General features: G+C 67.6%; 49 protein-coding genes, 1 tRNA gene and 3 pseudogenes (1 of these 53 running past the window's edge). 23 read left to right on the top strand and 30 right to left on the bottom strand.

The genetic code is table 11. From position 1 onward, the window contains the following. Window positions 1-490: 490 nt before the first annotated feature. A complete protein-coding gene (locus tag E6J58_08765) occupies window positions 491-745 on the top strand; it encodes a hypothetical protein (GenBank protein TMB38631.1) in 255 nt (84 codons plus the stop codon). A 111-nt stretch (window positions 746-856) separates the two neighbouring features. Here the strand turns inward: E6J58_08765 and E6J58_08760 are convergent, their stop codons facing one another. Then, window positions 857-1,603, bottom strand: a complete 747-nt coding sequence (locus E6J58_08760) for a hypothetical protein (protein ID TMB38630.1) — start codon at window positions 1,601-1,603, stop codon at window positions 857-859. A 352-nt stretch (window positions 1,604-1,955) separates the two neighbouring features. Between E6J58_08760 and E6J58_08755 the strand changes: the two are divergent. After that, window positions 1,956-2,144: pseudogene (locus tag E6J58_08755) on the top strand (isocitrate dehydrogenase (NADP(+))). A gap of 377 nt (window positions 2,145-2,521) precedes the next feature. After that, complete coding sequence (locus tag E6J58_08750; protein ID TMB38638.1) at window positions 2,522-2,992, top strand: CHRD domain-containing protein; 471 nt, start codon at window positions 2,522-2,524, stop codon at window positions 2,990-2,992. Here the strand turns inward: E6J58_08750 and E6J58_08745 are convergent. Further along, window positions 2,913-4,130, bottom strand: a complete 1,218-nt coding sequence (locus tag E6J58_08745; GenBank protein TMB38629.1) for an acyltransferase — start codon at window positions 4,128-4,130, stop codon at window positions 2,913-2,915. The genes E6J58_08750 and E6J58_08745 overlap by 80 nt on opposite strands. 51 nt (window positions 4,131-4,181) lie before the next feature. After that, window positions 4,182-4,661, bottom strand: a complete 480-nt coding sequence (locus tag E6J58_08740) for a hypothetical protein (protein TMB38628.1) — start codon at window positions 4,659-4,661, stop codon at window positions 4,182-4,184. A gap of 137 nt (window positions 4,662-4,798) precedes the next feature. Between E6J58_08740 and E6J58_08735 the strand changes: the two genes are divergently transcribed. Together E6J58_08735 and E6J58_08730 are read left to right on the top strand one after the other, a co-directional pair. Next, window positions 4,799-5,107, top strand: a complete 309-nt coding sequence (locus tag E6J58_08735; GenBank protein TMB38627.1) for a hypothetical protein — start codon at window positions 4,799-4,801, stop codon at window positions 5,105-5,107. A 65-nt stretch (window positions 5,108-5,172) separates the two neighbouring features. Next, window positions 5,173-5,373, top strand: a complete 201-nt coding sequence (locus tag E6J58_08730; protein TMB38626.1) for a hypothetical protein — start codon at window positions 5,173-5,175, stop codon at window positions 5,371-5,373. A 370-nt stretch (window positions 5,374-5,743) separates the two neighbouring features. On the opposite strand, the gene E6J58_08725 is transcribed toward E6J58_08730, so the two are convergent. From E6J58_08725 to E6J58_08715, 3 genes are all read right to left on the bottom strand, one after another. After that, a tRNA-Ala gene (locus E6J58_08725) sits at window positions 5,744-5,819 on the bottom strand. A gap of 90 nt (window positions 5,820-5,909) precedes the next feature. Next, window positions 5,910-7,244: a glycosyltransferase gene (locus tag E6J58_08720; protein ID TMB38625.1), complete on the bottom strand. Its 1,335-nt coding sequence runs from the start codon at window positions 7,242-7,244 to the stop codon at window positions 5,910-5,912. After that, the gene (locus tag E6J58_08715; protein TMB38624.1) at window positions 6,845-8,122 is read right to left on the bottom strand and encodes a polymerase; all 1,278 of its coding nucleotides are present in this window, start codon (window positions 8,120-8,122) and stop codon (window positions 6,845-6,847) included. The genes E6J58_08720 and E6J58_08715 overlap by 400 nt, the downstream gene beginning before the upstream one ends. 446 nt (window positions 8,123-8,568) lie before the next feature. Between E6J58_08715 and E6J58_08710 the strand changes: the two genes are divergently transcribed. After that, window positions 8,569-10,389, top strand: coding sequence for a DUF4091 domain-containing protein (locus E6J58_08710; GenBank protein TMB38623.1), 1,821 nt, complete (start codon window positions 8,569-8,571; stop codon window positions 10,387-10,389). A 294-nt stretch (window positions 10,390-10,683) separates the two neighbouring features. Here the strand turns inward: E6J58_08710 and E6J58_08705 are convergent, their stop codons facing one another. Then, entirely contained in the window at window positions 10,684-11,832 is a 1,149-nt protein-coding gene (locus tag E6J58_08705; GenBank protein TMB38622.1) for a glycosyltransferase family 4 protein, read from the bottom strand. Next, window positions 11,832-13,487 (bottom strand): polysaccharide biosynthesis protein, encoded by a 1,656-nt coding sequence (locus E6J58_08700; GenBank protein ID TMB38621.1) that lies wholly within the window; start codon window positions 13,485-13,487, stop codon window positions 11,832-11,834. Before E6J58_08700 ends, E6J58_08705 begins: the two co-directional genes overlap by 1 nt. On the opposite strand from E6J58_08700, the gene moeB reads away from it, so the two are divergent. Next, window positions 13,384-14,601 (top strand): molybdopterin-synthase adenylyltransferase MoeB, encoded by a 1,218-nt coding sequence (moeB, locus tag E6J58_08695; GenBank protein TMB38620.1) that lies wholly within the window; start codon window positions 13,384-13,386, stop codon window positions 14,599-14,601. The two genes, E6J58_08700 and moeB, sit on opposite strands and share 104 nt — an antisense overlap. Before the next feature lie 45 nt (window positions 14,602-14,646). On the opposite strand, the gene E6J58_08690 is transcribed toward moeB, so the two are convergent. Next, entirely contained in the window at window positions 14,647-15,009 is a 363-nt protein-coding gene (locus E6J58_08690) for a conjugal transfer protein TraR (GenBank protein ID TMB38637.1), read from the bottom strand. Between the two features lie 122 nt (window positions 15,010-15,131). Between E6J58_08690 and E6J58_08685 the strand changes: the two genes are divergently transcribed. The 5 genes from E6J58_08685 (at window position 15,132) to E6J58_08665 (ending at window position 20,967) form a co-directional block, all read left to right on the top strand. Next, window positions 15,132-16,013, top strand: coding sequence for a hypothetical protein (locus E6J58_08685; protein TMB38619.1), 882 nt, complete (start codon window positions 15,132-15,134; stop codon window positions 16,011-16,013). Window positions 16,014-16,034: 21 nt separating this feature from the next. Continuing rightward, window positions 16,035-17,075, top strand: a complete 1,041-nt coding sequence (gene hemE / locus E6J58_08680) for a uroporphyrinogen decarboxylase (GenBank protein ID TMB38618.1) — start codon at window positions 16,035-16,037, stop codon at window positions 17,073-17,075. A 78-nt stretch (window positions 17,076-17,153) separates the two neighbouring features. Continuing rightward, window positions 17,154-17,831: a DUF4142 domain-containing protein gene (locus E6J58_08675; GenBank protein ID TMB38617.1), complete on the top strand. Its 678-nt coding sequence runs from the start codon at window positions 17,154-17,156 to the stop codon at window positions 17,829-17,831. Between the two features lie 27 nt (window positions 17,832-17,858). Beyond that, window positions 17,859-18,869: a ferrochelatase gene (hemH, locus tag E6J58_08670; GenBank protein ID TMB38616.1), complete on the top strand. Its 1,011-nt coding sequence runs from the start codon at window positions 17,859-17,861 to the stop codon at window positions 18,867-18,869. A gap of 37 nt (window positions 18,870-18,906) precedes the next feature. Then, window positions 18,907-20,967 carry an APC family permease gene (locus E6J58_08665; protein TMB38615.1) on the top strand — a complete coding sequence of 687 codons (2,061 nt, stop codon included), beginning with the start codon at window positions 18,907-18,909 and terminating at the stop codon, window positions 20,965-20,967. Between the two features lies 1 nt (window position 20,968). On the opposite strand, the gene E6J58_08660 is transcribed toward E6J58_08665, so the two are convergent. Further along, complete coding sequence (locus E6J58_08660) at window positions 20,969-21,709, bottom strand: hypothetical protein (GenBank protein TMB38614.1); 741 nt, start codon at window positions 21,707-21,709, stop codon at window positions 20,969-20,971. 143 nt (window positions 21,710-21,852) lie between these two features. On the opposite strand from E6J58_08660, the gene E6J58_08655 reads away from it, so the two are divergent. After that, window positions 21,853-23,523 (top strand): WD40 repeat domain-containing protein, encoded by a 1,671-nt coding sequence (locus E6J58_08655; GenBank protein TMB38613.1) that lies wholly within the window; start codon window positions 21,853-21,855, stop codon window positions 23,521-23,523. Continuing rightward, window positions 23,520-24,878, top strand: coding sequence for a WD40 repeat domain-containing protein (locus E6J58_08650; protein TMB38612.1), 1,359 nt, complete (start codon window positions 23,520-23,522; stop codon window positions 24,876-24,878). The genes E6J58_08655 and E6J58_08650 overlap by 4 nt, the downstream gene beginning before the upstream one ends. A gap of 38 nt (window positions 24,879-24,916) precedes the next feature. Here E6J58_08650 and E6J58_08645 read toward each other — a convergent pair whose 3' ends face one another. Continuing rightward, entirely contained in the window at window positions 24,917-26,374 is a 1,458-nt protein-coding gene (locus tag E6J58_08645) for a tetratricopeptide repeat protein (GenBank protein ID TMB38611.1), read from the bottom strand. A 45-nt stretch (window positions 26,375-26,419) separates the two neighbouring features. Between E6J58_08645 and E6J58_08640 the strand changes: the two genes are divergently transcribed. Both E6J58_08640 and E6J58_08635 read left to right on the top strand, forming a co-directional pair. Next, complete coding sequence (locus E6J58_08640) at window positions 26,420-27,868, top strand: ABC transporter permease subunit (protein TMB38610.1); 1,449 nt, start codon at window positions 26,420-26,422, stop codon at window positions 27,866-27,868. Beyond that, on the top strand, window positions 27,865-28,599 hold the full coding sequence (locus tag E6J58_08635; GenBank protein ID TMB38609.1) for an amino acid ABC transporter ATP-binding protein: 735 nt from the start codon (window positions 27,865-27,867) through the stop codon (window positions 28,597-28,599). Before E6J58_08640 ends, E6J58_08635 begins: the two co-directional genes overlap by 4 nt. Here the strand turns inward: E6J58_08635 and E6J58_08630 are convergent. The 9 genes from E6J58_08630 to bamA all read right to left on the bottom strand — a co-directional run bounded on the left by E6J58_08630 (window position 28,596) and on the right by bamA (window position 36,880). Continuing rightward, window positions 28,596-29,321 (bottom strand): polyprenol monophosphomannose synthase, encoded by a 726-nt coding sequence (locus tag E6J58_08630; protein TMB38608.1) that lies wholly within the window; start codon window positions 29,319-29,321, stop codon window positions 28,596-28,598. The genes E6J58_08635 and E6J58_08630 overlap by 4 nt on opposite strands. Then, on the bottom strand, window positions 29,318-30,433 hold the full coding sequence (locus E6J58_08625; protein TMB38607.1) for a lipid-A-disaccharide synthase: 1,116 nt from the start codon (window positions 30,431-30,433) through the stop codon (window positions 29,318-29,320). Before E6J58_08625 ends, E6J58_08630 begins: the two co-directional genes overlap by 4 nt. Further along, entirely contained in the window at window positions 30,430-30,750 is a 321-nt protein-coding gene (locus E6J58_08620) for a hypothetical protein (GenBank protein TMB38606.1), read from the bottom strand. The genes E6J58_08625 and E6J58_08620 overlap by 4 nt, the downstream gene beginning before the upstream one ends. A gap of 2 nt (window positions 30,751-30,752) precedes the next feature. Then, window positions 30,753-31,541, bottom strand: coding sequence for an LpxI family protein (locus E6J58_08615; GenBank protein TMB38605.1), 789 nt, complete (start codon window positions 31,539-31,541; stop codon window positions 30,753-30,755). Continuing rightward, window positions 31,538-32,311 (bottom strand): acyl-ACP--UDP-N-acetylglucosamine O-acyltransferase, encoded by a 774-nt coding sequence (gene lpxA, locus E6J58_08610; protein TMB38604.1) that lies wholly within the window; start codon window positions 32,309-32,311, stop codon window positions 31,538-31,540. Before lpxA ends, E6J58_08615 begins: the two co-directional genes overlap by 4 nt. Before the next feature lie 2 nt (window positions 32,312-32,313). Further along, complete coding sequence (gene fabZ / locus E6J58_08605; GenBank protein TMB38603.1) at window positions 32,314-32,751, bottom strand: 3-hydroxyacyl-ACP dehydratase FabZ; 438 nt, start codon at window positions 32,749-32,751, stop codon at window positions 32,314-32,316. Beyond that, window positions 32,751-33,821 (bottom strand): UDP-3-O-(3-hydroxymyristoyl)glucosamine N-acyltransferase, encoded by a 1,071-nt coding sequence (gene lpxD, locus E6J58_08600; GenBank protein ID TMB38602.1) that lies wholly within the window; start codon window positions 33,819-33,821, stop codon window positions 32,751-32,753. The genes fabZ and lpxD overlap by 1 nt, the downstream gene beginning before the upstream one ends. 11 nt (window positions 33,822-33,832) lie before the next feature. After that, window positions 33,833-34,405: an OmpH family outer membrane protein gene (locus E6J58_08595; protein TMB38601.1), complete on the bottom strand. Its 573-nt coding sequence runs from the start codon at window positions 34,403-34,405 to the stop codon at window positions 33,833-33,835. A 210-nt stretch (window positions 34,406-34,615) separates the two neighbouring features. Continuing rightward, window positions 34,616-36,880, bottom strand: a complete 2,265-nt coding sequence (gene bamA / locus E6J58_08590) for an outer membrane protein assembly factor BamA (protein TMB38636.1) — start codon at window positions 36,878-36,880, stop codon at window positions 34,616-34,618. A gap of 1,266 nt (window positions 36,881-38,146) precedes the next feature. On the opposite strand from bamA, the gene E6J58_08585 reads away from it, so the two are divergent. The 3 genes from E6J58_08585 to E6J58_08575 all read left to right on the top strand — a co-directional run bounded on the left by E6J58_08585 (window position 38,147) and on the right by E6J58_08575 (window position 42,399). Further along, window positions 38,147-39,997 (top strand): hypothetical protein, encoded by a 1,851-nt coding sequence (locus E6J58_08585; protein ID TMB38600.1) that lies wholly within the window; start codon window positions 38,147-38,149, stop codon window positions 39,995-39,997. 240 nt (window positions 39,998-40,237) lie between these two features. Further along, complete coding sequence (locus E6J58_08580; GenBank protein TMB38599.1) at window positions 40,238-41,101, top strand: DNA adenine methylase; 864 nt, start codon at window positions 40,238-40,240, stop codon at window positions 41,099-41,101. Further along, window positions 41,098-42,399 (top strand): amidohydrolase family protein, encoded by a 1,302-nt coding sequence (locus E6J58_08575; protein ID TMB38598.1) that lies wholly within the window; start codon window positions 41,098-41,100, stop codon window positions 42,397-42,399. The genes E6J58_08580 and E6J58_08575 overlap by 4 nt, the downstream gene beginning before the upstream one ends. Here the strand turns inward: E6J58_08575 and E6J58_08570 are convergent. From E6J58_08570 to E6J58_08550, 5 genes are read right to left on the bottom strand one after another with little or no spacing between them, the layout of a single operon-like run. Further along, entirely contained in the window at window positions 42,359-43,021 is a 663-nt protein-coding gene (locus E6J58_08570; GenBank protein TMB38597.1) for a hypothetical protein, read from the bottom strand. The two genes, E6J58_08575 and E6J58_08570, sit on opposite strands and share 41 nt — an antisense overlap. A 56-nt stretch (window positions 43,022-43,077) precedes the next feature. Further along, the gene (locus E6J58_08565) at window positions 43,078-43,755 is read right to left on the bottom strand and encodes an ABC transporter ATP-binding protein (protein TMB38596.1); all 678 of its coding nucleotides are present in this window, start codon (window positions 43,753-43,755) and stop codon (window positions 43,078-43,080) included. A gap of 1 nt (window position 43,756) precedes the next feature. Further along, a complete protein-coding gene (locus E6J58_08560) occupies window positions 43,757-45,829 on the bottom strand; it encodes an FtsX-like permease family protein (protein TMB38595.1) in 2,073 nt (690 codons plus the stop codon). Further along, entirely contained in the window at window positions 45,826-47,385 is a 1,560-nt protein-coding gene (gene lysS, locus E6J58_08555; GenBank protein ID TMB38594.1) for a lysine--tRNA ligase, read from the bottom strand. The genes E6J58_08560 and lysS overlap by 4 nt, the downstream gene beginning before the upstream one ends. Window positions 47,386-47,398: 13 nt before the next feature. After that, window positions 47,399-48,721 (bottom strand): MFS transporter, encoded by a 1,323-nt coding sequence (locus E6J58_08550; protein TMB38593.1) that lies wholly within the window; start codon window positions 48,719-48,721, stop codon window positions 47,399-47,401. Window positions 48,722-48,724: 3 nt separating this feature from the next. On the opposite strand from E6J58_08550, the gene mtgA reads away from it, so the two are divergent. Next, window positions 48,725-49,492: a monofunctional biosynthetic peptidoglycan transglycosylase gene (gene mtgA / locus E6J58_08545; protein TMB38592.1), complete on the top strand. Its 768-nt coding sequence runs from the start codon at window positions 48,725-48,727 to the stop codon at window positions 49,490-49,492. A gap of 719 nt (window positions 49,493-50,211) precedes the next feature. Here mtgA and E6J58_08540 read toward each other — a convergent pair. The 3 genes and pseudogenes from E6J58_08540 to E6J58_08530 all read right to left on the bottom strand — a co-directional run bounded on the left by E6J58_08540 (window position 50,212) and on the right by E6J58_08530 (window position 53,458). Continuing rightward, window positions 50,212-51,561: pseudogene (locus E6J58_08540) on the bottom strand (TRAP transporter large permease subunit). Beyond that, complete coding sequence (locus E6J58_08535) at window positions 51,558-52,220, bottom strand: TRAP transporter small permease subunit (GenBank protein TMB38591.1); 663 nt, start codon at window positions 52,218-52,220, stop codon at window positions 51,558-51,560. Before E6J58_08535 ends, E6J58_08540 begins: the two are co-directional and overlap by 4 nt. A 71-nt stretch (window positions 52,221-52,291) precedes the next feature. After that, on the bottom strand, window positions 52,292-53,458 hold the full coding sequence (locus tag E6J58_08530; GenBank protein ID TMB38590.1) for a twin-arginine translocation signal domain-containing protein: 1,167 nt from the start codon (window positions 53,456-53,458) through the stop codon (window positions 52,292-52,294). Window positions 53,459-53,631: 173 nt separating this feature from the next. Here E6J58_08530 and E6J58_08525 point away from each other — a divergent pair, with 173 nt between their 5' ends. The 3 genes from E6J58_08525 to E6J58_08515 are packed head-to-tail and all read left to right on the top strand — an operon-like array spanning window position 53,632 to window position 56,338. Beyond that, a complete protein-coding gene (locus E6J58_08525) occupies window positions 53,632-54,057 on the top strand; it encodes a hypothetical protein (GenBank protein ID TMB38635.1) in 426 nt (141 codons plus the stop codon). 28 nt (window positions 54,058-54,085) lie between these two features. Then, window positions 54,086-54,541, top strand: coding sequence for a glyoxalase/bleomycin resistance/extradiol dioxygenase family protein (locus E6J58_08520; protein ID TMB38589.1), 456 nt, complete (start codon window positions 54,086-54,088; stop codon window positions 54,539-54,541). A 3-nt stretch (window positions 54,542-54,544) separates the two neighbouring features. Further along, entirely contained in the window at window positions 54,545-56,338 is a 1,794-nt protein-coding gene (locus tag E6J58_08515) for a tetratricopeptide repeat protein (protein ID TMB38588.1), read from the top strand. Window positions 56,339-56,346: 8 nt separating this feature from the next. Here the strand turns inward: E6J58_08515 and E6J58_08510 are convergent, their stop codons facing one another. Then, window positions 56,347-57,636 carry a HupE/UreJ family protein gene (locus E6J58_08510; protein TMB38587.1) on the bottom strand — a complete coding sequence of 430 codons (1,290 nt, stop codon included), beginning with the start codon at window positions 57,634-57,636 and terminating at the stop codon, window positions 56,347-56,349. Window positions 57,637-57,668: 32 nt separating this feature from the next. Beyond that, window positions 57,669-57,671: pseudogene (locus E6J58_08505) on the bottom strand (hypothetical protein) (it continues 1,629 nt past the right edge of the window).

Here is a 57,671-nt window from a genome sequence, read left to right as displayed (position 1 = left end):
CAGAGATCAGTTCAGTGTGCGCGTTTTCCAGGAGTATCTCTAGGCGCGTTGTGTCCAAACTGATCCACTAACTGACCCACTGGCACGATCAGCGACTCGCGCGACAAAGGGTTTTCTAGAGTGGTGGAGCATGCCGGGATCGAACCGGCGACCTCGGCAATGCCATCTTGGAAGGCATGGGGTGTGACGGGGCGATCCGCGTCCCATCTCGCCCCACCAAATCTGCCGGAAGAACATCGTCATCACTCTCAAATTCGCGCCTGATTGACGCAGGATGGCCAGGGCGGTCCGCACCCCGCGAAGTCGCAACTTTTTTTAGCCAGGCTTTAGCCACGAGCCGCTATCATGCCGCCGCGCCTCGACGTGCGCGGAGGGTGATGGGCAGCATCGTCGGTCGGAAGCGGACCGAGGGCGGCAAGGTTCGCCGTTACATCGTCTTCAAGGTCTCGACGGGCGGCAGAAGTGGGTCGCTTGTCCGAACGGCACGACGATGGGGCAGGCGAAGATCCAACTGGCGGCCGCGGAGACCAATGTCGCGAACGGCAAGGTCGGCATCGCGGCGAAGCCGACCGGCGAAACGATCAGAGCGAAGCGGATCACGCTAAGCGCGCTCATCGACCGCTTCTGCGCCGAGTACACGAACCCTCAGGCGAAGGACATCGACGCCTACCGATACGGTGCGCGCTCCGCGCTCACTACGCACGTCGAGGCGCATCGGATCGCATCGACGGCGGCGAGTGGCTGAAGAGCGGCGGTGAGTTCACCGACGCGACCGACTAGGACCGCGAAAATCTGAAAGAGCTCTTCCGCTCCATGCGTGGCAAGGAGCGTTAGCGCGCGAGGTCGCGGCGGAGGTTCACTGGAGGAAGCCGGTCCACCAGCTGAACCCGCAGACCCTGCCGCCGCCGGCCCCCGTGGACCGCTCGTCCAGCTTCTCGATCACCGTCCCGTCGTAGCCGACCGTCAACGAGGCGGTGCAAAAGCCGTTAAAGGCGTTCTGCTCGCCCGGGAATACCGCGGTGCCACAGGTCTTTCCCGAGGGCGCGACGACTTCGATCGTGGCCTGGCACGCGCCGCCCGATGTCGGGGGCGGGGGCGAAATCACCGCGTAGGCCCGGCCGCCCCGCGCCATGTGCAGCGTCGTGGAGGCGCGCGCCTCGAGCCAGCTCGGGGGCGGCTGGCCCGGACCGAACGCGTCGAACTGCCGTATCCATGCGCCGTCGCTCCGGCGCAAGAACAGACCGCTCTCGACGCGGGGCGTGAGCAGGAGAGCTCCTCGCGGCGAATCTCCAATGTCGGCAGCCTCGAATACGCTCCCCGCGCGCCCGGAATGGTCCAGCCAGACGCCCGCGAGCTTGCCGCTCCCGTAGCGGCTGGAGCCGTCCACCAGCGCAAGCGTGTTCCCCTGCCGATCGACGCCGACCGCGACGATCGCGTCGGACGAGGGGAGTTCGGTTCGCCAGCGGAGCCGGGCGCGATCGTCGTACGCGGCGATGGCTCGCGTAGGCGACGAATCGCGCGGCACCGAGGAGACGACGACTCCGCCCAATGGATCGATCGCCACGAGCACAAATACCGCATTGATCGTTCTCGTGCTGCCCACGACTGATCCTGTGCCGTCGATCGCTACCACCTCACTACCCGTATCGGGGTCCCAGTTTCTCAGCTCGAAGCCGGCGAGCTGCTCGGTAAGAAACGTGAACGCCGGATCGCCTGGGCTCCGCTGGTCCGGTCCGGAGTACGTGCCCCGGCTGTTACCGGACGAGTCGAACAGAAACACGCTACTGCGGCGTGGAATCACATCAAACCGGCTGTCGACGATCAGCGCGACGACGCCGAACCCATCGCTCGATCCCGTCCGACATATCTCGAATCGACCAGCACTGAGCCCCACCGATGCCGATGGCGCCCCTACGGCGGCCGGTGAGAGCCCCGCGCATTCGTCTGGTGAGCCGCCGCCGCCGCCACCTCCCGCATCCGGCTCGCCGCCCCCACCCCCGCCGCCACCTCCGGCATCCGGCTCGCCGCCCCCACCTCCGCCGCCACCTCCGGCATCCGGCTGGTCGCCTCCACCCCCACCGCCACCTCCGGCATCCGGGGCGCCTCCGCCCCCACCGCCCCCGCCGGCGCCGCCACCATCTACTGCGGGACCGACAGACGGCGAGCCGGAATGGCTCGAGCCGCACCGCAAGGCTCCGACGAAGAGGGCTGGCATCAACGCTGCGAGCGCGAGCTGGATTCGGCGCATGGGCGCCTCCGACGCGGGTCGAAGGCAATCTGGACACGGCGTGCGGGCCCTTGCAACCGTCGCGGCGCTTGCGGAGAGCGGGCGCTCGGACGAGGGCGCGTTTGAAAGGCGGTCGCGCCTAGAACACGTATCGGATACGCGGGAGCAGTGCGAGCGAGGCGAGTGGTGAAGGACAGATAAGGTCCGTTTGGTCGCCTTGGTCGCGCCTGGGTGGATTGGTTCTGATCGCCGCATTGTCACTGCTCGCAGGGCAGGCACGTCGACGGACCCAAGATCGTTTACAAGCTCGCCTACAGAGACATCGAGGGCGGCTCCGTGCTGCAATCGCACATCCATTTCGGGCAGCCATCGGTCAACGGCGGAATCGCCGCGTTCCTCTGCACCAATCTGGGCAATGGGCCCGCTGGGACTCCGGTCTGCCCGCAGCCGGCGCCTGGGAAGTCGGCCACTGTCGAAGGCACCATCCGCGCCATGAACGTCGTCGGTCCCACGGCTCAAGGAATCGAGCCAGGGCAATTCGCAGAATTGGTCAACGCCATCCGCGGAGGGGTCACGTACGTGAACCTCCACTCCACCCGGTGGCCCAATGGAGAGATCAGAGGGCTCCTCCGCGACGAGAGCACGAGGGGCACGACAAGTAGTGCCGGTGCTGTCGTGCCGTGCCTCAGCGCGCGGGAGCAGCCTCTAGCGCCAGGACTGTGGGCTGCGCCCCGGCCGGAGCGGGCCGTGGCGCAGCCAGGCTGAAGCGCTTCTCGACCGCCGCGAACAGCACGGCGGAGCTGACGAGCGTCACCGCGAACGCGATCGGGACGAACACCCAATGCCCAGCGCTGCCGGGATTCCAGCCGGGGCGCGCGCGGGCGATCGCGAGCGCGAGACCCTTCAGGGCGAGGCTGTGCATCAGGTAGTACGAGTAGCTCATGTTCCCGAGCCAGCGCAGGGGAGCCACGGAGAACAACCCGCGCAGCGGCCCGGACGCGCGGAACACCACCAGGGTCACGACGAAGAGCGCGACGAACAGCCAGATCGCGCAAGCGATGTACCGCCCCGCGACCGACGTGGGAAGGCCTAGCACCTGGCCAGTGACGACGACGAACGCGATGGGCAGGAACGCCGCCAGCGCGCCCGCGCCGATCCACTGCGCGCCGGCTCGCGACAGGAGCCGGGCGAAGCGCTCGGAGTGGCAGGCTTCGTACACGAAGATGCCAGAGACGAAGAGGATGAGCTGGACGTGCCTCGCGCCGAGGAAGCAGGCGACGACGTAACCGGCCGCGAGACCCCCGAACGCCAGCACACGGGTGCGCGGCTGCCACCGGCGCATTCCGAAAACGCCGACCAGCAGGGGGAGCATCGCGTAGTAGAAGATCTCGTAACTGAGCGACCACGACACCGTGATCAGCGGCGTCACGTCGAACAGGATCGGCAGCAACAGCGCGTTCTCGATCACGTAGACCAGCGCGGCGCCACGACCTACCGGCAGCCTGCTCTCGCCCGGGGCGAAGATCGACAAGGCGACGTAGACGGCGAGCATCACCAGGAACGTGGGATGGATCCGGCGCACGCGGCGGCGCATGAAGCTCGCGTACCCGCCGCGGTTCTCGCGCATCTTGATGACCGCGCCGTAGATCAGGTAGCCGCTCAGCACGAAGAACAGATCGACGCCCGTGTGGCCGACGGTCGCGAGGAACGTCGCCGCCTTCGCCGAGGCGGTGCCTGGCGCGACCCACCCGCCAAACAGCCCTTCGTAGTGCACGAAGAACACCAGCGCGACCGCCAGCCCGCGGAGCCCCTCCATGGAACGGATGCGGTCCCGAGTGCCCTCGAACTCGAAGAAGCGCCCCAGGCGCTCCCGCCATCTCTTCACCGCGGCCCTCCCCCCCATGGACGCGGGGCCGGGCGACGTCGCGTCTCCGGCCTCGATCAGGAAATTAAATTAAGCGCTCGTGCACCCGGCGGAAGTGAGGCGAGCAGGACCCTGGCTGGCTCTTGTCGAGCACCGGCGAGCGACCGCCAGGACGGCAGCTGATCGCAGGCAGGCGTCTGCTCCATCGCCTGCAGCGTGCCGCATCGTGAGCGCCCTCGCGACGAGCGGTACGGAGCGGTTGACCTCTTGCCACTCGGTGATGACCTCGGTGAGGGTTGACGCGCGCTCTTCGGAGGGAGTGAGCAGAACGAGCTTTGCCTTCCAGCGGACTGGATACTTCTGCGCGTAGAGCGTGCGATTGCCCCCTCGCACCATGAACGATGCGTACCGCGTCAGTCTCGCGAATGCCCAGGCGCGCGCGTTTTCGGCGCTCCTCGGGAGCGACCCAAAGCCCATTTCATCGTCGACGAAGACGCGCGTCCTCTCGGCGCGCAGCTCGACGATGGCGTCCGGCGAAAGTCGTCGCTTCTCCACGCGACTCCTCCCCACGTTGAGCTCCTCCCACGAAGGGAGGTCAGCCGGCCGCGTGCGACGCAATCCATGCGAAGGGAGCATGTGTCGCGGCTCTGCCGTGTGCATCTGAACTGCATGCTAATAGTACATACAATCGTATTCGAGGGAGCTCAATGTCCAAGACGCCGACGGAGGAGCTCGAGGTCGTAACCATGAGGCTTCCTTCGCCTCTACTCGACCGCGCCCGCAAGGACAGCGAGGAACGCGGCCGTCCCTTCGCGCATTCGATCCGGGCCGCCCTGGAGATCTTCTTCTTCCACAATGTCGCGCGCGAGATGGCGCAGACGATGACCGACGACATGAAGGAGCTCGGGCTCAACCGCGAGGACTACTTCCGATCGCTGCTCGACGCACGGTACCGGCAGCTGATCGCGACACAGGCGCTGGCCGTAGCGAAGAAGGGACCAGCTAAGCGCGGCTGAGCTGGAGGCTGCGGTGGACGTACAAGAGCGCAGGCGAACGGAGACGCTCTGTCGCGCCCGTCCCCATGACGACTCTCGCGGCCGCGGTCGCCGAGCTCATGAAGGGGGCCGGCGGGCGGAACGCGAGAACTGAGCGCACCGCCGGCGCCGAGGAAGCCGGACGGCTTCTCAAGACGCCGCCGTCTTTGCTGTCGGGGACGTCGGCCGGCGCCGGGGCGAGCTTTCCGGCTCGCGTGGCACAGCTGAAAGCGCCGGTCCTGCCGTAAACCGCGCCGACCGAGCCGGTAAGAATCTCGCGGCGGCATTTGGCGATCTCGTCCGCGGCGTCATCCGCGAGGAGTTGTACGCCGCCTTCGCCGATCATCGAGCCGAGCTGCGTTCTCGTCAGAGCACGAGATTGATGCCGCTCGCACAAGCGGCTCAGCGGCTCGGTCTCACGCCGAAGGCTCTTCGTTCCCGCATCGAGCGCGGTTCAGTCGCCGGCGCCGTGCGTATCGGCGGCCGGTGGCACGTCGCGATTGGCGCTGCCGGTCCGAACGAAAGAAGTTCGTTAGCCAGGCTTTAGCCGGCCCGCTGCATAGATCCACTCAAGCGATACGCTCGCAACCAGAACCAGCTGTTATCCGGAGCTTTTGTTGGTGGAGCATGCCGGGATCGAACCGGCGACCTCCGCAATGCCATTGCGGCGCTCTCCCAGCTGAGCTAATGCCCCGATTTTCGACGCGCCCGAAGGGCCTGGGAGCCCGAGGCGGCGCCGCGATGTAGCGCGATCGACTGCCAGTGTCAATTCAACCCGCGGCCTTCACGCCGCGGCGCGCTGGGCACCAAGCAACGCGTCGTAGAGCGCGCCCAGACGCGCACGGACGGCGTCCAGCGAGAACTCCTTCTCCGCCCGCTTCCGCAGCGACGGTCCGATCTTCCGGTCCTTCAGGAAGGCGAACAGCCGGTCGGCGATCGCGGTCCCGTCGCCGCGCGGCGTGGCGATGTCTGCCCCAATCAATTCAAGCCAGGGCGACACGGTGGGGATACCCGCGGCCATCGCTTCGATCGTCGACCGGATGCCGGGAGTCCAGGCGACGTGCGCCCGGGCCAGCAGGGATGGGATGTCGGTGACGTGTCCGGCGAGCTGCACCGCCTCGCCCAGGCCGAAGAAAGCGACGCGCTGCTGCAGGGCGGGACGCATCGGCCCCTCGCCCGCGCAGATCACCCGCAGATGCGGCACCAGCACGCGCACGCGCGCGACGGCCTCCAGGAGATCGAGGTGGCCGTTGCGGGCGAAGAGCGCGCCCACGGCGACGAGGAGCGGCGTCGCCTCAGGTGCCCGCGCCGCAAACCGCGACACGTCCACGCCGGGATGCACCACGCAGACCCTGTCCGCCGCGATCGCTTCGCGGCGCACGCAGCGGTCGCGCTCTTCGCGCGAATGGCACATCACCGCGTCCGCCGCCCGGATCGCGAGCGACTCTGCCAGCGTCGCGCCTGCGCCGCGCGTGCAGACGACCCGCGCCCGGACGGCGCGCGCCGCCGGAACCGCGAGCAGGTTCGCCCAATGCCCGTGCGCATGGACGATGCGCGCGCCTTCGCGGGCCGCCACCGCCGCGATCCGCGTCACGTCGGCCGCCCGAGGAGGCCAGGAAATCTGCTCGACCGCGACCCTGTATCCGCGCGGCGCCACCCGGACCCAAGCGTCGGCCGCCCGGAACGGATCGACCAGCCGGAGGATCCCGACCGGTTCGTTCACACCGTCTCCTGCGGCTGCCGCGTCGCCCACGCCTGGCAGCACGTCGCGAAGCCGCAGAGCGCGTACAGGAACCAGCTCGTCGAGTAGCCGGAGAACATCTGGCAGATGAGATAGCCGAGCAAGGCGGCGAGCACCGCGCGCGCCTCGCCCCCCAGCTCGCCGTTTCGCGCGCTCCACGCCGACCAGAGACAAGCGAAGATGAAGCCCAGCAGGCCGAAGAGGCCAATCACACCGAGCTGGGCGAGGACCTCGAGCACGAGGTTGTGGGCCACGTACCGGTGCCCGAACACCCGATTCGAGTCGATGGGCGCGTACTGGTTCCACGCGTCGAGGAAGGCGCTCTCGCCCACACCCAGCAGCGGCCGCTCCTGGAAGGCGCGTTCCGCCACCTGCCATGCCTGCAGCCGTCCCTCGATGGAGAGGTCCTCCGCGCCCAGCGCGGTGGTCTCGTTCCGTTGCCAGAAGCTCGCCGGCGCGAACAGCATCATTCCCGCCGCCGCGATCATCACCGCGACCGCCGCCAGCGCTTTGCGGCGCGAGAGCAGCGCGAACATCACCACGACGGCGGCGAGCCCGATCGAACCGCCGCGCGAGTGGGTGGCGATGATCCCGGCGATGCACCCCGCGGAGCCCACCGCCGCCACGATGCGCAGCGGCCACTTGTGCCCGCGACCGATGATGAAGAAGAGCAGGAGGGGAAGCGCGCCGACCAGCGCCATCGAGTCGTGGTTCGGATCGCCGAGCACCCCGAGCCAGCGGCCGCGGAACCCGTCCACCAGGAGCTCGTCGTGGATCCAGTTGTTGAAAGTGCCCCACCCCGGCACGATTGCCGCCAGGGCGTACATCCCGAGCGCGATGCGGAGCCGGCGGGGTGTGTCAATCGCGTTCGCGACCGCCAGGAAGAAGAGGAAGTGCTTGACCACCTCGAGCGCGCCCGCCGTCGAGGCCGCGGGCGAGATCGACCACATCGGCGAGAGCACCGCCGCGCCGGCGTAGACCGCCAGAAGCGCCGTCCGCCATCCCATCCAGATCGGCCGGTTGGTGAGCACGCGCCGCAAGAAGAGCGCAGCGAGCCCCACCACCGAGAGGATCGCCGCGTGATGCAGCGGCTCGAGCACCGGAAACCAACTGGCCGGCGAGAGATAGAGCTGGGCGGCGAACAGCGCGGTCGCGAAGAAGGCGAGCTGGGCCGCCTTTTCCGCTTGCCACCTGCGCGCCGCGACCTCGGGAACGCCCTGCAACGTTGCGGTCTGCACGCCGGCCAACCTATGCATCGCCCGGCCGCTCCGACGACCCCCGGCAGCGTTTGGTAAAGGACGCCGGAAGCGTCCGGTACGAGACGTCTCCAGGCAGGGCGCAATGCGCTCCCGCGGACGGAGAGGAGCCCCTCGCGGTGACGCTTCGTGTCGTCGAGCTGGCGAACGGAGTGGCGCCTGCTCCCCCGCCTGCTCCACGAGGCCAGAACCGCTCCACCGCCTGAAGTCCGACGAAACCGGCGCAGGTCGCGATTCAGACGCGATACGCTCGCTGTGCTCTGCGCAGCAGCAGAGGTGCCGCCCTGTAGGCACACGTGCTCACCAGTCCCCGCCCACCCGAGAATCGCCCTGCTTTGGGCATGGAGCAGCACACCTGACGTGCAATAAGCGGCAAGCCCCCTGAGTTGGCCAGCCGGAACGAGGAACCCCCGCCGTTCCGGGAAGCAGCCAACCAAGGAGGCTCCGTGAAGTCGCTCCCCCTGTTCGTCGCTTTGCTCGCCGCCGGTTCCGCATCCGCCGCCCAGGTCTGGGTCGCGCCGGCCGCGCAGAAGATCCGCCCCAGCGCGCAGCCCCCGGCCGGCGCCACCGCAGCCGCGAAGATCGCCGCCGCGAAGAACGAATTCGAAGCATTCCAGGTGGTCGTCACCGGCCAGGCCGACAGCGTCTCGATGAGCCTTGACGCCCTCCGCGACAGCGCCGGACACACCATCTCCGGGCGTGACGTGGTCCTCTACCGCGAGGCGCTGCTGAACGTGACGGCGCAGTCCGGCGGCGACGGCGCGACGGGCATGTGGCCGGACGCGCTGGTCCCGGACGTCGATCCGATCGCGGGCGAGAAGCGCAACGCGTTCCCCTTCAGCGTTCCGGCGAACGAGAGCCGCGCGGTCCTCGTCGACGTGCACGCTCCGCAGGCGACGCCGGCCGGCAAGTACACGGGCACGCTGCACGTGACCGGCGGCGTGACGCAGGACGTGCGCGTCGAGCTGGCGGTGTGGGACTTCGAGGTGCCATCCACCTCGACGTTGCGCACGGCGTTCGGCATGGCGTGGAACGGCCCCTGCATCGGTCACGGCGACGGGAGCTGCGGCGGCGGCGACTCCGATCACCGGCTGCGCGCGCGCTACGTGCAGGCGGCGCTCGACAACCACGTCTCGATCCACCAGCCGTACTTCACCTCGACGGTGGACAGCTCCGGCAACGAGAACTGGGGAATCTTCGATCAGTACGTCAGCCCGTTCCTGGACGGCACGGCCGACACCCGCCTGAAGGGCGCCAAGCTGACCTCCGTCAGCGTGAACGGCGCGACGACGGCGGCGGTGGTGAAGGCCTGGTCGAACCACTTCAAGAGCAAGGGTTGGACCTCGACGACGCTGTTCGACTACGTCTGCGACGAGCCGCCCCTCACCTGCCAGTGGTCGGACATCCCCGGCCGCGTCTCGCAGGTCCGCGCCGGCGACTCGAGCATGCCCACGCTGGTCACCACCACGACGTGGGACGCGCAGAGCCACGGCGTCAGCGGCATCGACCTGTTCGTCCCGGTGGTCAACTACGTGGAAGGCAAGCCGGGCAGCGCTCAGGCCGGCAACCAGCGCGCGAAGTTCGGAGCGAACACCTGGTGGTACCAGAGCTGTATGTCGTTCGGCTGCAGCGGCGTCGGCGGCGGCCTGGACGGCTCCGGCGAGACCGGCTGGCCCACGTACGCGGTCGACTCCGACGCCACCCGTAACCGGGCCATGGAGTGGATGTCGTTCACCTACGACATGACCGGCGAGCTCTACTACGAGGTCACCATGTCGTACTTCAACAACGGCGACCCGTGGGTGAGCCAGAGCGCGTTCGGCGGCACGGGCGACGGAACGCTCTTCTACCCGGGCACGCCCGCGAAGATCGGCGGCCAGACGGAGATCCCGGTGGAGTCGCTCCGCCTGAAGGGCATCCGCGACGGCATGGAGGACTACGAGCTGATGAACCTGGCGAAGACGCTCGGCGTCGGCGCCCAGGCGAAGGCCATCGCGGCGGGCGTGTTCCCCAAGACGTACCAGGCGACGGCGAGCGCCGCGGCTTTGGACAGCGCCCGCGCCGAGCTGGCCGCGCTGATCCTGCACGCGCTCGGAAAGGGCGCGGAGAACGCGTGCGGCACCACCGCCTGCAGCAGCGACCCGGTCGTGACGACGCTGGACGCCAACTCCAACAGTGGCGGATGCTCGACCACCGGCATGCAGTCGCTCTGGCTGGCGGTGCCCGTCCTCGCGCTGTTCGTCTTCCGGCGCCGCCGGACGGCATAGCCGCTGCCGGACGCAGGAAAGGCCTTGCGGCTTGGGCTGTACCGGGGTTTGCGATCCTTCGCGATCGCAAGCCCTGTTCGTTTCTGGGACCGACTTTCCCGCAGTCAGCCCAGCGCGCGCGCCGTTCTCCCTCGCAGCGCGTTGGCACGGAGTTCGCTCTGATGCCACGGCGAAAGGAGTCTCAACATGGAGACCCTCCGCGATTGGTTGTTCCCCATCTCGCTCTTCTCCGCCTGGACGCTCACCGCGGCGTACACCCTCTCGCTCGTCGCCGGCTCGTGGGTGATGTAGCCCTTACGCGGCGCGCTTTCGGGTGCCGGCGCGGGAGAGAATGGCCGAGAGGCGCTTTCCCACCTCCGGCCAGAGGTACCCGCGCTCGAGGACGCGCCGGCGGCCGGCTTCTCCCATCGCGGCGCGCCGCGGCGGATCGTCGAGGAGAGCACCGACGGCCGCCGCGAGCGCTTCGGCATCGGCTGGCGGCACCCAGACTCCCGCGTCGCCGAGGATCTCCGGGACCGCGCCGACCTGCGTGCCCACGCACGGCACCTTCCAGAGCATCGCGTCGAGAAACGCGATTCCGAACGGCTCCCGCAGCGTCGGGAGCACGAACAGCGTCGCTTGCGAGAGCAGACGCTCCACGGCGTCGAACGGCACGAGCCCGAGGTTCGTCACTCCGGGACCGGTTTCGATCGGCTCGGTCGGTCCCGCGATCAGCAGACGCAGATCGGGGCGCGACTGCCGCAGGATCGCGAACGCGCGCAACAGGACCGGCCCGCCCTTGCGCCGCCAGCCGTCCTTCCCGACGAACACCAGCGTGCGCCCGTCATCATTGCGCCGCGGCTCCTCCGCCTTCGGCACGATGTTCGCGCCGGCTCCCACCACGTGCACTCGGGAAGGATCGATGCCGTAATCGTCGATGAGCGACCGCCGGACGAGATCCGAGAACGTCGCGATCGCCATCGCCCGCTCGTACGTGTCGCGCTCGCGATGGAGCCACGCGGTGCCGAACTGGATGTGCGCGCCGATGTCGGCCTCGGGCACGGGCGGCTGCCGCTCGGCGAGAAGGCAGGTGTTGTCGAGCAGCAACACGTAGGAGAACTTCGCCGATCGGCCAGGCGAGAAGAGCGCACCGTTCTGCAACACGACGTCGGGAGGCTGGGCCAGCGCCTCGAGCAGCTCGCCCGCCTGCCGCGAGTGCTGGTCGAACGCATAGACCGTGTTCCAGCGGTGATGCATGAGCTGCGGCCCGTGCCGCAGCGCGCTCGCCGCCAGGGACATCAGCACGCGCGGCGTCGGTCGCGGCAGACGAGTGCGGGCGTTGCGCAGCGCGAGCACGCCGGTGGGATCCACTGGAACGACCTGGTGGCCGAGCGCCGTCAACACCTGCGTGACGTTGGGAGTCACCCCGCTCTGTCTGCCGTAGTTGACGTACGCGATTCGCATCAGGCCGCCTCGCGGATGAGGACGAGGGGCGCCTTCTGCGGAATCCACGCGCGCACCGGCGGAAGCACGCCCAGGGCGCGAAGGATCGCCAGGTAGGCGACGGCGAAGACGATTCCACCGGTGCACAACTGGACCAGAAGCGGTCCACCCGCCAGATGCAGCGCAACGGCGCCCGGCACCGCGGCGAGGACGGCCGCCGCAGTTTGGCACCAGAGCTCCCGCGGCAGCGCGCCCAGGATGGTGGTGCCGAAGAGATGGGCCGCACGGCGCAGGAGCAGGAACCTGCACGTCTCCTCGGCGCAGATCCAGCCGCCCAGCGCGCCGATGGGACCCAACGCGTGGAACCCGAGCCACGCCAGAGGCACCGTCAATCCCAGCTTCAGGACGCTGATGCGGAACATGAACTTGTTCTGGGCACACGCCCGCATGACCCCGTCGAGCGGGAGCGCCGCCATGGGGATGGAGATGATCGACAGCCGGAAGACGGGGACCGCCGCGAGGTATCGATCGGTGAAGAGGAAGCTGATCAGCGTCGGTGCGGAGATGGCCAGGAGCACCATGGTGGGCACGAATACGAATGACAGCCGGGCCACCGCCTCCCGGAACAGGCGGAGCGCGCCTTCGTTGTCGCCCTTGGCCTCGTGCTCCGCGATCCCGAGCTGGAGGATTTCGGAGACCGGCGTATAGAGCATGTCGACGACCGGCAGCTGGAAACAGCCGACCGCGTACACGGCGAACGCCGCCGCCGTCACGCTCGCGCTTACCAGATAGCTGTGGAACTGCTGCTGCGGAATGATCAGCGCGAAGGCAGCGCCGAACGGGAGCGCGTAGGCGAGCTGGCGGCGGAGTTCACGCGGCGAGATGCGCAGGCCGCCGGCGGAAAGCGCCATCCAGCAGGCCGCCGCCTTGGCGAACGTGGCGATCACCACCCCAGCGAACGCGCCTTCCACGCTGCGCGTCCACACCGCTCCTGCGAGCATGCACGCGGTATAGAAGCCTTCCGACGCGACCCGTACGATGGCGCTCGCCTTGATGCGTCCTTCCGCCATCCAGGCCAGATCGAAGCAGGACGCCGCCAGCTTGAAGGCCGTGAAGGCGGCGACGTACGGCATCACGGCCGCCAGCTCGGGGTTGTGAAACGCCGAGGCGACGAGCGGTCCGAAGCCCAGCAGCAGGGCGGCGGCGACCGCCCCCAGGACCGTCGTGAGGATCAACGCGTGCGACTGCCAGAGGCGCTTCTTTCCGGGCTCGCGGGGGACGAAGTAGACGAGGCTCTGGTTGAGCCCCAGCGGCAACACGAGAAAGAGCGTGTTCGAGAGGAGCCACGCCTGCTTGAACGTCCCATAGCTCTCCGGCAGCAGCACCCGCGCCAGCACCAGAGGGATGGCGAAGGTCAGCGCCGCGACCCCCAGCCGGGCGAGCATCAACGGTCCGGCGCGTCGCAGGATGGAACCATGCGGCCTGTCGTGCATCCCCCCTCCGTGTGGAACACGATGTGCAGTCGTCCGGTACCGGACAAGCCCGGCTTGACGCGCTGCACAGTGAGCTAAGATGTCGCCCATGAAGACGAAATCGGAGTTGCTCAAGGACGCGCGCTCGCGGGTGCCGGAAGTCCAGCCCCTCGAGCTGTCGCGCCAGTCGCCCAAGCCGGTCATCCTGGACGTCCGCGAGAAGCAGGAGACCGACGCCGGCATGTTGCCGGGGGCCAAGCACGTTCCGCGCGGGTACCTCGAGCTGCGCATCGAAGAGACGGTGCCGGACCGCGGCGCGGACGTGGTCCTCTATTGCGCCGGCGGCACCCGCTCGCTGCTGGCGGCGAAGACGCTCGCGGAGATGGGATACACCCGCGTGCGCAGCATGGCGGGTGGGTTCTCGGCGTGGAAGGACGCCGGCCTGCCGCTGGAGACGCCGGTGCGGCTCACCGATGCGCAGCGCGCGCGCTACAGCCGCCATCTGCTCATCCCTGAAGTCGGCGAGGCAGGACAGGCCAGGCTTCTCAAGGCGAAGGTCCTGCTCATCGGCGCCGGCGGTCTCGGTTCGCCCACCGCGCTCTATCTCGCGGCGGCGGGAGTCGGGCGGCTGGGAATCGTCGACGACGACGTCGTCGATGAATCCAACTTGCAGCGCCAGATCCTGCACACGACCGATCGCGTGGGGATGCCGAAGACGGAGTCGGCGCGGAAGACGTTGCAGGCGCTCAACCCGGACGTCGCGGTCGACGAGCACCGGACGCGGCTGACCCGCGACAACGCGCTCGAGCTGTTCTCCAAGTACGACGTGATCGTCGACGGCTCGGACAACTTCGGGACGCGCTATCTGGTGAACGACGCCTGCGTCCTCCTTGGGAAGCCCAACGTCCACGGGTCGATCTTCCGCTTCGACGGACAGGCGACGACGTTCATCCCCGGCGGAGGAAGGCCGTGCTATCGCTGCCTCTTCCCCGAGCCGCCGCCGCCGGAGCTCGCGCCCTCATGCCAGGAAGCCGGTGTCCTCGGCGTGCTGCCGGGGATCATCGGGCTGGTGCAGGCAGTCGAAGCGGTGAAGCTGGTGCTCGGCAAGGGCGAGCCTCTGGTCGGCAGGCTGCTCCTATACGACGCGCTCGAGCAGAAGTTCCGCGAAGTGAAGTACGCGCGGGACCCGAATTGCCCCTCGTGCGGGGATCATCCGATGCGGGAGCTGCTGCCGGAGTACACGGAAGCGAGCTGCGCGATTGCGCCGCGGCGGATTACTGGCGGCCCCGGCCAGCACAATGTGACGGCGCAGGCGTAGCGTTGAGTCTAAAAGCCTCCTTGCCGTCCTGCGGACGGCAAGGTGCTAGCCATAGCTTTTTTCCTGCTTTTCCTGCTCTTCCTTGCACCGGATGCACATCGTCGTGACCGGCCGCGCCTCCAGGCGCTTCACGGAGACCTCTTCCTCGCAGATCTCGCAGATCCCGAAGGTGCCGTTCTCGATGCGCGCCAGCGCGTCGTCGATCTTCTTCAGCAGGAACTTCTCGCGGTCCCGCAGCCGGAAGACCATGCTCTGCGTGTACTCCGACGAAGCGAGATCGATCTCGTCGGGCAGATCGTCGGTATCGAAGGCCGCTTCCTCGCTGAGCGTCTTGCGCGCGCTGAGGAGGAGGTTCTTCTTCGATTCCTCGAGGATCTTCCGGAAGCGCTTCAAGTCCTTCTGGTTCAAGGTGCTGCCCCCGCGCAACGCTGCTGCCCGACTGGGTGCCATCGATCGTCGCTCCGAAAGCCGCCGGTAAAAAAGAGGCGAGATACTAGGAACCCGGTAGGGTCCCGTCAAGGCGAACGTTCATGGCCGACAGCAAGCTCGATCGGGAGTTTCTCCGCAGCATCCTGACGCTCGCGGCCAAGCCCGCGGTGGACCATCTGCTGCTGGTCACCGACCTTCCGCTCTCCAAGGATGACATCCGCGGCCGGCCTATCAAGAAAAAGATCATCTACGCCGTGAGCGAGGAGCAACTCGCGCTCACCCTGCGGAAGCAAGGATACGTCTGCGTCACGGTTCCACCCTACGACTATTCGCGCATCGAGAAGGTGAAAGTAGCGCTGGTCGCCGCGGTCACCGCTGACGCACTGCGCGATGGCGAGGACGTGATCTGCCTGACCGGCCGCACCGGGTCGCGCCTGCCGGACACGGTGGTGCGCCTGCAGATCGGGCGTGGGTTCGAGGAGAAGGCATCCATCGACACGTCGGGGCTCGGCGACGAGTTCAGCCCCCAGGTGGTGGAGGCGCTGGTCTCGCTGGCGATGGCCATCGGGCACGAAGGCTTCGAAGGCCACCCGATCGGCACCATCTTCGTGCTCGGCGACTCGACGGCGGTGATGGAGCAGAGCAAGCAGCTCACCATCAATCCGTTCCAGGGGATTTCCGAGGCGGAGCGGAACGTCCTCGACCCGAAGATCCGCGAGGCGATCAAGAACTTCGCGGTGCTGGACGGCGCGTTCGTGATCCGCGAGGACGGCGTCGTGCTCGCTGCAGGACGGTATCTGCAGGTCGGCGAAGGCAACGTCGAGCTCCCGCTGGGCCTCGGCGCCCGCCACGCCGCCGCCGCGGCCATCACCGTCGAAACCAACGCGGTGGCCATCTCCGTGTCGCAGTCGAGCGGCGCCGTCCGGGTCTGGAAGGGCGGCCAGTCGGTCCTCGAGCTGCAGCAGGTCGCACGGCGGTCCTGATCCCGTGATACATCGCGGCCCGTGTCGCATCGTTTCCTCGATGCCTGCCGCCGGCGTCCCGTCGACAAGACGCCGATCTGGTTGATGCGCCAGGCGGGGCGTTACCTGCCGGAGTATCGGGCCGTCCGCGCGAAGGTCTCTTTCCTCGAGCTGTGCAAGACGCCGGACCTGGCGGCGGAAGTGACGCTGCAGCCGGTCGACATCCTGGGGGTCGACGCCGCAATCCTCTTCAGCGACATCCTCGTGCTCTGCGAGGCGATGGGAATGGAGCTGATCCTGGAGGATCAGGGGCCGCAGTTTCCCTCTCCGCTGGGGACGCAGGCCGACGTCGAGAAGCTCCGCGTGCCCGACCCCGAGGAGAAGCTCGGCTTCGTGATGGAGGCGATCCGCCGGACCCTGAAGGCGCTCAGAGGCCGCGTCCCGGTGATCGGATTCTGCGGCGCGCCTTGGACGCTGGCCGCCTACATGATCGAGGGGAAGACCTCGCGCGGCTTCGAGAAGGCGAAGGCGGCGATCTTCTCCGACGAGAAGCTGGCGCACACGCTGCTGGGCAAGATCACCGACGCGCTGATCGCGTACCTCAACGCGCAGCTCGCGGCGGGAGCGCACGCCCTGCAGATCTTCGATTCCTGGGCCGGCGCGCTCGGCCCGGAGGACTACGCGAGGTTCGGCGCGCCGTACGTCGCGCGGCTGATCGCCGGCCTGAAGCGCGACCGCTCTGAACCGCAGCCGGTGATCGTCTTCGGCGTCGAGACCGGGGAGCTGTTGGGGCAGCTCGCGGCGACGGCCGCGGACGTCGTCGGCGTGGATTGGCGCGTGCCGCTCGATGAAGCGCGCGGGCGGGTCGGACCCGGCGTCGCGCTGCAAGGAAATCTCGATCCCGCGACGCTCTTCCTGCCTCTGCGCGAGCAGGAGAAGCGCGTTGCGCGCGTCCTCGAGCTCGCCGACCAGGCGGGACCCGGGCACGTCTTCAACCTCGGGCACGGTGTGATGGTTGGGACGCCGGTAGAGAGCGTGAAAGCGCTGGTCCGGCAGGTGCACGCCCACACGCCCCTTCGCTGAGCGGCGGCGAGGCCGCGCCCGCCCGTTCTGTTGCGTCCCGGCGCCCGCTGCACAGCTTCAGTCAAAAGGAGACGGGACATGAAGATGATCGCACGCGGAATGGCATGCGCGCTGGCCGTGGCGCCGGCGCTTGCGCATGCCGAGGACAAGTCGACGACGAAGACCACTTCGAAGGACGCGGCGCGTACCGACGCGAACCCGATGAACACGCCGGACACTGACAAGCCGGGAAAGAAGTCCGCCGCCGCGGACGAGAAGATGACCGATGCGCGGCTGGTCACCCTGCTCCATCACGTCAACCAGGACGAGATCGCCGCGGGCAAGCTCGCGCAGCAGAACGGCCAGAGCGCGGACATCCAGAAGTACGGAAAGCAGCTCGTCGAGGATCACACCAAGTCCGACGCGGACGTGAAGGCGGCGGCGAAGAAGGCGGGGATCTCGCCGAGCGAGACGGCGCTGACGGCGCACGATCGCGAGATGATGCGCACCGACAAGAACAAGATGGACCAGCTCAAGAAGATGAGCGGCGCCGAGTTCGACAAGACCTTCGCGCAGGTGCTGGCCAAGGATCACGACCACATGGTGTCGATGCTGCGCGACCACAAGGAAGATCTAAAATCGCCCGAGCTGAAGCAGCTCGTCGACAACACCATTCCAGTGCTCGAGCAGCACAAGGACATGGCGGAGAAGGCCGGGCGCAACACGCCTCAGCCCCAGGGTCGTTCGCCCGCGCCCGAGAGGCCGCAGCAGCGATAGCCGCGGCGACCTGCTAAACCACCGCGGGTGATCCCGCTCCGGCGTCCCTCGACAGCGCCGCACACCGGCGTCCTGCTGCTGAACCTGGGCGGCCCGGACTCGCTCGACGCGGTCGAACCGTACCTGGAGAACCTCTTCCGCGATCCGTTCCTCATCCGCATCCCGCTGCTCAAAGGACCGCTGCGCCGCTGGTTCGCGCGCGCAGTCGCCCGCCGCCGCGCGCCACACGCGCGACAGCTCTACGCCGAGATCGGCGGCCGCTCGCCGATCCTTCCCCTGACGGAAGCGCAGGCCCGGAAGCTCGAGGAGGAGCTCGGTCCGGGGTTCCGCTGCTACGTCGCCTTCTCCGCGTGGACGCCGTACATCCGCGACGCGGTGGCGAGGGCGCGCGCCGATGGGTGCACCCGGCTCGTCGGCGTATCGCTGTATCCGCAATGGTGCTCCGCGACGACGGAGTCCGCCTTCTTCGATCTGCGCAAGGCAGTCGCCGGATCGATGCCCGTAGCGGCCGTCGATCGATATCCCGAGGACGCCGGCTACCTCGACGCGCTGACCAGCACGGTGCAGGTCGCGCTGCGGCGCTTTCCCGACCCTGCGCGCGTGCACGTCCTCTTCAGCGCCCACGGCGTGCCGATCAGCCTGATCCGCCGCGGGGATCCCTACGAGCGCGAGATCCACGCAACCGTCGCCGGCGTCGTCCGGCGGCTGCCGCCGGGGCAGAAGTGGTCGCTCAGCTACCAGAGCAAGGTCGGTCCGGTGAAGTGGCTGCAGCCGGCGACGATCGATCACATTCCCGGCCTGGCGCGGCAGGGAGTGCGGGAGGTGCTCGTCGTTCCGGTGGCGTTCGTCTCCGATCACGTCGAGACGCTGCACGAGCAGCGGATCCTGCTTCGCGGCGTCGCGGCAGAGGCCGGCATCGCGCGGTACGAGGTCGCGAACGCGATCAACGACTGCCGCCTCTATGCGCGGGCGCTCGCTCGGCTGGTGCGCCAGGCGCTCGATTCGACGCCGGTTTTCAAAGTCCCTGCAGGGCGTTGAATCGGCGGTCGCGGATTCGTGCTACGGAAGGCCGCTCATGGAGCAACCCGCGCCTCTGCCGGCGCCGAGCACCGTGCCTGCGCCGCAGCCGAGCTCCGAGCCGCCTCCGGAGGGTGGGCGGCGATCCAGGTGGCAACGATTCAAGCGGGTCCTGCTGGGTGGCCCGAAGGACATCCAGGATCCGCAGCTCTTCCATACGCTTTCGCTGGCGGCTTTTCTCGCCTGGGTCGGCCTGGGTGCGGACGGTCTGTCCTCCAGCTCGTACGGACCGGAGGAGGCGTTCAAGAACCTCGGTGAGCACCAGTATCTCGCCATCTTTCTCGCGCTGGCGACCGGCTTCACCGTCCTCATCATCTCCGCCGCCTACACGAAGATCATCGAGCATTTTCCGTTCGGCGGCGGCGGATACATCGTCACCGCCCGCCTGATCGGGCCGCGTGCCGGCGTGGTGAGCGGCGCGGCGCTGCTGATCGATTACGTCCTCACCTGCACCACCTCGGTCGCGGCTGGCGGGGAGGCCATCTTCAGCAACTTCCCCGCGGAATGGCACTCCTGGAAGCTGCCGGTGGAGCTCGCCGCCATCGCCGTGCTCACGGTGCTCAACCTGCGCGGGGTGAAGGAATCGATCCGGGTGCTGATGCCCATCTTCCTCACCTTCCTCGTCACGCACGTGCTGCTCATCACCGGGAGCATCGGATTCCATCTCGGCCGGACCGGCGAGGTGGCGCACAGCGTCGCCAACGGCCTCTCGCACGACCTCGGCACCATGGGCTTCCTCGCCCTGGCTCTGCTGTTCCTGCGCGCGTACTCGCTGGGCGCCGGCACGTACACCGGAATCGAGGCTGTCTCGAACGGGCTCTCGATCATGCGCGAGCCGCGCGTGCTCACCGGCAAACGGACGATGGTCTACATGTCGACGAGCCTCGCCGTCACCGCCGGCGGGATCATCCTCGGGTACCTGCTGATGGGCGTCCAGCCCGTCCCGGGGAAGACGATGAACTACCGCCTCGCCGAGATGATGGCGGGCGCGTTCCACCTCGGACCGCTTCCGGTGGGGCAATGGTACGTCTTCATCACCATCGCCTCCGAGGCCTTGCTCCTCTTCGTCGCCGCCCAGGCCGGGTTCATCGCAGGTCCGCGCGTGATGGCGAACCTGGCGCAGGATTCCTTCCTGCCGCACCGGTTCGGCGCGCTCAGCGATCGACTCACCATGCAGAACGGCGTGCTGCTGATGGGCGGCGCGTCGTTCCTGATGCTGCTCTACACCCGCGGCTCGGTCGACGCGCTGGTGGTGATGTACGCGATCAACGTCTTCGTCACCTTCGCGCTCAGCCAGCTGGGCATGATCCGGTACTGGCGCCGCGCCGAGACGCAGAAGCGCCACGCGGAGTGGCGCCGGCCGCTTGCCATCGCCGTCATCTGCTTCGTCGTCTGCAGCTTCATCCTGGTGGTGAACCTGTTCGAGAAGTTCACCGAGGGCGCGTGGCTGACCGTCGTGGTCACCGGCACGCTGGTCGGCATCTGCATGCTGATCAAGCGGCACTACAACGGCGTGTACGCGAGGTTGAAGCGGCTCGATCAGATCCTCGGGGCGCTCCCCACGGTGACGCCGACGAAGCCGCTGGTCGTCCAGAAGAACAAGCCGACCGCCGTGTTGCTGGTGGGAGGCTTCTCCGGCCTGGGCATCCACTCGCTGCTCACCATCATGAAGCTCTTTCCCCGCTACTTCGTGAACGTCGTCTTCATGTCGGTGGCGGTGGTGGACAGCGCGACCTTCCACGGCATCGAGGAGGTCGACCGCGTGCGCGAGCAGACGGAAGAGGCGCTGCGCAAGTATGTCGACCTCGCGCGCGGGATGGGCATCCCCGCCGACTACCGCATGTCGATGGGGACCGAAGCGGTGAGCGAGTGCGAGAGGCTCGCGGGCGAGGTGGCGAAGGAGTACGAGCGGAGCATCTTCTTCGCGGGAAAGCTCATCTTCGAGCGCGAGCGTTGGTGGGACCGCGTGCTGCACAACGAGACGGCGTACCAGATCCAGCGGCGCTTGCAGTTCGCGGGGTTGCCGATGGTCGTGCTGCCGGTTCGCGTGCTGGAGTAGGTCAGTCCATCAAGAAGTCGTGAATCGACGGAATCTCGGGGAGCACCTCGACCGGCCGTCGCGAGTGGTCGGTGTCGAGGTGGACGACCTGGGCGTCGGGGAAGGCGAGCTTGTACGCATTCACGTGCGTGGGCTCGTTGTCGAAGGCGCAGGCCAGCGCGCGCAGCTCGCGCAGCCGCGCGTGGCAGATCTCCTTCCAGCGATCGTCGTCGTCGGCTAGCTGTGGCTTGAGCCAGAGCTGGACGCGCTCGCCGTCCGGCATGGGGAACCCCGCTCGCTGGAAGCTCTCCAGCGTTCCCCGCTCCATCTCCTGGTGGCGTCCGGTGATGTAGAGGATCTCGCCGCCGGCCGAGAGCACTTCGGATAAATATTCCCGCGCTCCCGCGACCGGCGTGTCGTCCTTGCAGTACTCGCTGGTGAAGAACCGATCGAGCCAGAAGCCCCGCAGCTCGGGCACCATCGCCGCGATCTCGGCCGCGGTCGCGCCGCAGAGCCGGAGCGTGTCGCGCAGGTCCCAGGAGATCACCGCTTCGGGCTGGCACCCCTCGAGCCGCCGGTCGCCGCGCAGGGTCCCGAACTCGCGAACGATGCGCGCCTGCCGGACCTTGTTCACCAGGATGGTGCTGTCCAGATCGAAGGCAGCAACCGGCCGGCTGGGGCTGATGGCGGCCAGGGCGGCCCCCAGGACCTGAGTCTGAGCGGCGCGATCTGCGCGGGAACCGAAGGGAATTCCGGTCGCCATCCGAGGGACCCAGAAGTAGCAGACGCCCCTGGAGTGGGAAAGCCGTTTCCCCTTTCCCCCCAATGTCCCGCAGCGGGTTGGGCGTTGGCCCGCCACTCGCAAAGAAGCGGGGCCCCGCGCAGGTGGGGTTGGGGGGAGGCGTCGTGGCGAAAGTCTGGAAGTGGGCGCTTGCGGCTGCGGTGGTGGTTGGGGCGTGCGCGAAGAGCCATGTGGTGGAAACCGGGGATCCGATCGTGGTGAAGCCCGATGGCGGCGTCGACGCGGGCCCGCCCGATGCCGGTCCTCCTGACGCCGGTGACGCCGGACCTTCGGATGCGGGACCGACCGCGATCTTCGGGACGCCGGGTCCGTGGCCAGTGGCGAACGTCACCTACGGATTCGCCGACGGAATCCAGGAGGCGCCGGTGGTCGGCGTCTCGACGGACGAGCCGATCCAGACGACCGACGGCGGAGTGGCGCAGAACCGCTGGATCGCGACGAACTCGGCGCTGTACCTGGTCCGCCCGGACAAGTCCATCCACCGATTCGACGAGCGCGACGGTCTCCATCTCCAGGGCAACCCGGTCACATACTGCGCCGACCAGTACTTCGCGAGCGGGGACAAGAGCTGCCGGAACGGCGCCGCATGGGATCCCGGCATCAGCGAGATCGTCGGCGGCGGCCCGAACGAAGTCTTCGTCGGATACTGGGGCAATCACAACTGGGCGGATCTCACGTTCGACGGCGAGTGGTTCGACGTCTACCGCCACACCGGCAAGCTCGACCGCGTCCGCATCAAGACGGATTCCAGCGGAAATCCGGTGCTCGACAAGAGCGGCAACATCGTCCTGGACGTAGCCCGCTTCGACATGGTGTCCGGCAACAGCCCGCAGTTCTGGCACAACCGCACCGTGTTCCGGATGGTCTACGACCACTTCGTCCACAAGCACGAGCTGTACGCGGGGACCGAGCACGGGGTCGTGAAGTTCTCTCCCGATCTCTACTTCCCACCGCCCGACAACTGGCCGTTCGTCGCCAACCTCTACTGGATGTCCGACCACCTGCACCCGGTGACCTGCAAGCACCAGCTTTGCACGGACAATGAGAACCTGAACCTGCAGATGATGGGCGAATGGCGCGGCCTCGCCCTGTCCGCCGCAGGAGACCTCTGGGTCGGTGGGAAGTGGAGCGCGGGAAAGATCTTCTACGCGCCGCTCAACGCGGAGTTGAAGGCCGACGGCACTCCCGATCCGGAAGGAAAGACGGGTTGGTTCCAGCGTGGCGGCGACGCCTTCAAGGATCAAAAAACCGGACTCAGCTACGCCTTCGGCAACGTCTTCTGCGGCACGAATGGCATCGTCAATGTCTGGAACGGCAGCTCCTGGCAGACGCAGTCTTGCTCGCCGATGTCAGGCACACCGCCCGTCTTCTGGCCGCCGGCTCCGGGCGACCCGGTGGGCATCAGCGCTGTCACCGAAACGCCAGACGGAAAGAGCTGGTGGGCGAGCGGCCCCTTCGGTGGCGATCCCGCCTATGGCCTCGCTGTGTTCGACGGGCACAAGTTCAAATACTTCGACCCGATCAACGACGCCGGAATGCTCGAGTACCACGTCGTCGACATGGTCGCGCTGCCCGACGGGCGCCTCGTGCTCGCCTCCCAGAGCACCGGCCTGACCATCTGGGATCCCGACAAGAAGAAGCACGTCTCCATTCGCGCGGGCCAGGGAATCCCCGACGATCAGATCATGGGGCTGGAGCTGGATACGATGGTGAATCCGCCCGCGCTGCACGTGGCCACGCGGGGAGGCGCGGCCGTGCTGAGAGTGCTCCCTTGAGACGCGCGCTCGCCGCCGCCCTGCTCGCAGCGGCGTGCGGCGGCGCGAGCTCCCGGTTCGGCGGGCCGAGTCCCTGGGGCACCGGCGACGCGACGTACGGCGGCGCGCAAGGGATCCTCGAGCGGCCGGTGATCGGCGCCACGACCGACGAGGCGCAGAACCTCTGGGTGGCCACGCACGCCGCGCTCTACGTGATGAAGCCCGGGGAGAGCGCGTTCCGCCGATTCGACGCGCGTGACGGGCTGCATCTACAGGGGAACCCGGTCCGGTACTGCGACGCGGACATCGCCGGTGGCGACCGCAAATGTCCCATCTACGGCGCCGCCGCGGACCCGGGCATCAGCGAGATCGAGGGCGGGGCCGCGGGCGAGGTCTTCGTCGGCTACTTCGGCACCGACGACGGCAGCGCGGACTGGAGCGATCCGAACCGGCACACCGGCAAGCTCGACCGCGTCCGGCTGGGCGCGAACGGAGCGCTGCAGGTGGACCGCTTCGATCTGGTCTTCAGCGACAGCGCGCAGTACTGGCACAACCGCACCGTGCAGCGGCTTCTCTACGATCATTCCCTGCATCCGCACGAGCTGTACGTCGGCACCAACCACGGCGTCGACCGCGTGCTTCCGGACAAGTACCGCCCCCCAAATCAGGGCGAGTGGTTCCTCGCCGCCACGCACGACTGGCTCGCGGACCACCTGCATCCGCAGGTCTGCTACCACCGCGCCTGCGACAGCTCCGAGAGCAACCTGCGGCTCGGCGACTGGAAAGGGCTGGCGCTCTCGACCGATGGCAACCTTTGGGTCGGCGGCCGTTGGACCGGCGGGCAGATCCGCTGGACGTCCGATCTCGGCCGGTGGGTGAACCGGCCGGGAAACGAGATCTTCAGCGTCGCCTTCGGCGACCCGTACAAAGGGCCCTGCGGCTCGGCCTTCTGCAACCAGCCGGTGTTCATGGTGCCGGCGGAGGGCGACGTCATCTCGGTGCAAGCTGTCGCCGTCGCGACGGACGGACGCGTCTGGTTTGCGAGCGGGCGAACGACCAGCTCCGACGTTTCCCGCGGGCTCGCCGCCTGGGACGGCAAGTCGTTCCGGTATTTCGATCCGCAGAAGGACGCGGGGATGGCCGAGAGCGACATCCGCGACATGGTGGCGCTTCCCGACGGACGGCTGGTGCTCGCCGGAGCCAATACCGGCCTCGTGTTCTGGAATCCTCAGACCGGCGCGCGCACCGCGTTGCGCGCAGGCGGGGACCTGCCGGACGATCACGTTTTCCGGCTCAAGCTGGATCGGATGGTCGATCCGCCGACGCTCTACGTCGCGACGTACGGCGGCGCTCTCGCCTTGAGGAAACTGCCTTGAAGATGCGAATCCGCAAACCTGTCCGTCGCTAGCCGCGCCTACAGCTCGACCGGAACTGGGTCTTCGTCCTTCGCGGTGTTCGCCAGCGCGGCCTCCGCCGCCACGCACACTTCGCGCAGCTCCGGCCGCTCCTTCCAGCGGCGCAGCTCTGGCTCCTCGCAGGGAAGATGGTTGTTCCCTTCCCCGCGCGCCTTCTGTAGCTCGGTGACCGTCTCCGCGTACTGTTCCTCCCTGGCGCTGAGGATCGCGAGGTCCGCGTGCGCGATGCCCCGCGTGCGCGCCTCGTCCTCGCGCGTCGCGAGCTGAAGGCATTGCTCGAGCGCCTGCCGCGCCAACGGCAGATTGCCGCTCCTCAGATAGACGTAACCGAGCCGGAGCGCCGCCGTTGGCCGCGGCGGACTTGCCTTCAGCGCCTGCTCGAGCAGCGGCAACGCCTTCGCGTCGCGACCCGCGTCGATGTAGCGGGACGCCGTCTCGATCAGCAGCTCCGGATTTCCCGGATCGAGGCCGAGCGCCTTCTCCGAGATCTCGATCGCCTCGTCCATCTTGCCCACCCGGGCAAGCTGCCGGCCCTTCTTCCCCATCGCCCAGGGATGGTTCGGCGAGAGCTGCAGGTATCGATCGAAGATGGCGAGCGCCGCCTCGTCGTCCCCCTGCTCCATCCGGTCCTCGGCCAGATATCCGAGCGCGTGCAGGAAGCCGCGCCGCGCGATCACTGCCGCCTCGAGGACCGCTCGCCATCCGGCGGCATCCCGCATCTTCCACGCCGCGAACGATTCGGCGAGCACCGCCAGCGGCACGAATCTGCGCGCCTGCGCCCGTCGCGCCTGCTTGCGGGCCAGTGCGAACTTCCCTCGCGCAGCGAGCGTCACCGCCAGACCGGCGCGCGCCAGACCGAGCCTCGGATCTGCCTGGAGCGCCGCCCTGCATGCTCTTTCGGCCGCCGCGAGGTGATCGGGCTGCAGGGTGATCCGCGCATGCGCTCCGAGCGACTGGCGCGCCAGATGCTTCCAGCACAGCGCGGCCTGCTCGAGCGCCGCCGCGCTTCCCGTCAAGGGGCCCAGGGCCAGACCCTGCGCGCCGAACAGATCGACGCCGATCTTGTGCGCCAGCGCCGGAAACGCGGAGCGCGGTCCTTCCTCCTTCGCTTCCACGACCGCCTTGGCTTCCGCGACCTTCGTCCGGCGCGCGGCAATCCGCCACTGCCCTTCTTCCAGCCACACCTCGCCAGTGACCACGTCCGACGCCCCGAGCGGGCGCGCAAGCTCGAGAGCGCGCGCGGCGACGGCGGCGTCGTCGAGCCGCAGGTCACGGCGGCGCAGCACCGCGTCGAGCTGTTTCAAGGTAAGGAAATCGTCCCTGTTTGCCTGCACCAACACATCGACGATCGCTTCGGCGACCGCGATTCCGGCGGCCGGTGGAGCGTCGCCCCTGGGCACGAACGGCACCACCAGGACGGTCTCCGACGCGAGCAACAAGGCGAGCAGCACGCCCATGGTCAAATGCTACCAGCGAGTCCGCGGCCGAGGTAATTTCCGGCGATGCCGATCGGCGCCTTGCCGCTGGCCCTGCTCCTCGCGGCTTCCGGCCTCTCCCGGGTGCGTGCGCACGGCGAGATCCGCTGGGGGGGAGACTTGCAGGGCGGCGAGCCTTACGTCTTTCGCGATCCCCGCGACCCGGACAAGCTGGTCGGCTTCGAGGTCGACCTGGTGCGCGCGCTCGCGGCGAAGCTCGGCGTGCGTGAGCGCTTTTTCCAGAACGACTGGTCCAACCTCGTGCCCTCGCTCGAGCGCGGCGATTTCGACATCATCGTCAACGGGCTGGAGGACACGCCGGCGCTGCGCGGCCGCATACTGCTCTCCCGCCCGTATTTCGACTTCACGGAGCAGCTCGTGGTCCGGCGCGGCTCCAAGCTGCGCACGCTGGATGCTTTGCGCGGACATCGCGTCGGGACGCTCGCCTCGTCGCTCGCGCACCAGATCCTGCGCTCGAAACGCGCCATCGAGGTGGTGCTCTACGGCGGCCAGGAGGAACCCTACCGCGACCTGCAGCTCGAGCGGACGGACGCCGTGCTGCTGGACTCGGTCATCGCGCAGCGCTACGGGCTCACCAAGCCGGATCTCGAGCTCGCCGACGCCGACGTCGCCCGAGGATCGTACGTCATCGGGCTGCGCAAGGGCGACTCGGACTTGAGGGATGCGCTGAACGCGGCGCTTGCCAAACTCGACGCGGAGGGAGAGCTTCGCCGCATCTACACGCGCTGGCACCTGCCAGAGGTGCCCAACACCACGCCTTCGATTCAGGTCACGACGCCTCCACAAGCGACGTTCGACCGCGCCCAGGTCATGCTCTTCCTCGTCGGCGCCGCGGTGACGCTGTCGATCTCCCTGTTGTCGATGGCGCTGGCCGTGCCTCTCGGCTTGATGCTCGCCCTCGCCCGTCTGTACGGCCGCGCTCCCGTGCGTTGGCTGGCGCACGCCTACATCGAGCTGTTTCGCGGCACACCGGTCTTGCTGCAGCTCTTCATCCTCTATTACGGGATGGCGCCCATCGTGCACCTGTCTGCGCTCGAGGCGGCGATCCTGGGGTTGGCGTTGAATTACGGCGCCTACGAGGCGGAGGTGCATCGCGCCGCCCTTCTCGCCGTTCCCGCCGGGCAGAGCGAGGCCGCGGCGGCGCTCGGCCTCTCGCGCTGGCAGTCACTGCGGCTGGTGCTGCTCCCACAGGCGTTGCGCACCGCCTTGCCCGCGATGACCAACGATCTCATCGCGCTCTTGAAAGACAGCTCGCTCGTGTCGGTGATCACGGTCGTGGAGCTGACCAAACAGATGACGATCACCGCCGTGGACGTGCGCTCGTGGGCGTTGCCCGGCGCGCTGTGTGCGACGCTCTACTTCGCCATGAGCTATCCGCTGGCCCGGCTGGCGGCGCGGCTGGAAGCCAGACTCGAAGCGGCGGGCGAAGAACCCGTCGTGGCGCCGGCCACATGATCGTCCGCGTGCGCGGGCTGCAGAAGTCGTTCGGGACGCGCCAGGTCCTCCGCGGAATCGACGCGGAAGTGGCGCGCGGCGAGACCATTGCGGTGGTCGGGCCGTCGGGCGGCGGGAAGAGCACGCTCCTGCGCTGCCTCAACGGGCTCACCTCCTTCGACGCCGGGACGGTGGAAGTCGCCGGGTTGACGCTGGCCCCAAAGACTCCTCCCGATGCGGCGGCGCTGCGCCCGCTGCGTGCGCGAGTGGGACTGGTGTTCCAGGGATTTCACCTCTTTCCGCACCTGACAGCGCTGCAGAACATCTGCGTCGCGCCGCTGCACGTGAAGCGCGAGCCGCGCGACGCCGTCGAGGAGAAGGCGCGGGCGCTCCTCAAGCGCGTGGGCCTGGGTGATCGGAGCCGAGCGCGCCCGGCGCAGCTATCGGGCGGACAGCAGCAGCGCGTTGCCATCGCCCGGGCGCTCGCAATGGACCCCGAGCTGCTGATGCTCGACGAGCCGACGAGCGCGCTCGATCCCGAGATGCGCGGCGAGGTGCTCGCGGTGCTGCGCGATCTCTCGGGCACCTGCACCATGCTGGTGGTGACGCACGAGATGTCGTTTGCGCGCAACGTCGCCTCGCGAATCTGGGTGTTCGACGACGGGAAGCTGGTCGAAGACGGGACGCCGTCGCAAGTGACGGAGCACCCGCGCAGCGACCGCGCCCGCGCCTTCTTCCGCGCCGTTCGTTAGGCCGCGGAACGCTGGTTCGCCTTTGCGTCGAAACGGATCTTCCACACCATCCAGAGCGCTTCGGCGACGATGCCGCGGCTCATCTTGCTCTTGCCTACCCTCCGGTCGACGAACGTGATGGGCACCTCGACGACCTTGAAGCCGCGGCGAATGGTCCGGTAGGTGAGCTCGATCTGGAAGGCGTATCCGCTGGAGCGCACCGACGCGAGATCCATCGCTTCCAGCACCTTGCGCCGGAAGCACTTGAAGCCTCCCGTCAGGTCGCGGATCGGCAGCCCCAGGATCGTGCGCGCATAGAAGCTGCCGCCGCGGCTCAAGAGCCGCCGTCCCGCTCCCCAGTTCACCGTGCTGCCTCCAGGGACGTAACGACTGCCGAGCACCAGGTCGGCGTCGGTGCCCAGCAGGACGGGCAGCCGCGCGGGGTCGTGCGAGAAGTCGGCATCCATCTCCAGGATGCGGCCGTAGCCGGCCCGGAGCGCCTCGGCGAATCCGGCGAGATAGGCCCGGCCAAGACCTTCCTTGCGCTGGCGGTGCAGCACGCGCACGCGGGGATCGCGGGCCGCCAGCTCGTCGGCGAGCGCTCCCGTGCCGTCCGGCGAGTTGTCGTCGACCACGAGGACGTCGAGCGCCGGCGAAGCGGCGAGGATGACGGGAACGATCTGCGGCACGTTCTCGCGCTCGTTGTAGGTCGGCAGGACCACGCAGGCGCGGTTCTCGTTCACGGCGGCGAGCTCTCCAACAAGCCGAGGACCTCTTCCGCCGCGCGGCGCGCCGCTCGCGTCGATCCCTGCGGCGCCAGCTCGGCTCGCACTTCGTTCAGCGCCTCGAGCTGCGCCGCCCGCTCCGGCGTCCTGGAGAGCAACGGCTCCAGCGCGGCGGTCATGCGGTCGGGCGTGCATTCGGCCTGCAGGAGCTCCGGGACCGCGGCACGTCCACAGATGAGATTGACCAGGGAGATGAACTTCACGCGCACGAGCATGCGCCCGATCCACCACGTCAGCCAGCTCGTCCTGTACACGACGACCATCGGGGTGAGTTGCAGGGCTGACTCGAGCGTGGCGGTCCCGCTGGTGATGATGGCGGCGTCGGCGCGCGCCAGGACCTGGGGCGCGCCGCCGTCGACGAGCTCGACATCCCGGGGAGTCCCGAATAGCGAACGATCGATGGTAGGCGCGACCGGGACGATCAGCTGCAGACCCCGACGACGTGCCTTGAGGCGCCGCGCCGCCTCCAGCATCGACGGCCAGATACGCCGGATCTCCTGCGCGCGGGAGCCGGGGAGAAGCGCAAGCACGCCGTTGAGGGCGCGCTCCGGAACGGGCGGCCGCAGCCCGTCGGCCAGCGGGTTCCCGACGTAGACGGCGGGTACGTGATGCGCCTCGTAGAAACGCGCCTCGAACGGCAGGATGACCAGCATGCGCGCGACGTCGCGCGCGATCTGCCGGACCCGTCGGGTTCGCCATGCCCAGACGCTCGGGCCGATGAAGTATGCGACGGGAATGCGGTGCATCCGCAAGCGTCGCGCCAGGCGCAGATTGAAGTCCGGGCTGTCGATCAGCAGCGCGGCGCGAGGACGCCGCTCGCGAGCGGCGTCGTAGAGCATGTCCATCGCGTCCAGGATCCGGGGCAGCGCGGGGATCACCTCCGCGATGCCCATCACCGAGATGTCTTCGGCGTGGACCAGCGCCTCCAACCCTTCCTGGCGCATCCGCGGTCCGCCGGCCCCAAAAACACGCAGCTCAGGCTGGAGCGCGCGCAGCTCGCGCAGCACCGCCGCGCCGTGCAGATCGGCGGACGCTTCCAGGGCGACGACGAGCAGCTCCGGCGCGCTCAAGCGACCTGCTCGAGATCGAGCTTCGGGCCGTCCTTCTCCAGCGCCTCGCGTACCAGGCCGACCAGCCGCAGCGCATCCTGCGGCGGCTGACCGCGCGAGCGGATGACGATGCGGACGTCGTGAGCCTGCGCGTAGGGATAGAGCTCGCGCATCTTCCCGTCCAAAACGAAGCTGGCGTACGCGTTGAGCTTCTCCTGCAGGAGCCAGACCGCGCGCGGCAGGAGCCACTCGCCGCGGTCGATGTCGATGTACAGCCGGAGCTCGCGCTCGCCGGCTTCCTTGCGGATCTCGTCGATCTCCGCCGTCGTCGCCAGCACTTTCAGATTCCTTCCACCGCGATGCCGGCCTGGTCCGCACGGGCAACCAGCTCGGATCGATCGAGTACGAGCGTGGTCCCGGCTTCGACGGCCAAGGCAGCGCACCTCGCCACCGCGCAGGCGTCGATGGTTGCGGGTCCGACGGTGGGCACGTCGAATCGATCGTCCTGCTGCGGCTTGCGCGCCTTCACCACCACGGCGCCAGGAGCGAAGGCGCCTCCGCGGGCGATGCAGGCGTCGGTTCCCTCGACCGCTTCGGCCGCGAGCACGACGCCCCGCTTCACCACCACCGTCTGCCCGACGTCGGCCTGGCCCAACGCGCGCGCCGCGGCGAGCCCGACCAGGGCATCCGCGCGCTGCTCGTCGGTCAACCTGCGCTTTCCCAGCGGTCCACGCGGAACCAGCAACTCGGGCACCAGCGGGAGCGGCGAGACGATGCGCAGCCCCTCTTCCTCCAGCGCATCGGCGATCGCCCTCAGGCCCGCGTCGTCGCCGGCGCCCCGCAGGCGGGCCAGCACTTTGAGGCCGAGCCAGTCGGGGCGCAGATCGAAGAGCTTCGGCTTGCGGATGCCGCCGACGAGCACCGCCTCGGTGACGCCTGCCCTTCGGAGCACCTCGACGATACGGCCGAGCTGGCCGACCTTCACCCAGGCCGCGGCGGTGACGGACGGATCGGTCTCGCCTTCGTGCGCCACGGTGACGACGCTGCGGCCGGCGCGCCCGGCGGCTTCGGCGAACAGGACAGGCAGGCGCCCCGATCCGGCGATGAGCCCGATCGGCGCGGCGGTCACCGCGCGATGCCCCGCTCGGTTCCGTCGAGGAACGCGACGAAGTGGTCGATCTCCGGATGGCCGCCGTACTCGGCCTTCACGTGCGCGACGGCCTCGCGCAAACCCATCTTGCTGCGGTAGACGATCTTGTACGCGCCCTTCACCCGCGCCTGGGCATGTTCGTCGAAATGCGCGCGGGTGAGACCTACCGTGTTGAGGCCGACGACCTCCGCGCGGTCACCCTGTACGGTGACGTAGGGCGGCACGTCCTGCGTGACCATCGCGCCGCCGCTGACGAACGCCAGGCGCCCGATGCGGGTGAACTGGTGCACGGCCGCCAGGCCGCCGAAGATCACGTGGTCTTCCACCACCACGTGGCCGGCGAGGGCGACGGAGTTGGCGAGGATGCAGCCGTCGCCGAGCTGGACGTCGTGCGCTACGTGGCTCTGAGCCATCAAGAGGCATCCGTTCGCGATCCGCGTCACTCCTCCGCCCCCGGCGGTGCCGATGTGCACCGTCGAGAACTCGCGGATCCGGTTGGCCTTGCCGATCACCAGACGGGTCGGCTCTCCTGCGTACTTGAGGTCCTGCGGAATGGCGCCGACGGAGGCGAACTGGAAGATGACGTTCTCCTCGCCGATGGTCGTGTCACCCTCGATCACCGCGTGCGGGCCCACCCGCGTGCGCGCGCCGATCTTCACCTTGGGTCCGATCACCGCGTAGGGGCCGACCTCGACGCTGGAGTCGAGCTCGGCGTGCCTGTCCACGATCGCCGTCGGATGGATGGCCAACGTCAGTCCTTTCTGTCCGCGATCATCGCCATCATCTGTGCCTCGCTCGCGGGCTGGCCGTCCACTTTCGCCTCTCCGGCGAGGCGCCAGATCGCTCCCTTCTGCCGCTCGATGCGCACGTAGAGATCGAGGCGGTCCCCGGGAACCACCGGCCGCCTGAACTTCACCGCGTCGAAGGACATCAGGTAGATCACCTTCTGCGAAGGATCGAAGGGCGCGCCCTCGTACGCGAGCAGCGCTCCCGCCTGCGCCAGGGCCTCGAGCTGGAGCACGCCGGGCATCACCGGTTTGCCGGGAAAGTGCCCCTGGAAGAAGAGCTCGTTGAAGGTGAGGTTCTTGTAGGCGTGGATCCGCTGGCCCTTCACCACTTCGACGACGCGGTCGACGAGCAGAAAAGGGTAGCGGTGCGGCAGCGCGGACAGGATTTTCTCGAAGTCCATCACTTTCGCTCCTTCTCCAGCTGCTCCACCCGCTGCTGCAGCTTGCGCACTTCGCGCAAGAGGTCGGGAACGCGCGGGAGGGCAGCGCTCATGCGCAGCCAATCGCGGTGGGCGATGGCCGGGTAGCCGCTGAGCGTTTCGCCTTCCTGCACGTCGTGGGCGACGCCCGATTGCGCACCGATGCGCGCTCCGTCGCCGATGCGCAAGTGCCCGACCACGCCGACCTGACCGGCGAGGATGACGCCTTGCCCCAGCTCCGTCGACCCGCTGATGCCGCATTGGGCGACGAGCAGACAGAGGGGTCCGACGTGCACGTTGTGGCCTACCTGCACCAGATTGTCGATCTTGGTGCCGCGCCCCACCACCGTCTCGCCGAGGGTGGCGCGGTCGATGCAGGAGCAGGCGCCCACCTCGACGTCGTCCTCGACGCGCGCGATTCCCGCCTGCGGCACCTTGCGGTGGATGGGGCCGTTGCCGTCGCCCTCCAGGTCGAAGGCGAAACCGAAGCCGTCGCTGCCCACCACCGCGTTGGGTTGGAGGATGACGCGGTCCCCGACGATGCAGCGCTCGCGGACCACCGCGCCGGGCCAGAGCAGGCAGCCTTCGCCGACGCGGGCGCAATCGAGCACGCGAGCCCCGGCATGCAGCGTCGTATGGGCGCCGATCTTCGCGCCCGGGCCCACGTAGGCGCCGGGGGAAATGGCGGCGGTGGGATGGACGTCGGCGGTCTCGTCGATCAGCGCGCCGCGCTGGATCCCGGGCTCGACGACCAGCTCCTCGTGGAACAGCGCGCTCGCCTTGGCGAAGGCGACATAGGGCTGCGGCGCGACCAGCCGGGCAGCGGAAGCGGGAACGTGAGGGACGTCGTCCTCGGAGACGATCACCGCCCCGGCACGGGTCGCGGCAAGCTCCTTGCGGTACCGGGGATTCGCGTAAAAAGCGATCTGCGAAGGACCCGCCGACTCCAGGGGGGCAACGCCCGACATGCCGTTCGCGGCGGGGCCGCGCAGCTCCGCTCCGATGCGCCTTGCGAGCTCCTCCAGCGAGAGTTGCGTCGCGTCGGTGCGCACGGGACCGCGACTTACTTCTTGGGCGGCGCCGGCGGCGGCGGCTTCGCGGGCGTGGCCGTCTTCGCCGCCTTCGTCTCGCCCTTGCCGAAGCGCTCGTTGTAGCGGCGCACCACTTCGTTGGTCATGTCGGAGGCAGCGGGAGCGTAGAGCAGAGCGGCCTTGTCGAGCACGAAGGTGAAATTCTCGCGGTCGCTGATTTCCGCGACCACCTGCAGCAGCCGCTTGGAGATGCTCTGCATCGCTTCCTGCTCCTTGCCGGAGAGCTCTTCCTGCATCTGCCCGGCGGCGGTCTGGGCCTCGAGGAACGCCTTCTGCAGCTGCTCCTGCCGCTGGCGCTTCGCGTCGTCGGAAAGGACCGGCGCTTGCTTGTCGTAGTCGGCCCGCATCTTCTCCAGATCGCCGCGCTTCTTCTCCAGATCGCCGCGCTTCTGCGCGAGCTCCGCCTGGAGGCGGCCTCGCGCGGCCTTCCCTTCCTCCACCTCCTGCACGGCACGCTGAACGTCGACGTAGCCGATCTTCATGCCCTGCGCGAGCGCACCGCGGGCAGCGACAACCAAGGCTAGGGCAACGAGGAAACGACGCATCTTGTGTCCTTCTCTCCGGTATTTGGAACCGGCGCACCCTAATGGGACGGGGGCGGCGGGTCAAGGCCGAAGGCCGGCCAGGCAAGCACAGTTTTCTCTCTGGACGCGCGGACGGGAAAAAGGTTCACGCTCGCGTGTACAGCCTCGAGCAGCCCGCAAAACCGCACCTTCGGTACGGCAGCGGAACCCGCGGCTTCGGCGCGGGAGCGGCTAGAAGAAGTTCCCGATCGTGAACTCGAACAGATACGAGTCGTCGATGGGCCTGCGGGTGAGCGGAAAGCCGACCTCGAAGCGCAGCGGGCCGAGGGGTGAGAACCAGCGGAGGCCAAACCCCGTGCTGTGGAAGAGGCCCAGCGGCAGGGTCCCGCCGCGCTGCGAGCTCTGGAAGAAGTTCTCCTTCTCCGAGAAGACGTTGCCGGCGTCGTAGAAGACGACGCCGCGAAGGCCGGCCGCTCCGAAGATGGGAAACTCGATCTCCCAGTTGGTGATCAGCTCCTTGTTGCCTCCGACAGGGAACTCGACGATTCCGGCGTTCGGCTCGCTGACCCCTGCGATGGGCAGCGTCGGCGAGATGCTGCGCAGGGTGTAGCCGCGGATGGAGTTGATGCCGCCTTCGAAGAATTTCTCGCTGATGGCGACGGGATGGTTGATGGGATCCGTCGCGCGGATGTAGCCGACCGAGATGTTCGTCTTGAACACCATGCCGAGCACGAGAGGCCGGTAGAATCGCTCGATCACGCGGAAGCGCTGGAAGAGGTTCTGGCTGCCCAACAGGGACGACGCGAATTCCGCCGACGCCGACTCGAGGTGGCCGTTGGTGGGAAAGAGGCGGTTGTCGCGCTTGTCGTAGTTGAAGGAGATGCGGATGCTCGAGGTGCGGCCCGCGGTGAACTGGTTCGCGAGCACGTCCTGCGTGCCGACCGCGGCGGTCACGTTGACCTGCTCCAGCGTGTAGGTGAGGAAGAGACGGAAGTCCTCCAGCCAGGGCGCGACGTTGCTGAAGTCGTATCCGGCGGTGAGCGATCCGCCGTTCGCCGACCGGTCGAATCCCGAGAAGAGCAGCTCGCTCCGGTACAGATCGATGGAGCCGGTCCATTGCGTGTCGAGCACGTACGGGTCGAGATAGCTGAGCTGGAAGAGCTGGCGGATGCTGGAGATCTGCAGCGAAAGAGAAGCGGTGTGGCCGTATCCGAGGAGGTTGTTCTGCGCGAGCTGCGCCTGGCCGAAGAAGTTCTCCCCGCCGGCAAAGCCGAAGCCCACCTGGAACGTGCCGGTGAGCTTCTCCTTCACCGACACCTCGAGGATCATCTTGTCGTCCGTGGTCCCTCGCTTCTGGTTGATCTCGACGCTGTCGAAGAAGCCGAGGGCCGTGACCCGCGCCTTGGAAGCGCGCACGCCGGTGCCGCTGTAGAGATCTCCCTCCGCGATGCGCATCTCGCGGCGGATGACCTTGTCGCGGGTCTTGTTGTTGCCGACCATCTCGATCTTCTCGATGGTGACCGGCTGGCCTTTCTGGAACACGTAGGTGAGATCGACGAGCCTCTTCTCGGCGTCGACGGCAGTGTCCGGAGTGACGTTGGCGTAGGCGTAGCCCTTGTCCTTGTAGACGTCGAGGAGCCGGTTCATGTCGTTCTGCAGGCGGGTCTTCGAGAAGCGCTCGCCGCTGCGCGTCCCGATCAACCCGAGCAGCTGTTCGCGAGGGACGAGCAGGTCTCCTCCGACGTCGATCTTGCCGACGTCGAAGGGATCGCCCTCCTCGATGGGCATGGTGATGAAGATGTAGCGCTTGTCCGGAGAGAGCTCGATCGCGGGCTTGCCGAATTTCACGTAGATGTAGCCCTGGTCGAAGTAGAGCCCCTGCAGCACCACCTCGTCGCGCTGGAACGCCTCCTCGCGGTAGGTCCCCGCGCCGGTGAGGAACGAGAACGGACCGCCTTCCTGGGTCAGCATCGCGTCCTTCAGCTCGGAATCGCTGAGCGCGTGGTTGCCGACGAAGCGGACCTCCTTGACCGTGATCTTCGCGTGCTCGTTGACCTGGAAGATGACGTTCACTTCGTTGTTCGGCAGCGGCACGATCTTCGGCGTCACTTCGGCGAGGAAGAAGCCTTTCTCCACGTACTTCTCCTGCATCTTCCTCGCCGACTTCCGCACCGCCTGCTGATCGAGGATCTGGAACGGCTTGACCTCGATGGTATCCTTGAAATCGTCCTTGGAGAGCTCTTCGTTGCCCTGCAGCTTGATCTCGCGCACCGCCGGCTTCTCGCTGACGAGCACGGTGAGCGTGTACCCGGTGAGCGGCGGCTTGGCGGCGCTGACGTCGAGCTTGACGTCGTTGAAGTAGCCCATCTTCCAGACTGCGAGCAGGGCGCTCTTCAGCTTTTCCCTGTCGTAGCTGTCGCCGGGCTTCATCGGCATGGCGGCGCGGATCGCGTCGGTCTCGACCCGGCGGTTCCCCTGCACGTTGATTCGCGCGATCGTCCCCGTTTCGGGAACTGCCGCGGCGGCCTCCGCCGCCGTCTGCCCCGTCGGGATCGTCGGCGCTTCTCCGACCTTTTGCTCCGGTGCGCCGGGCGTCGCCGGCGTTCCCGCCTCGCCGGCTGCCGGACCTCTTTTCTCTCCCGCCGTCGCGGGCTGTCCGGGCGTCGCACCCTGACTCGGCGGCCGCGCCGGCGGACGCTGCTGTGCGCGGGCCGCCGCTGCCGCGAGAGTCAGGGTAGCGAAAAGAAGGACCGTCCGCATGGTGCGAGGGCGCGGACCCTAACCGAATTCCTCTGGAGCGACAACGGGAAAGGTCCGGGCCGCGGCAAGGCGAAAAGTGGCGCGCAACACCGTCGCGAATCGTCACTCGCACCCGACCTTCGCATCAGCGGATTCGGCCACGCGCCGCGAGCAGCGATGTCCGCGCCGCGGGCGCGCTACCGATGTCCGCTCAATCGAGGTGCCGCACGAGGGGCATCACGCGCTCGTTCACGCGGCATCTTGAAAGATCAGACATTGTCATGCTGCGCGCACGCGCCGATTTCATGTCAGCCCCCCGCTACGATGTGACTTCTCCGCATCCGCCGCGAAGCCGCGCGAGAAGGCGCGCGCGGCGTCCCTGCTCCCGACGACTGTTCCTTCGCACGGGATCACCTGCAGTCACGGCAACGCCCACGACAACGGCCGCGATGGAGAGCTGGTTCTCGGCGATGACCTTCGAGCTCAGTGATCGCTTCGAGACACACGCCGACGCGAAGGCGAAGCCCGCTGGGCAAGGTGCTGAAGGGCCAGGCAGGCGCAAAGTGAGGTTGTGGCGGGAGCATGGGAGGGGACCGCTCGCGCGAGAATTATTCTCCGGTAATATTGACGAGCAGCGGATCCGGCCCGCTTTGGCGAGTATGCCGCGCGCGGTTCTCGATCGTCGCGGCATCGCGGACATTCGATCCCGCAAGCTGCCAAAGGGGCGAGCAGAGAAGCCATCGAGCCCCGAGTCAGTCAGTCGAGTCGTCGCTCCCTGGGACCATCCTTCTTCAACAGGACGCGCAAGCAGACCGGCACAACGGCTCACCGTTGCGCCGCGCTCGGACTTGACCTCCGTCGGGTGCGCGCGCAGAAGGTGCGCGGGGAGCGCCTGCACCACGGTTCCATGCGCGCAAGTTGCAGTCACGTTGGTTTCGCATCGGATGCAGCAGCACGCCAGAACCGTATCCGCAAATCCGCGCGCCCCAGGAACCTGTTGACGGTTGGAGAGAGGGAAGATCAATGAATCACCCAATCCGAGCGACGCTGTTCATGCTGGTCGCGCTCGTTTCGATCGCGACGCTCCTACCTGCCACCGCGCAAGCCCAGATGAGAACCAACAACACCACCGGCTGTACGGGAAACACGGTCAACTACAATCCCGGCAACGGCGAAGACATCGTCGTGGCCAAAGGCTACAAGGTCGAGCGCTTCAGCAAGATCGACCTGAACTTCCCGACCGGCATCGCATTCACCGGTAACAAGAACGACTTCAAGGTGCTGGTGCTGGAGTCGGGACACGGCTTGCCCAGCCGCTGCAACGACCGTACGGACCCGGCCTATGGAGGGCCATTCTCGCCGACCAATCCGTTCACCCCGGACATCCTGGTGCTGAACAAGGATGGCACCTTCAACTCCGGACCGTTCGCAAAACCCACGGGGCCGGGGAACGGCTTTCAAGCCGACGGTCCCGCGATCGATATCGCCTTCGAGAACCAGGCGCAGGGCGGCAGCCTGTTCGCGACCGACTCCAACCAGAGCATCCGCACGTCCGGTAACAACAACAGCTCGCGGATCGTCACCGTCGACCTCAAGGCGAACACGGTCACCCCGTGGATCGTCGGTCTGCCCACCGGTGACCATCCCGCCGAGCAACTCGAGTTCAAGGACGGCTGGATCTACTGGTCACAGGGCTCGACGACCAACTCCGGCGTGGTAGGCCTCGACAACGGTGGTGGTGCCAACCAGCAGGACATTCCGTGTCAGGACATCGTGCTGAGCGAGCATACTTTCCCCTCGCCCGGTGGAGTTCGCACCAGCGGCTATTCACCCCACGGCGTCCAACGACCCGGTGCGACCGTGAAGGCGTTCGACAGCGCCACGAGCGCCGGCATGTGCGACGGGGCGATTCTCAGAGCGAAGCTCCACTCCAAGAAGCCGCAGGACACGATCGAGCCCTTCTCGTGGGGCTATCGCAACCCGTACGGCATCCGCTTCGCGCCCAATGATCACGCGCTCAAGGGCGGGCTCTTCGCCAGCGAGAACGGCGAGGACGAGCGCGGCGCGCGCCCGACGAACAACTCGCCGGATCGGCTCCAGCTCGCCCAGCAGAACGCCGACGGCAGCCCGGACTATCACGGCTGGCCGGACCGGTTCGGCTTCCTGGCCTCCACCTCAGCGGTGTTCAACCCGGTGGGCGGGCCGGGCGATGACCTCTGCCAGCCGCCGAATCCGCCGTTCCCTGCGTGCAGTTCGCTCGTCACGGCGCACACCCCGGCCGGCGATGTCCCCGTGCAACCCATCCTCGCGCACCCACCGCAGCCGATCACGGCTCCCCTGGCGCTCGAGCCCGTCGACGTCGCGGCCGTCGGCCTCGACTTCGCCCCCGACTCCTTCGTGTTCGGCGTCGTCCGAAAGGGAGCCTCGCTGGTCTCCCGGGAGGGCGATTTCGGGTTCTCGAAGGAGAACGGTGAACCCGCGGCGGGACACGACATCGAGGTGGTGAACTTCAGCCGGCCCGGTGAGCCCTTCCATCTCGAGCAGTCGAGGTTCGCGTTCAACTGCAAGCAGTCGGATCAGTTCCACGACCCGGACGGCACGCCGCGCTGCAGGGGGGACTACGATCAGGCGTTCGTCGAGACGCCCGCGCTGCGCGGGATCAACCGGCCGAACACGGCGATGTTCGGCCCCGACGGCGCGCTCTACCTCGTCGATTACGGCGCGGTGCGCGACTTCGGCCAGAGCGATCCTCGCTCGGGGTTCCGTAGCGCGCCGGAAAACTGCGTGCCCTCGGACCCGGCCTGCCGATACAACGGCCCGCTCGTCCAGATCCCGCAGACCGGTGTCATCTGGAGGATCAGCCGCGATAAGTAGGAGCAGCGAGGCGTACGATGCGGCCGTAGATCGATAAATTGCGCGCGTGTCAGGGCGCCCGCGAGAAGGTGCAGGCCCGGGCGCCCCGTCTCGCGAGGAATCGCGGGCCGCCGCGCAGGTGAGGCTTCTCATAGCTGGCCTTCGCTCCATTTTGTGGCGTGCGGGCCTCGCGGCTGTCAACTTTGCCATCTCAAAACACGTTTTCTTGCGCCCAAATCCGCCCATGCTACCCACGCCCGCATGCCCGTCGTGCAGCTCCGCCGCCCGGAATCAGCTCTGCGCACCTCGTTTCCCGAGGACGGCGTCAGGGCGGCACCGTTCCTCAAATGGGTCGGCGGCAAGACCTCGCTCCTCCCCGAGCTGCTCCGCCACGTCCCCCCGCGCATCCGCCGATATCACGAGCCGTTCGTCGGCGGCGGCGCCCTCTTTTTCGCCGTCGTACCCCGCCGCGCCGTCCTCAGCGACAACAACGCCGAGCTCGTCCACTGTTACCGCCAGGTCCGCGACGACGTCCACGCCGTCCTCGCAGCGCTCGCGCGGCACGTCTACGAACGGCAGCATTACCAGGGCGTCCGCGCCCTCGATCCGCTCCACCTCTCTTCCGCCGAGCGCGCCGCCCGGTTCATCTACCTGAACAAGACATGCTTCAACGGCCTCTGGCGCGTGAACCGCGCCGGGCGCTTCAACGTCCCCATCGGACGCTACACGAATCCGCGCTTCTACGACCCGGGGGCGCTGCTCGCCGCCAGCAGCGTGCTGGCGCGGACGGACCTCCTCCACGCGCCGTTCGAGGATGCGATCCTCAAGGCCGCGCCCGGCGATTTCGTCTACCTCGATCCGCCGTACGATCCCGTCTCCGCCACCTCCAGCTTCGCCAGTTACACGGCCGACGGCTTCACCTGGGACGATCAGAAGCGCCTCGCGCGCGCCTGCATCGCCTTGAACCGGCGGGGAGTCCGATTCCTGCTCTCCAATTCCGCCACCGATCGGGTGCGGGAGCTCTATCGCGGTTTCGAGCAGCGCCTGGTCCGGGCGCCGCGGTTCATCAATTCGAAAGCGGAGTGCCGCGGGCGGGTCGATGAACTGCTAGTCTTCAACGCATGATCCTGCTCGCGCTGCTGCTCGCCGCCGCGCCTCGCGTGGTCTACGTGAAGGCGGGACGGCTCTTCGACGGTCTCTCCGAGTCGTACAAACAGAACGTCGCGCTGAAGATCGAGAACGACCGCATTGCCGCGACGAACGTCTCCATCCCGCCGGGGGCGCGCGTCATCGATCTTTCCAACGCGACGGTGCTGCCGGGCTTGATCGACTGCCACGTGCACCTCGAGTCGCGCGCGGACCACTTCGAGGACATCTGGACCTTCAAGACCTCGCCGCTCGCGCCCGCGATGACGGCGGTGGTCCACGCCAGGCGCACGCTGGAAGCAGGCTTCACCACCGTGCGCGACGTCGGCTCCGAGCCGTTCCTTGCCGCCGACCTTCGCGACCTGATCAACGAAGGCTACTTCCCGGGGCCACGCATCGTGGCCAGCGGCCCCTGCATCAGCATCACGGGAGGTCACTGCGATCTGAACCACTATCCTCCCAACGTGCGCGTCGACCTCTACCCGCTCGAGCGCGACTTCCACGTCGCCGACGGCGCCGATCAGCTCCGTCATGTCATCCGCGCCCATGTCCAGCACGGCGTCGACGTGATCAAGGTCGCGGCCAGCGGCGGCGTGTTCTCCCGCGGCGACACTCCCGGAGCCCCACAATTCACGTACGAGGAGCTGCGGGTCGCAGTGGAGGAAGCGCACAAGGCCGGCCGTCGCATCGCGGCGCACGCCCATGGCACCCAGAGCATCAAGGACGCCACACGCGCCGGCATCGACTCCATCGAGCACGGCACCCTGATCGACGACGAAGGCATCCGCCTGATGAAGGAGCGCGGCACCTTCCTGGTCGGCGACGTCTACAACGACGACTACATCCTCGCTCACGCCGAGGACTTGCGCATCCCGCGGGAGTACGTCGACAAGGAACGCGCCATCGGCCAGATCCAGCGCGACAACTGGGCGAAGGCGGTCAGGGCAGGAGTCCGCGTCGCCTTCGGGACCGACGCCGGCATCTACCCGCACGGCGACAACGCGAAGCAGTTCGCCTGGATGGTGCGCCTCGGTCTCTCCCCGGCGCGCGCCATCCTCGCCGCCACCGCCTGGGCCGCGGAGCTGCTCGATCGGCAGAAAGACGTCGGCACCGTCCAGGCCGGCCGTTACGCCGACCTGATTGCGGTGCCGGGCGATCCCTTGAAGGACGTGCGCGTCCTCGAGCGCGTGCCCTTCGTGATGAAGGGTGGCGCGGTGATCAAGGACGAGCTGTCCGCTACTTCGGCTGGTCCTGCGAGCTCGAGCTCTTCGAGGTAGCGTCGATCTTCAGCGCCTTCGCCTTGCCATCGATCATCTGGTAGCTAGCGCGGACGTCGCTGCCCGGCTGCAGCTGCGAGACGGACGAGGTCTGGCCGTTCAGCGTCACCGCCGTGGTGTCGGTGATCTGGAGCTGTAGGAGATCCTTGTCCTGCGTCCGGATCTGCAGCTGATCGCTGCCCGCCTGCACCACCGTACCGCGCGCGCTCTGCTCCTGCGTCCACGTCTGCTGGTTCTTCTGCATGGAGCTCTGCGTCTGCTGCGACTCGGTGCGCTGCGTCTGCATCGCCTGCGTCTGCTGCTGGCTGGCCTCCGACTGCGCCGTCTTCGTCGCCTGCTGCGCATCGCGCTGCGCCTGCTCCGCCTTGGCCGTCTGGCTGCGCAGCTGAGCCTGCGCATCCGCGAGCTCCTTCTGCTTCTTCGTCACGTTCTGCTGCGCCTGCTCGGCCTTCGCCTGCTCGTCGGACGCCTTCTTCTGCGCGTCGGCCGCCGCCTGGAGGGACTGGTGCGCCTGGTCCTGCTGCGTCCGCGTCTCCGACTTCTTGGCGTTGTCCGAGCCGCCGCCGAACATCGCGCAGCCGAAGCTGAGCGCGACCGCCGCGACCCACATCGTGTTTCGCATCGTGAAAATCTCCTGAGCTGTTCCCTCCCGCGCCGAAGATGCGAACGGAACGCTGGTTAAGCATCCGCAACCAGGCCCTCGGACAGCCGCAGCCGTCGTGGCATCCGCTCGGCCAGCCGGGGATTGTGCGTCACGACGATCGCCGCGATTCCCAGACGCTGGTTCAGTTCGACCAGGAGGTGGTGGATGCCTTCTCCGGTGGCCTCGTCGAGGTTACCGGTCGGCTCGTCGGCCAGCAGCAGCCGTGGCTTCAGGACCAACGCCCGGGCGAGCGCAACCCGCTGCTGCTCGCCGCCCGAAAGCTCGCCCGGCTTGTGGTCGAGCCGGTGGCCGAGCCCCACGATCTCGAGCATCTCCTCCGCCTGCGTCTCCGCCTGCTCCCGCGACAGCCGATTGATCATTCCGGGCATCGACGCGTTCTGCAGCGCGGTGAATTCGGGCAGGAGGTAGTGGAACTGGAAGACGAATCCGACGCTGCGATTCCGGAACGCCGCCAGTTCCTCTTCGGTCATGGCAAAGGCGTCGCGCCCGTCGAACAGCACCTCTCCGCCGGTGGGCGGATCGAGCGTGCCGATGACGTGCAGGAAGGTGCTCTTGCCCACTCCGCTCGGTCCCACCAGCGAGGCCATCTCGCCGCCCTCGAGCGAGAAGCTGGCGCCGCGCAGGACATGGATCTCCTTCTCCCCGAGCCAGTACGACTTGTGCACCTGCCGCGCTTCGACGAGGGGAGCCAAGTCATTCCTCCCGCAGCCCGTCCACCGGCGAGAGTCGGCTGGCCTTGGTCGCGGGATAGAGCGTCGCCAGATAGCTGAGCGCGAGCGAGATCGCGGCCACCATCACGAACTGCCCGCCGTCCACGTTCACTGGCAGATTCGAGATGTAATAGACGTCGGGGTCGAGCTGGAGCCCGAACTTTTCGATGAACGAGCAGGAAGCGAGCCCCAACAGAAGACCCATCGCCGTGCCGATGGCGCCGATGGTCAGCCCCTCGACCACGAAGATCTTCATGACGCTCGCATCGCGCGCGCCCATCGACTTGAGGATGGAGATCTCCTTGGTCTTCTCCAGCACCAGCATGATCAGCGTGCTGAGGATGTTGAAGCACGCGACCAGGACGATGAAGGTGAGGATGATGGCCATCGCCAGCTTCTCCAGCTTCAGCGCGGAGAAGAGGTTGCGGTTCAGCTCCGCCCAGTCCTTGGTGCGGTAGGGAAATCCGCCGAGGGCCGCCACCACGCGGCGCCCGAGCGCGCGAGCGGCATCGACGTCGGCGAACTTCAGCTCGAGCCCGACGACGTTGTCGCCCATGCGGAAGAACTTCTGCGCCTCGGGGATGCCGATGTAGACGAACTTCGAGTCGTATTCGTACATCCCCGAGTAGAGGATGCACGCCACCCGGAAGGGACGGCTGCGCGGCACCGGCCCGGTCGGCGTCATCTCGCCGAGCGGCGTGAGCACGTTGACCACGTCGCCCACCCAGGCGCGGAGCTGGTGCGACATCTCCTTGCCGATGCAGATGCCCGCGAGGTTGCGCAGCGCCTCCGGATCGAGCTTTGGCGCCTCCTCGGGATGCGCCTGGCGCCGCTTGAGCGTGTCCTCCAGGTACTGCTCGTACTCGGGTCCCCCGAGCTGCTTCGCGGCCTCGCCGCGCGGCTCCACCACCCGTTCGCTTCCGGGAATGTCCTGCGGCTTGGAGAGCCAACCCAGCTCGCCGGCGATCACCTGCCGCGGCAGCTCGCTCACCGAGCCCGCGGTCCCCGCGTCGATGCCTTTCAGCTCCGCGCCGGTGACGGTCTGTCCGTGCGAGAGGATCACCTCGTTGAGGATGAACGGCGAGACCCCGACGATGCCGGGAACGGCGGACACCTTCGGCATCACCGATCGCCACTCCGAGAAGTCCGCCGAATACTTCAGCAGCAGCGCGTGCGAATTGGTGCCGAGGATCTTGCGCTTGAGATCCGACTCGAATCCGCTCATCACCGAGAGCACCACGGTCAGCGCCCAGACGCCGACGGCGACGCCGGCCACGGAGATTCCCGTCATCACCACGGTCGCGGGACGCTTGCGCCGCTGCCCAGGCTGTAGCCTCGCCAGCTGCGCGCGGTGGTGGATCCACCTGCCCACGGCGGTCAGCGAGGCGAGAACCACCGCGACCGTGAAGAGGATGTGCATCGGATGGATCAGGACCCGCTGATGCGGATCGCGCAGCGACGCGCCGATCCCGAGCGCGTAGAACAGCCCCGGCGGAAGGACCGCAAGCAACGCCAGCGTGAATGCGGTGCGGCGGTTCAACCTCAGATGCGTGCGGGCGATGCCCCATTCGTAGCCGAGGCGCGGGTCGACGTGTCCGTTCGCGCCGATCAGCATCCCGAACGACGCGCCCCACATCGCCAGCAGCCACGACGCCGCGGCTGCGCAGAGCGCCCACACCACCAGCTCCCCACCGCTGGCGAAGAACCGGTCGTACGAGAACGAAGGCGGCTTGAGCGTACGCAACAGGAAGAAGGTCGCGACTCCGAACAGCGACGAGGCGACCACGTTCTCCACCGGCCGATACCCGCGCCCGAGAAAGCTGAGGGCGAAGCCGGAAAGCAGGAACCAGAGCCCTTCCGCGCCAAACGAGATGGCGGTCACGGCGTCGCGCGACAGCGTCGACGCCGAACCGAGCCAGAGCGCCAGCGAGTACTGCATCGCCGCACCGATCAGAAACAGCATCAACGCAGCGAGAGAGACGAGCGAAGCGCGCGCGCCCGCCCTGGCCGCGCCGCGCTCGTCCGCGCGCGGGCCCGGCCGCCAGCGGATGTTCAACTGTTCTCCTCAGGCTTGAGCAGGGGGAAGAGGACGACGTCGCGGATGCTGGGAGAGTCGGTGAAGAGCATTGCCAGCCGGTCGATGCCCACTCCTTCTCCGGCGGTGGGCGGCATCCCGTGCTCCAACGCGCGGACGTAGTCGCGGTCCCAGGGCATCGTCTCCTCGTCGCCACGGGTCGCCGCTTCCACCTGGGCGCGAAAGCGCTCTTCCTGGTCGCGCGGGTCGTTCAATTCGGAAAAGGCATTGGCGATCTCCATCCCGCCGGCAAACGCCTCGAACCTGTCTACGAGCCGCGGCTCGGAGTCCCGCTTGCGCGCCAGCGGCGAGATCTCCAGCGGAAAGTCCACCACGAAACAGGCCCGGCCCTTCGGCAGCATGGGTTCCACCAACGCTTCGAACGCCCAGGCGATCTTTTCCCCCGCCGACGGCGCCTTGGCGAATTTCTCCCTCATCTCCCGGTCCTCGACGCGGCCCAGCCACTGGTCCGGGGAAAGCCTCGCCAGCGCGTCCAGCTGCTCGGACTCGGTGCCGCCGGCGCGATAGATCTTCGCCACCTCGCCCAGCATCGAGATGCGCGGCCAGGGCGGCTCGAGCTTGATCTTCGTCCCCTGGAACGTCACCTCGTCCGCGCCGGTGACCTCGGTGGCGAGCCGCGCGATCATCTGCTCGGTCAACACCATCAGGTCTTCGTACGTCGCGTACGCCTGGTAGAACTCGAGCATGGTGAACTCGGGATTGTGCCTGCGATCGATCCCCTCGTTCCGGAACACGCGGCCGATCTCGTAGACCCGTTCCAGGCCGCCGACGACCAGCCGCTTCAGGTGCAGCTCGAGCGCGATCCGCAATTTCAGATCGAGGTCCAGCGCGTTGTGGTGCGTTTCGAACGGCTTCGCCGTCGCTCCCCCCGCCTCCTCTGGCTTGTGCAGCACCGGCGTCTCCACCTCGATGAAGTCGCGCTCGTCGAGGAACTGCCGCAAGCCGGCGATCAGCCTCGTCCGCCGCCGGAAGATCTCGCGCACCTGAAGGCTCGCGGCCAGGTCGACGTAGCGCTGCCGGTAGCGCGTCTCGTGATCGGTCAGCCCGTGCCACTTCTCCGGCGGCGGACGCAGCGCCTTGGTGAGGACGCGATATTCCGCCGCCTCGATCGAGAGCTCGCCGGTCTTCGTCCGCATGGCGCGACCGCGCGCGAAGACGATGTCGCCCAGATCGGTGAGCTTCAGCAGCTCGTACGCCGGGTCGCCGACCTTGTCCTTCTTGACGAAGATCTGCAGGTCTCCGGTCCGGTCGCGCAGGCTGAGGAAGCTCGCTTTCCCCATGGTGCGCAAAGCCACGACCCGCCCCGCCACGCCGTACGGCTCGCTCTGGTCCTGCTCCAGCCGTCCGGCATCGTCATCGGCGTGTCGGACGCGCACGAACTCGGTCGTGTGCGGAACGGAAACGCCGTTTCCGTACGGATGCGCTCCCTTCTCCCGCAACATCTGCGCCTTCTGCTCGCGGAGGCGGATCTGATCCTCGATCGAGCTGGTCGCTCCAGCCTGGGGAAGGTCGGCCATGGGGAGCGTCTCTTTACCCTCTTGCGCCCTGCCCTGTCACCTCGAACGCCCTCTGCGCGAAGCCCCAGTACGCGAGCGGAACGAGCGCGATCAGGCCGCAGCCCGCCATCAGGGCGCGCGGCGAAACGTCGCGGTCGAGCAGCAGTCCGGTCGCGAGCGTGCTGGCGGACAGCGCCAGCATGAATCCGCCGATCTCCGCTGCGGCGACCCGTCCCCGCACCGCATCCGGGACGATGCGCTGCAGGAGCGTCGAGCCGCTGGTCCAGAGGATGCTCCCTCCGGCGTTCGCGACCGCGAGGGCGATCGCGGCGTACCCGATCGCGGAACTGAGCGCGAACCCGACGTAGCAGATCGCCAGCAGCGCGAACGCGCCGGAGATGCCGCGCCGAAGGCCTCGCTCGTCAGTGCCGGAGATCCGGAACGCCGCGAAAGGCCCGGCGAAGCTCCCTACGCCGCGCGCCGTCCACAGGATCGCGATCCCCGCGCCGTTTCCCTGCGCGAACACCTTCTCGCCGAACCAGGCGAGCAACACGAGAACGCCGCCGAGCGTGAGCCCGAAGCTGGCCTTCACCGCGAGCAGCGCGCGGACGCGCCGGTGCGAGCGGACGTAGGCGACTCCTTCCCGCAGATCGCGAACGCCGAGAAGGTTCTCGATCTGCGAGCCAGGCGCCCGCGCCTCCTCCACCATCTCCATCGCCTGCCGATCGGCGCGGTTCGCATATCCGGAGGGCAGCCGCGCGATCAGGGCGGCCGAGACGAGAAAGCTGGCCGCGTCGGCCGCGAACGCCAGGTCCCGCCCGACCACGGCGAGGGCGACGCCGCCGAGGGCGGAGCCGACGGCCAGCGTCGCGGCCCAGAGCGAGTTCTCCAGGGTGGCCGCAAGCGGATAGTCGGCCTCGCTGACGAGGTTCGGCAACATCGCCTGCTGGGCAGGCTCGAAGAAAGCGCTCACCAGCGAATGAGCGGTGACCACCCCGTAGGCGATCCAGGCTTGGTCAGGACGGCGGATGAACAGCAGGCAGAGCACGAGACCCGCGCGCAGAACGTCGCTCACGATCATGATTGCGCGCCTGGAGAGCCGATCCGCCACGATTCCCGCGGCCGGACCCGCCAGGAACATCGGCACGAACCGGGTCAGGAGCGCGAAAGCGACCGCCTCGCCTTTTCCGGTCAACTCCAGGAGCAACGAGAACAGCGCCACCACGTTGAACCAGTCGCCCAGCTGGGACACCGCGTTCGCTGCGTACAGTGTGCGGAAATTCCGGTTGTCCCGCAAAACGCCGGCGAGGCGTCGAAATGAAAAGGAGGCAGCCAAGGGGTCGCGTTTATACTCGATGCGATGGCGTTCGAAGCATCGGCACTACGGCCTGCGGGCAGCACGGCGGCCGTCATCTTCTTTTGCCTGCTGGCAGGAGCTGGTTCCCTCTGGACCACGCTTCCGTCTGCCGCGCCTTTCCGGCGCGGGAACCCTTCGACCACCGCCCTGATCGAGGCACGCGCGGAGGAGGCCCGCGAACAGGGCCGCGCGGCGCGGCGCAACCAGCATTGGGTGCCGCTCACCCGGATCTCCCCCTGGCTGCAGCTCGCCGTAGTTCACAGCGAGGATGCCCGCTTTTTCGAGCACGACGGGATCGACGTCGAGCAGACGAAGATCGCGCTGACGACCGCCGTCGAGGACGGCCACTTCCACCGCGGCGCGTCGACCATCACCCAGCAGCTGGCGAAAAATCTCTGGCTCGGCGAGGAACGGACGTTGTGGAGGAAGGTCCGGGAGGTGATCCTGGCGCGCCGCCTGGAGAATCTGGGGAAGCTGCGTGTGCTCGAGCTGTACTTGAACATCGCCGAATGGGGAGACGGCATCTACGGCGCAGACGCCGCTGCGCGGGTCTGGTTCGAGAAGCCGGCCTCGCAGCTGCTGCCCGAAGAGTCGGCGATCCTCGCCGCGATGCTGCCCGCGCCGCGCAAGCGCAACCCGCTGCGTCCATCGAAGGCATTGCGGAAGCGAGCCCACGAGGTGCTGCAGCTGTACTACATGTATCAGGAGCTCTCGCACGATGAGCTCGTGCAGGCGCGCTGGCGTCTCGATGCGCTCCTCGCAGGTTTCTGACGGGCGAGTGCTCAGCCGCCGTACAGGAATTCCGGAAGCCAGAGCGTCATCCCCGGCCAGACGTACATGAACACCAGGCAGATGAGGACGATCACCATGTACGGCATCATCCCGGCGAAGATCTGGTTCAGCGTGACGTGCTTTGGCGCGACCCCTTTCAGGTAGAACGCGGACATCGCAACGGGGGGAGAAAGGAACGCCGCCTGCAGGTTCACGGCGACCATGGTGCCGAAGAGAATCGGATCGATCTGGAAGTGGGTCAGAAGCGGGATGAAGATCGGGCAGAAGATCACGATGATCTCCGTCCATTCGAGCGGCCAGCCGAGAAGGAAGATGATCAGCTGGGCGATGACCAGGAACCCGACCGGCGACAGGTTCATCCCCAGCACCCAACGCTCGATCAGCGATTGGCCGCCGTGCAGCGCGAAGACGGCGGAGAACAGCGCCGAGCCGACGAAGAGCCAGCAAACCATCGCCGTCGTCTTCGCGGTGAGGAAGGTGGCCTGCTTGAGGTTCTCGCGGAGCTCCGGCGACCTGCGCAGATTGCTGAGACCCGGCACGACGGTGCCGACGAACGTCGCTCCGATGAATGCCGAGACCAGGATGGTGATGAAATGATCGAGGAAGTCGGATCTGTCCCACGCGCCCCGCAAGACGGCGAGCCCGCCGCCGAAGACGGCCCCGACGAGCGTCCACCATCCCACCTGGCGCGGGTACCGGGCCATCACGGCCAGGTACAGGGCGCCGAGCGCGCCGATCGCCGCCGACTCCGTCGCGGTGGTGATCCCGAACAGGATCACTGACAGCACCACGAACGTCAGCACTCCGAGGGGGACCACCGACGCGATCAGCTCCTTCAGGATCTCGAGCTGCTCGCCGTCCATGCGCCAGTAGTAGATTGCGAGCAGCAGCGCCGTCAGCGCCGCCAGTCCCCAGAGCCACTGGTAGAAATGCTCGGGAACGTGGCTGCCGCCCTTCGTCGGGGCGGGTTCGGCCAGGGAAGTCATCTCCTCGGGCGGACCGTCCTGGGTGGCAGAGGAGGCCGCTTCCGCTGGCGCCGCCGAGCCCAATTCCTCTAGCTGCTCGTCGGCGGGGGGGCCCACGGGATTGGCCGGAGGATTGCGCGTCGCTGCGGCGACGGCGGCAGGCCGCGCCACACCTTCCTGCGGGGCGTTGTGGATGACCACGTACCACCACCCGGCCGCGAACGTGCCGAGAGCCAGGACGAGCGGGACCAGCACCGCCAGCACGTTCTTCCAGATGAGCCCGTACGAGGCAGGCTTTCCCTCGGACCGGACGGCGCCGTCCACCAGGCTCGGACGGAACACCGCCGCGATCAGGCCGGGAACCACGCGGCGCGACGGGCCGCGCTCCAGCCGGCGGAGATACTCCGGCACGGCGATCTTGTACTGGTCGGGCGGCAATTTGGGCGCGATCTTCGGATTGATGACAGCCCAGCCGAGAACGTACACGAGGTACAGGAAGGTGAGGAAGAAACCGGGCAGCATGGCCGCCGCGTACAGCTTGACGATGGACTGTCCGGCCACCGCCGCGTAGACGATCAGCATCACCGAGGGCGGAATGAGGATGCCGAGCGTCCCGCCCGCCGTGATCACTCCCGAAGCGAGCTTGATGTCGTAGCCTGCGCGCAGCATCGGGCGCAGCGAGATCACTCCCATCAGGACCACGACGGCGCCGACGATGCCCGAGGCGATGCCCCAGAAGGCGCAGACCAGGAGCGTGGTGACCGCCAGCGAAGCGGGGATCCGCCGGAACGCGAGCTGCACGCTGTGGAACATCTTGTCCACCAGCGCGGCCCTTTCCATGATGTAGCCCATGAAGACGAACAGCGGGACCGAGAGCAGGGTGTCGTTCGTCATCACCCCATAGGTCCGCTGCACGATCAGATCGAAGATCCGGTTGTCGTACCAGGGCAACCCGGGGGCGAGGAACGCGATGTAGCCGAAGATCATCCCCAGGCCCATCAGCGTGAAGGCGGTCGGAAAGCCCATCATGATCGCGATCACGATGAGGCCCAGCATGGTGAGGCCCAGCGCCGGGCTGCTCACGGCGCCTTCCCTACGGTGCGGTGGCGCGCGGCCTCGTCGATCGCTTTCGCCGAGTCCATGGCGACGCGGCGCGACTCCTCGTCCACGTACTCGCTCTTCGACAGCTGCGTGTCGATCACGTCGATCTCCTCGACGTCGGAGAGCCGGGAAGGCCACGCCCCCGTCCGCAGGCACTCGAAGCACCGGACGATCTCCGCCAACCCTTGCAGCATGACCAGGGCGCCCGCGATCGGGATTACCGTTTTGAAGTGGTAGACCGGCGGGCCCTCGGCCGTGACGGTCGAATGTTCCCCGATCCGCCAGGACAGCGCCGCGTAGTCGTAACCCGCGTAGATCAGTCCGAGGATCCCCGGAATGAAGAAGAGGAAGTACAGGGCCAGGTCGAGCGCCGCCTGCGTCCGGGGCCGCAGATACGTGTAGACGAAATCCGCGCGCACGTGCCCGCCCTGGGCCAGGGTGTAGGCGCCGCACATCATGAACAGCGTGCCGTACAGCATGTTGGTGAAGTCGAAGATCCACGCTGTGGGCGCGTTGAGGATGTATCGCTTGAACACTTCGACCGAGACCACGAAGGTGAGCGCGACGATCAGCCAGGCGAAGGCCTTGCCGGAGAAATAGCTGACGCGGTCGACCGCGCGGATCACGGCCTGGGCGCTCATCTGCGGTCAGAAGATCGCAGCCACCCGGCGGGGACCGGGTGGCTGGCTTTGCGGGCCGAGGTCACGGAGCGCTAGGTCTTCTTCCCGGCGGGGGTCGCGGCCTTCGGCGCCTTTCCGAAGTAGTGGTTGTAGGCCATGCGCCGTGGAACGTTCGTGTCCAGGTCCCACTTCACGGCGCGCTCGGCGAACTTGCGCTGGGATTCGACGATCTCCTTGAAGATCGGGTTCTCGGCCGACTTCTTCTCCTGGACGGTGTCGAACACCTCGAGCTGCTTCTGCAGGACTGAGTCCGGGGTCCGGAAGAACTTGACCTTGTCCTTGGTCTGCAGCTCGACGTAGTCCTTGGAGTAGCGGTCGATGGCCTTCCAGGACATGTCCGCCGACGCGGCCTCCACCGCGTTCGCGATGATCGCCTTCATCTTGTCCGGCAGCGCGTCGAATTTCCCCTTGTTGAAGAGGATCTCGAACTGCTCCGCGCTCTGGTGATAGCTCTGCAGCATGCAGGTCTTGGAGACGTCGGGGAAACCGAGGATGCGGTCGGAGGTCGCGTTGTTGAACTCGGCCGCCTCGATCAGGCCGCGGTCCAAAGCCGGCACGATCTCCGAGCCCGGAAGCGCATTGACCGCGGCGCCCATTCCCGTGAACAGGTCGATGGAGATGCCCACCGTCCGGAATTTCAGTCCCTTGAAGTCGTCGGGCTTGGTGATCGGCTTCTTGTACCAGCCCAGCGGCTGCGTGGGCATCGGGCCGTACGGGAAGGAGACGACGTTCGCGTTGATGGAATTGTAGAGCTTCTGGAGCAGCTCCTTGCCGCCGCCGTACTTGTGCCAGGCGAGCAGCATGTTCGCGTCCATGCCGAACGCGGGACTCGATCCCCAGAGCGCCAGCGCCTGCTGCTTGCCGTAGTGGTACACGAGCACGCCGTGTCCGCCGTCGAGCGTGCCCTTGGACACCGCGTCCAGCAGTCCGAACGCGGGGACCACCGCGCCCGCCGGCAGCACCTCGATCTTGAGGTCGCCGCCGGTCATGTCGTTGACCTTCTTGGCGTAGTCGAGCGCGTACTCGTGGAAGATGTCCTTCTGCGGCCAGGTGCTCTGCCAGCGCATGGCGATTGGCCCCTGGGCCTTGACGATCGCCGGGAATCCCAGGGTTGCCGCTCCCGCCGCCGCGGCGGCGCTGCCTTTCAGGAGGGAGCGGCGAGAGACGCGTTTGTCCTGCCCCGTCTTGAGCTGCTTCATGCTTTCCCCCTTGCTGTGGCCTGCGGTGGGCCTGCATCCGACTTTCGTCGCCCCAACTCGCGCTTCCACAGCGGATTAGTCAAGCCCGGCCGCCACGATAAGATGGCGCCATGGCGATGGCGGACGAGAAGCGCGCGGCTGATCTCGCGGAGCTGGAAGAGGCGAAAGCGCTGGTGCGCGGTCGACGTCTCCGTGGGGCCGGTGGCACGCCCGGCGGCTTCGGCACGTTCTTCGTCGGTCTGATCCTGACGGTGCTCGGCGGCTACCTGATCCTGAACCAGGTGCAGGTGACTTCCTCGTACACCTTCTTCGGTCTCTGGGGAGGAAACCGGACGGCGGGCTTCGGCCTGACGATGCTGCCGCTCCTGATCGGCATCGGTGTCCTGTTCTTCGACGGCAAGAGCAAGCTGGGTTGGATCCTCTCCATCGGTGGCCTGCTCACCATCCTCGCTGCGGTCCTGATGAGCCTCTCCATCCAGTGGGCGCCGACCACCCTGTTCAACACTCTTCTGATGTTCGGGCTGCTCGCCGGCGGAATGGGCCTGATCGCCCGCTCGCTGCGCGCGTATCCGGATCCGGAGCCCAACGCCTTGGAGTAGGATGCGCCGCCTCACCGGAGGTGGAAGCATGCCGAAGGCAATCCCCGAGGGGCTGCACAGCGTCACCCCAGCGCTCACCGTCGATGGTTGCGCGGAGGCGATCGAAACCTGGAAGAAAGCGTTCGGCGCCGAGGAGCGGTTCCGCGCCCCGGATCCGAGCGGGAAGAAGATCTGGCACGCCGAGCTTCGCGTCGGAGATTCGGCAATCTTCTGCAACGACGCGATGCCCGAGATGCCGCAGACGCCGAAGCAGATCAGGCTGTGGATCTACACCGAGGGCGTGGACCGCGCGTTCGAGCGGGCAAAGGGGGCCGGTCTCAAGGTGGCAACGCCGCCAAGCGACATGTTCTGGGGCGACCGCATCGCGGAAGTGCACGACCGCTGGGGCAACCAGTGGGTGCTGGCGCAGCACGTGAAGGACATGAGCCCGGCGGAGATGAAGAAGGCGCAGGACGACTTCGTCGCGAAGATGTCGAAGAAGTAGCCCGTGGTCGACGGCGGAACGGCCCGTTCCTTCGGCCCACGGGACGGGCTGTTCCTCGCCGCGCTGCTGGCAGCGATTCTCCTCGTCTACAGGCCAGCCTGGAGCGGCGGCTTCCTCTGGGACGACGCGGCCCACCTGACCCGCGGCGATCTGCGCTCCTGGCAAGGCCTGTGGCGGATCTGGTTCGACCCCGGAGCCACCCAACAGCACTACCCGCTGGTGCACAGCGCGTTCTGGCTGCAGCAGCGGCTGTGGGGAAACGATCCCACCGGCTATCACCTCGTCACCGTGCTGCTGCACTTCGGCGCGGCTCTGCTGGTGGCGCTCAACCTGCGCAAGCTCGCCGTGCCCGGCGCGTATCTCGCGGCCGCCATCTTCGCGCTGCACCCGGTGCACGTGGAATCGGTGGCATGGATCACCGAGCTGAAGAACACGCTCTCCGCCGTCTTCTATCTGGGCGCGGCGCTGGCCTGGCTGCATTTCGAGGAGCGGCGGCAGCTTCGGACATGGCTGCTGGCGCTGCTTCTCTTCGCGCTCGCCCTCTGCAGCAAGACCGTGACGGCGACGCTGCCCGCCGCGCTTCTGCTGGTGCACTGGTGGCGCCGCGGACGGCCGTCGTGGCGGCGCGACGTCGTCCCGCTCCTCCCGTTCTTCGCCCTCGGCGCGGTGGCAGGTCTGTTCACCATCTGGGTGGAGCGGCGCCTGGTGGGCGCCGAAGGCGCGGCATTCGATCTCAGCGCCGCGCAGCGGGGCCTGATCGCCGGCCGCGCCGCCTGGTTCTATCTCGGCAAGCTCGTGTGGCCTGCCGACCTCGTCTTCATCTATCCGCGCTGGAACGTCGATGCGGTGGCCCTCTCCCAATATCTCTACCCTGCGGCGGCAGTCGCAGCCGTCGGTGGACTGTGGGCGCGGCGCAAACGCTTTCCCGGCGCGCTCGCCGCGGCGCTCTTCTTCCTTGGTACGCTGTTTCCCGCCCTCGGCTTCTTCGACGTCTACCCGTTCCTCTTCTCGTTCGTCGCCGATCACTTCCAGTACCTGGCGAGCATCGGCATCATCGCGCTAGCAGCTTCCGGAATCGCGTCGATGCCGCGACGTCGCGCGGGTCAGGGCGTGTCCCTGGCCGTCCTCGCGATCCTCGCCGCGCTGACCTGGAAGCAAAGCCACCTGTACGCGGACGCGGAGACGCTCTACCGCGCGACCATCCGGGGCAACCCGGCGTGCTGGATGGCCTACAACAATCTCGCGGGCTTGCTGATCTCGCGCGATGCAGCCGACGAGGCCGAAGGCCTCGCCCGCACGGCCCTGAAGCTCAAACCCGGTTATCCGGAGGCCCACAACAACCTCGCGCTGGCGCTCGCCCGTCGCGGGCAGTCCGACGAGGCGATCGTCCACTATCGCCAGGCGATCGAGCTCAGTCCTGGTTATGCCGAGGCGCGCAACAACCTCGGCTTCGCGCTCGCAGCCCGCGGCGATCTCGATGAAGCGATCTTCCAGTACCGCAAGGCCCTGGAGAGCGAGCCCGGCCGCGCCGGGATCCACTACAACCTGGCCATGGCGCTCGTCGCGCGCGGGCAGGTGCTCCCTGCCGTGTCCCATCTCCGTCGCGCCGTAGAGATGCAGCCGGACTTCCTGGAGGCGCACAACAACCTGGGGATCCTGCTCGCCCGCAGCGGGCGCCTGGACGAGGCGATCGAGCAGTTCCGGCAGGCGCTGGAGATCGCCCCCGGATCGCCAGAGGTGCGCAAAAATCTCGACGTTGCGCTCGGCGGTCGCCGCCGCGCAGATGACCCACGATGAGGTCGAGATCAGGACGGACGCTGGGCGGCCGGCTTCCGCGAGAGGAACGCACCGGCGCGCCGCCCAATGAACCGGACGGCCGCAGCCGCAATGAGCAACCCGGCAACCCAGCGCGCGAGGATCGCGAATGAAGCCGCGTCGAGCCGCGGCCACTCCGTCTTCCAGAGGATGTCGCCACGGTCGATCATCCAGTGCCAACCCGTGTGCGCGATGAGCGCGGAGAGGATGATGACTCCGATCCGCCCCGCAAGGACGTACCGGCGGAGGAGCGCGAGCGCGGGCAGCATCACGGCCAGCACCGCGACCTGTCCGATCTCGATCCCGACGTTGAACGAAAACAGCGAGACGAGCAGGTGGGTGCCGGCGAACTGGAGATTTTCCTTCAGGCCGTAGGAGAAGCCGAAGCCGTGCACGAGCCCGAAAAGCCCGGTCACCAGCCAGCGCCTCTTCAGATCAGCGCCGACGATGTTCTCCAGGGCCATGTAGACGATGGACGCGGCGATCGCCGTCTCGACGAAGGGCGGGAACCAGTCGCCGGTGGGGGCGAGCCCGTACGCCGAGCCGAGCAGCGTGAACGAGTGCGCGACGGTGAAAGCCGTGACGATACCGACGACCTGCCGGAAACGGAGGAAGGGGATGATCAGGCAGAACAGGAAGAGCAGGTGATCGAATCCGCTCAGGATGTGCCCGATCCCGAGCCCTACGAAGCCGCTGGCGGCCTGGTACCAGGCCGGATTGAGGCGGACCACGCCGGAGCGGCTGGTGATCACCATCGCTCGCCCTTGCTCGCCGAGCGGCAGGTAGCGGACGGCGAGCTTCAAGTAGTCCTTCAGCTCCGGAGCGATCGTGGTCCGGATCGTGAACCGCGAGTGCGGCGACTGGATGGCGTACGTGACGTGCGCGTCCACGTATCCCTGATCCACGTAGATGCCCGCATCCGCGGCGGGCGGCTGCGCAACGTGCGCGACCGCGTCCTGATAACTGTCGAAAGAGCGATCCGAGGGCAGCGAGAGGCGGCCGAGGGCGCTCTTGGGAACCAGCAGCCGCGTGTCCTCCCAGATCATGACGTCGTGGCCCACGGCTTCCGCCACCCGTTGGGTGGCCGGCCCAGCGTTGGCGAGATCGATCTCGGCACCTTTGACGGGAAACCGGACGGTCCTGGTGATGTGCAAGGGCAGCCGGATGACCAGGTGCAGCTCCTGGTCGTCCACCTTGACGAACGCGTTCATCAAGCTCTCGAGCTTGAACTCGTGCGCGTTCGCCGCCCGTACGTACAGCACGACGATTCCGAGGGCCATCGCGACCGGAACGGCCAGCGCGAGCGCACTTGCTA

This window comes from Deltaproteobacteria bacterium (genome assembly GCA_005879535.1).
Taxonomy (GTDB): Bacteria; Myxococcota; Myxococcia; order Myxococcales; family 40CM-4-68-19; genus 40CM-4-68-19.
The sequence above is the reverse complement of the archived record's forward strand: the minus strand, read 5'-3'. Positions and strand labels throughout refer to the sequence as shown.

Bases quoted from the DNA above. Each gene is read 5' to 3' on its own strand.
- E6J58_08660 (TMB38614.1), bottom strand. From the start codon at position 21,709: ATGGCGACCGGAATTCCCTTCGGTTCCCGCGCAGATCGCGCCGCTCAG.
- E6J58_08640 (TMB38610.1), top strand. From the start codon at position 26,420: ATGCCGATCGGCGCCTTGCCGCTGGCCCTGCTCCTCGCGGCTTCCGGC.
- E6J58_08520 (TMB38589.1), top strand. From the start codon at position 54,086: ATGCCGAAGGCAATCCCCGAGGGGCTGCACAGCGTCACCCCAGCGCTC.
- E6J58_08575 (TMB38598.1), top strand. From the start codon at position 41,098: ATGATCCTGCTCGCGCTGCTGCTCGCCGCCGCGCCTCGCGTGGTCTAC.
- E6J58_08675 (TMB38617.1), top strand. From the start codon at position 17,154: ATGAAGATGATCGCACGCGGAATGGCATGCGCGCTGGCCGTGGCGCCG.
- E6J58_08595 (TMB38601.1), bottom strand. From the start codon at position 34,405: ATGCGTCGTTTCCTCGTTGCCCTAGCCTTGGTTGTCGCTGCCCGCGGT.
- E6J58_08645 (TMB38611.1), bottom strand. From the start codon at position 26,374: ATGGGCGTGCTGCTCGCCTTGTTGCTCGCGTCGGAGACCGTCCTGGTG.
- E6J58_08745 (TMB38629.1), bottom strand. From the start codon at position 4,130: ATGGGGGGGAGGGCCGCGGTGAAGAGATGGCGGGAGCGCCTGGGGCGC.
- moeB (TMB38620.1), top strand. From the start codon at position 13,384: ATGTCGCCCATGAAGACGAAATCGGAGTTGCTCAAGGACGCGCGCTCG.
- lysS (TMB38594.1), bottom strand. From the start codon at position 47,385: ATGGCCGACCTTCCCCAGGCTGGAGCGACCAGCTCGATCGAGGATCAG.
- mtgA (TMB38592.1), top strand. From the start codon at position 48,725: ATGGCGTTCGAAGCATCGGCACTACGGCCTGCGGGCAGCACGGCGGCC.
- E6J58_08765 (TMB38631.1), top strand. From the start codon at position 491: ATGGGGCAGGCGAAGATCCAACTGGCGGCCGCGGAGACCAATGTCGCG.
- E6J58_08635 (TMB38609.1), top strand. From the start codon at position 27,865: ATGATCGTCCGCGTGCGCGGGCTGCAGAAGTCGTTCGGGACGCGCCAG.
- E6J58_08730 (TMB38626.1), top strand. From the start codon at position 5,173: ATGACGACTCTCGCGGCCGCGGTCGCCGAGCTCATGAAGGGGGCCGGC.
- E6J58_08720 (TMB38625.1), bottom strand. From the start codon at position 7,244: ATGGCAGGTGGCGGAACGCGCCTTCCAGGAGCGGCCGCTGCTGGGTGT.
- E6J58_08735 (TMB38627.1), top strand. From the start codon at position 4,799: ATGTCCAAGACGCCGACGGAGGAGCTCGAGGTCGTAACCATGAGGCTT.
- E6J58_08535 (TMB38591.1), bottom strand. From the start codon at position 52,220: ATGAGCGCCCAGGCCGTGATCCGCGCGGTCGACCGCGTCAGCTATTTC.
- E6J58_08530 (TMB38590.1), bottom strand. From the start codon at position 53,458: ATGAAGCAGCTCAAGACGGGGCAGGACAAACGCGTCTCTCGCCGCTCC.
- E6J58_08580 (TMB38599.1), top strand. From the start codon at position 40,238: ATGCCCGTCGTGCAGCTCCGCCGCCCGGAATCAGCTCTGCGCACCTCG.
- E6J58_08705 (TMB38622.1), bottom strand. From the start codon at position 11,832: ATGCGAATCGCGTACGTCAACTACGGCAGACAGAGCGGGGTGACTCCC.
- E6J58_08510 (TMB38587.1), bottom strand. From the start codon at position 57,636: ATGGCCCTCGGAATCGTCGTGCTGTACGTACGGGCGGCGAACGCGCAC.
- E6J58_08685 (TMB38619.1), top strand. From the start codon at position 15,132: ATGGCCGACAGCAAGCTCGATCGGGAGTTTCTCCGCAGCATCCTGACG.
- E6J58_08665 (TMB38615.1), top strand. From the start codon at position 18,907: ATGGAGCAACCCGCGCCTCTGCCGGCGCCGAGCACCGTGCCTGCGCCG.
- E6J58_08585 (TMB38600.1), top strand. From the start codon at position 38,147: ATGAATCACCCAATCCGAGCGACGCTGTTCATGCTGGTCGCGCTCGTT.
- fabZ (TMB38603.1), bottom strand. From the start codon at position 32,751: ATGGACTTCGAGAAAATCCTGTCCGCGCTGCCGCACCGCTACCCTTTT.
- E6J58_08715 (TMB38624.1), bottom strand. From the start codon at position 8,122: ATGCATAGGTTGGCCGGCGTGCAGACCGCAACGTTGCAGGGCGTTCCC.
- E6J58_08570 (TMB38597.1), bottom strand. From the start codon at position 43,021: ATGCGAAACACGATGTGGGTCGCGGCGGTCGCGCTCAGCTTCGGCTGC.
- E6J58_08700 (TMB38621.1), bottom strand. From the start codon at position 13,487: ATGACCGGCTTGGGCGACTGGCGCGACAGCTCGAGGGGCTGGACTTCC.